Source organism: Vreelandella sp. 2A-K22, assembly GCF_054065485.1.
In genome coordinates, this window is record NZ_JBSUGC010000007.1 from 1 (window position 1) to 56,607 (window position 56,607).

Below are 56,607 nucleotides of genomic sequence, written 5' to 3' on the forward strand. Positions count from 1 at the left end.
TGTTAATCAGCGTCAGCACCTTCTTCGCCCCCAAACGCTTGGCGAGCAGCGACGACATGATATTGACTTCGTCGTCGTTGGTCAGCGCGCAGAAGATATCGCACTCTTCGATATTCTCCTCTTCCAGTAAGCGCTTGCTGGTGGCGCTGCCATGGAGCACCACGGTGCGATCCAGCCGCTCGGAGAGGGTGGTGCAGCGCTCCAGGCTGTGCTCGATGATCTTGACCTGGTGGCTATGCTCCAAATGCTCCGCCAGCCGCTCGCCGATATTACCACCCCCGGCGATCACTACCCGGCGGAAGTCCCGCTCGACCCGGCGCAGCTCGCTCATTACCGCGCGAATATCCCGGCGGGCGGCGAGGAAGAACACCTCGTCGTCAGCCTCGATGACCGTATCGCCACGGGGGATAATCGGTCGGTTACGGCGGTAAATCGCCGCCACCCGGGTATCCACGTTAGGCATATGGCGGCGCAGAAAGGCTAAATCCTGGCCTACCAGCGGGCCGCCGTAGAACGCTTTCACTGCCACCAGCTGTACCAGGCCACCGGCAAACTCCAGCACCTGCAGGGCACCGGGATGCTCAATCAGGCGACGTACATGATCGGTAACCACCTGCTCGGGGCTGATCAGCACATCAATGGGGATCGCTTCGTGGGCAAAAAGGCCTTTACGGGTCAAGTACGCGGTGGCGCGCACCCGGGCAATTTTGGTCGGGGTGCGAAACAGCGTATGGGCGACCTGGCAGGCGATCATATTGATCTCGTCGCTGTTGGTGACAGCGATCAACATATCGGCGTCTTCGCAGCCAGCCTGACGCAACACAATCGGGTAGGAACCTGCCCCAGTGACGGTGCGGATATCGATTTTGGTGTGCAGCTCGCGCAGTTTTTTGGCGTCGGTGTCAACGACGGTGATGTCGTTCTCCTCGCGGGCGAGGTGTTCAGCCAGTGTGCCGCCGACCTGGCCGGCGCCGAGAATGATGATTTTCATTGCTGAGCATCGGTTCCATTAAAAGCGCCAGCGCGCGATGTCGTTAAGGCCTTGTTTTTAAGAACATGCCGACAAGGTCAGGCAACGGTCTATCATGCGTTGCAATAAAGACGGCGGCCAGTGTAAACCAGCCGCCGTCGAAAAGCAGGTGAGGATTACTCTAGCGTAAAGCCGACTTTAACCGTGACCTGCCAGTGGGCCACTTGGCCATCTTCAATATGGCCACGGGTATCGACTACTTCCAGCCAGCGCATGTGCTTAATCGTTTCTGACGCCTTGGCCAGTGCATTCTGAACCGCTTCCTCAATGCCCTTCTCGGAAGAGCCGGTCAGTTCCACGTGCTTGTAAGTATGATGACTCATAGTACCTCCTTCCTTGTCATGAAATCACTGCCCCCGGCATCAGTGAACGCCTAGGCAGTGCGCTTCTCTAGTCTGGCATAAAAAAAGCCATCGTGACTGTTCTGGGCTGGAAACAGCTGGCGACCCGCGCCGCTGGAAATGCCCCAGGCAACATCGTTAGGCGTGGTGACATGGGCGTCAGGGGTGCGGGCGAGAAATGCCTCAATCTGCTCACTGTTCTCTTCCGGAAGCACCGAGCAGGTGGCGTAGAGCAGGGTGCCGCCTTCGCGCAGCATCGGCCAAAGGTTGTCTAACAGCTGACGTTGAAGCTTGGCCAGCGGCCGGATATCGTCTTTGCGCCGCAGCTTCTTGATATCCGGGTGACGGCGGATAACACCGGTGCCAGAGCAAGGGGCGTCGAGCAGGATGGCATCAAACGGCGTGCCGCTCCACCAGTCGCGCTCGGTCGCATCGGCGTGTTGGAGAACGGCCTCTACGCCTAGTCGGCTAAGGGTATCTTCCACCCGTGCCAGGCGCTGATTATCGCTATCGATAGCGGTAAGATTGATGTCGAACAGTTCGAGCAAATGGGCCGTTTTGCCGCCGGGGGCGCAGCAAGCATCCAGAACATGTGCACCTGGCCGTGGCGCAAGCACGGGCCCCAGCAGTACTGCCGAGAGTTGGGCGGCCTCGTCCTGAACGCTAATATGTCCCGCTTCGAAGCCAGGCAGCGCCGTGACATCGCAGGGTGTTTCCAGCGTGATGGCGTCTGGGGCGTGGGGGCACAGGTGACCACTCAACCCCTGCTCGGTCAACTGCGACAGGTAGGCTTCACGATCGTTGTGGTGCTGATTCACTCTCAACGTCATCGGGCCTGACTGGTTGTTGGCTTCGACAATCGCCCGCCACTGCTCTGGCCATGCCTGACGCAAGGCGTTAAGTAGCCAGGGTGGATGTTCTAACGCGACGCTCTCATCCCGGTCTACTTGGGCCTGGAGCGCCTCGGATTCGCGCTGCAATCGCCGCAAACAGCCATTTAACACGCGGGTGGCCCACTCCTTATTCAGCAAGCGCGCAGCGCCCGCGGTTTCACCTACTGCCGCGTGGGCTGGAATGCGCATGTACAACAACTGGTAAATACCCAGCAGCAGCAGCGCCTGAACATCGCTGTCGCGCTTTTTAAACGGTTGCTTAAGTAATGTGCCCGCTAAGGCTTCCAGACGCGGTAAGCGGCGGCAGGTGCCAAAGCAGAGCTCTTTGAGCAGCCCGCGGTCGCGAGCCACCACGCTGTGCTCATCCAGCCCCGCCAGTGAGCCTTGGTCGCTGAGCACCGGGGCCAGCGCGCGAGCCGCCGCGGCGCGGACTTCCTGACCACTGCCGCCTTGGGGGGAGCGCTTTTGGCTCATGGTGTTTCTCCTTCGCTGGCCTGAGCCGCTGGTTTACCAAGACGAGTACCGGTAGCAAGGCGCGCGTGGCGGGCATTGAGTAAGTCACGCACGTCCATGGCTTTACCGCCGGGCAGCTGTGCGCTGGTCACACAAAGTACCTCGCTGCCGTTTTCCCCACAGGCAATCCGCAGATGATCGTCGCCGTGGTCTAGTAGCATGCCGGGCTCGCAGGCTGGCTGATCGCCCTCTTCTACGTTCGCCATTAGCAGCCGCAGGCGATCATCGCCTAATGCGCACCAAGCCACCGGCCAGGGGTTAAAGGCGCGAATTTTGCTGGCTAACTGCTGGGCGGGCTGGGCAAAGTCGAGCTCGGCTTCCGCTTTGCTCAGCTTGGCGGCATAGGTGACGCCTTCCTCGGGCTGAGGCGTGGCATGCGCGGTGCCGGTGGCCAGGGCATCCAGCGTGTTGATCAACGCATTGGCGCCTTGAATCGCGAGACGGTCGTGCAAATCGCCGCCGGTGGTGCGGTTCGTAATGGGCGTGCGCACTTCCGTGAGCATCGCCCCGGTATCCAGGCCAGCATCCATCTGCATGATAGTTACACCCGATACGCTATCACCCGCCTCGATCGCCCGCTGTATGGGGGCAGCGCCGCGCCAGCGGGGCAGCAGCGAAGCGTGAACGTTAACGCAGCCGAGACGCGGTATGTCCAACACGGCCTGAGGAAGCAGCAGTCCATAGGCCACAACGACCATAATGTCGGCATTGAGCGCGGCCAGCTCGGCTTGAGCCTCGGGTTGCTTTAACGTCTGAGGCTGATAGACAGGCAGGCTGTGTTCCAGAGCCAGCTGTTTGACCGGGCTGGGCGTTAGCTTACGGCCGCGGCCAGCGGGGCGGTCGGGTTGGGTATACACCGCCACCACCTCGTGCTGGCTTTCCAGCAGCGCGGCAAGGCTAGAGGCGGCGAATTCAGGCGTGCCAGCAAAAACAACGCGCAATCGTGACATATAAAGAAGGCTACCTGGCGTGAATGAGAGAAGTGTTAGGCGTCCTGCATCTGCTTGTGGCGTTTCTGCATTTTTTTGCGGATACGGTCGCGCTTTAGCGGCGACAAGTAGTCAACAAACAGCACACCCTCAAGGTGGTCGTACTCGTGCTGAATACAGTGTGCCAGCAGACCCTCTGCCTCTAACTCATAGGCCTCGCCATTACGATCCAGCGCGTTGAGCTGCACCTTAAGATAGCGCGGCACTTCGGCGTAGTGCTCGGGAATCGACAGGCAGCCTTCCGAAAGTGGCTCTTTCTCGTCGCCAATGGGTGTATAGCGCGGGTTGATGAGCACCAGCGGCTGGGAGTTATCGTCGCTGACATCCATGACGACAATACGGCGATGGACATCGATCTGGGTCGCGGCTAGACCGATACCACGGGCGTCATACATGGTCTCCAGCATATCGTCGACGAGCTGGCGTACCTCATCGTCGACGGTTTCCACCGGAGCGGCCTTGGTGCGCAGGCGCTCATCGGGGAATTCAAGAATAGGAAGTTTGGCCATGGCGTTACAATCACCGTTATGCTGAGTCTAAATTAAGTCAAGCTAGGTAGTGACGAGCGTCTTCTAACCTAGGTACTTTATGATGGGTCACTATATCATGCTGTCAACGTTTCTGGGCATGGGCGCCCGATACGCACTGGGTTTCAGCAGCAACAGAATGACTGCGCTTATGCAGCGCTTCGACATGGAACTAAGAGTGATGCATTTTCTTGGGAGAACTGGATGGCGGCAAAACAACACGCCTACCGGAGGGCTTTGAGTGGTTTGCTGCTGAGCGCAGTGGTGCTGGTGAGTATTGATGCCACTGCTTGGGAGCGTGATCAGACAGTGATTAAACTCTCGCCTCAGGTGCGTACCTTGCCCCATCGTGAAGCGATCGAGCCCATCGCCTTGGAGGAAGCACGAGCCTTTCTGCGCGAACACCGCGTCGTCGATGATACCGAGGTGTTGCAGGCACTGGCTTACGTCGTGGCGGGAGATGATCGCCGCTTGATCAGTGGTGCGGGAGATAGGTTATACGTGCGTGGCGTTGTGCCACACCATGGTCAGGTGGGTATCTATCGGCAGTCGGAGCCCTACCTGGCAATGGATGGCACGCCGCTGGGCTTAGAGCTGATCAACGTTGGCATCGCTCGCCACGTCAGCAGTGAAGGCGATATTGCGCAGCTTGAAGTCGTTAGTTCCCATCAGGAAGTGCGGGTTAACGATATTGTGTTGCCCTTGGAGGAGCGCGAGCTGAGCCGTGAGTTTATGCCCCGCGCGCCGCCCAATGCGGTTGAGGGTCATGTTATTGCCGTGCCAGGTGGCGTGCGTTTTATTGGCCGTTTTCAGATCGTTGCGCTGGATCTTGGCACCCTGGATGGTTTGCAGGCGGGGCATGTGCTGCGAGTCAATCAGCAGGGTGAGCTGATCAACGACCCACGTACCCAGGAGCTGGTGCAACTGCCCAGCACAGAGGCGGGCAGTGTGATGGTCTTCAAGCCCTATGATCGCGTCAGCTATGCCTTGGTGATGCAGGCGTCCCGGATACTGGAAGTGGGCGATGGGGTTGGGTCAGCGACGAACTAACAGGCGGCACACAAAGACGTTTAAAAGGAGGAAGTATGGACGCCCAGGCGTGGCTGGTGGTCAATGCGTTGCCGGGTATGGGGGCGCTGCGTATCGCGCAATTATTAGCCCGTCAGCCGCAGTGGCCAGAAGGCTGGCTGGCAGCACTGCCCAGCCGTGCTGCCAGCGAGTTGCGCCTGTGGCTTGAACATCCCACGCGCAGCCCGTTGCAAAATGTGGTTGATGAAACCCTGGCGTGGCAGCGAAGCGGCCCAAGTCGCCATGTGCTGCATCGAGATCACCCCGCTTGGCCTGCGCTGTTAAATGAATTGCCCGACCCGCCTGTGGTGCTCTGGGCCCAGGGGGATCTTAGCGCCCTGGAGGGCCCCAAACTTGCCATGGTAGGCACTCGTCGCCCCACCGGCGAAGGTACCCATAACGCCCAAACCTTCGCTCGCGATCTAGCCCGCCGCGGCTGGTGCGTGGTCAGCGGTATGGCCTTGGGAGTTGACGGTGTTGCCCAGCGCGCAGCGCTAAATGCCGGTGGGCGCACGATCGCTGTACTCGGCTGCGGCGTAGATGTGATCTATCCCGCCTCTCACCGTGATCTTCACGAACAGCTTAGCTCTCTACCCGGTGGCCTGGTGGTGTCAGAACATCCGCCAGGTACGCTGGCCCGCCCGGCGTTTTTCCCGCGGCGCAACCGAATCGTTACCGGCCTCTCGCTCGGTACCCTAGTGGTCGAAGCCACCGAAAAAAGCGGTTCGCTGGTCAGTGCACGGCTTACTCTAGAGCAAAATCGCGAACTGTTTGTGCTGCCCGGTTCGCTACACAATGTACAGGCCCGCGGCTGCTTGACACTACTGCGTCAAGGCAGTGCGCACCTGGCCTGTAGCGTCGACGATATCATCGCTGATCTTGGCCACTGGGCGGAGGCGTTTATCCCGCCTGAGACGGAAGAACAGCCATCTGAGCAAGAACCGCTACCCGATAGTTTGTCCGACGATAGCTTGCCCGATTCCTTATTAGCGTCATTATCGGCCACGCCGACGCCTATTGATCTCTTGGTGCACGCCACTGGCGTGACGGTCAGCGACTGCCAGCAGCGCCTACTGATGCTGGAGTTAGAAGGCTGGGTTGCACAGCAGGCGGGAGGCTGGGTGCGGTTGCCGCGGCCATGATAGGATAAAGTCATTAAAGGCCTGTTAGCCGTGAGGAGAGAGCATGAGTTTGGCGACCGATCTAGCCCCTGCGATTAGCGCGCTGCGTAGTGGGGGAGTGATTGCCTGTCCCACTGAAGCGGTTTGGGGGCTCAGCTGTGACCCCGAAAACGACGCAGCCTTAGCCCATCTAATGCGCATGAAAGAGCGCGACCCTGCCAAGGGCGTCATCCTTGTTGCTGCCAATATTGGCCAGTTCCAACCCTGGCTGAGCCAGCTTCCCCTCGCGATGCATGCTCCTCTTGCGGCAAGCTGGCCGGGGCCCAATACTTGGCTAGTGCCTGATTATGGCCGCAGCCATGGGCTGGTGCGTGGCGCCCACGAGCGCGTAGCGCTGCGTGTGACCGACCACCCGGTGATGAAAGCTCTGTGCGAAGCTTTCGGTGGTCCGTTGGTATCAACCTCGGCCAACCGTTCGGGGGAACCGCCCGCGATGAGCGCCGCCGAGATTACTGACATCTTTGCTGATGAAGTGGCCTATATAGTGCAAGGCGAGCTGGGTGGCAATGCCAAACCCAGCACCATTAGAGACCTAGCCACCGGTAAAATCATGCGTTCTTAAACCGGCTCTCCAACTATTCACCACTCACCCATTACGACTCACCAATGCCCCCAGGAGTTACCGTGGCCCACGAGCACCTTGATGACGTTAAACGCTACCTTCTTGATCTGCAGGATCGGCTCTGCGCTGGATTGGCAAAAGCCGATGGCGCTGCCCAGTTCCAAGAAGATAGCTGGGAGCGTGCAGAGGGCGGTGGTGGTCGATCACGGGTGATGACCCATGGCGGCGTATTTGAAAAAGGCGGCGTCAACTTCTCCCATGTCTATGGCACCCAGCTGCCGCCTTCGGCCACCGCCGCGCGCCCTGAACTTGCTGGTCGCAGCTTCCACGCGGTGGGCGTTTCCTGGGTGCTGCACCCGGAAAACCCCCATGTGCCTACCAGCCATGGCAACGTGCGCTTCTTTATTGCCGAGAAAGCCGGCGAGCCGCCGGTGTGGTGGTTTGGCGGCGGTTTTGACTTAACGCCGTTTTATCCCGTGATGGAAGACGTGGTGCACTGGCACCGGGTGGCAAAAGCCGCCTGCGACCCCTTTGGCGATGATGTTTATGCGCGCTATAAGGCCTGGTGCGACGAGTACTTTTACCTTAAGCACCGCGATGAAACCCGCGGCGTCGGTGGGCTGTTTTTCGATGACCTGAACGAAGGTGAGTTTGCCGATTGTTTTGCCGTTCAGCGCGCGGTGGGCGACAGTTTCTTAGCGGCTTATTTGCCCATCGTTGAGCGCCGTAAAAATGACGCCTGGGGCGAGCGGGAGCGCGACTTCCAGCTTTACCGCCGTGGCCGCTACGTGGAGTTCAACCTGGTGTGGGATCGTGGCACGCTATTTGGCTTGCAGAGCGGCGGGCGCACGGAGTCAATTTTGATGTCAATGCCGCCAATGGCGCGCTGGGAGTACGCCTTTGAGCCAGAGTCCGGCAGTCCCGAAGCGCGCTTGCAGGATTTCTTACACCCCCGGGACTGGCTCGGCGAATTCGCTGAGGATGCATCAAGGAAAAAGCGGAGAGCTCTCATGACCGATCGCTACTGCGTGTTTGGCAACCCGGTCAAACACTCCAAATCCCCGCAGATCCACGCTGAGTTTGCCCATCAAACGCAACAAACCCTTGAGTACACCGCTGAAGAAGCACCGGTGGATGGCTTTGCCGGTGCGTGGCGGGCGTTTATCGACGCGGGCGGGCGTGGCGCCAACGTTACCGTGCCGTTCAAGGGAGATGCCTTTGCGCTGTGCGACACCTTGAGCCATCGCGCCCGTCGTGCAGGGGCGGTGAATACGCTGATCCTGGGTGGCAATGGCCGTACCTACGGCGATACTACCGATGGCATTGGCCTAGTGCGCGATTTGGCCTATCACCGCGTGGCGTTAGCAGACAAGCGCATTTTGGTGGTAGGCGCAGGCGGCGCCGTGCGCGGCATTCTGGAGCCCCTGCTTGCCGAGGAGCCCAGTGAAATCGTCGTGGTCAACCGCACCGCCGCCAAGGCCGAGCAGCTGGCCAGCGATTTTGCTGATCTAGGGCCTATCCATGGCGGCGGTTTTGATACCGTTAACGGCACTTTTGATGTAGTGATTAACGGCACCAGTGCCAGCCTATCAGGCGATTTACCGCCGTTGCCTGATACGTTGTTCAATACCAATGCCTGGGCCTACGACATGATGTATGGGGCCGAGCCGACGGTATTTTTACAGTGGGCAGGCCCGCGCGGCGCGAAGTTGCTTGACGGCTTAGGCATGCTGGTCGAGCAGGCCGCTGAGTCGTTTTTTCTATGGCGCAATGTTCGTCCTGAAACCGCGCCTGTGCGAGAAATGCTGCGCCAATCACTTAACTATTCATAGCCGCATCCAACTAACGCTGCTAAAAAAGCGGGGGCGGATACTGTATCCGCCCCCACTTTTTATTGATGCCGCTAATAACGTTTCACTTAGCGCGCTTAACGTACAAGCCAAGCGTGCACATCACCAGCCCCACCACCGAGAGCAGCATGCCGCCATTGACTAACAGCGGCGAACGCTCCAGCCAGGAGACAAACGGTTGCGGGGTGTCTCTACAGGCACTCTCGATATAGTCCCAATGGCCGCCATCAAGCTGGCACGCGCGTACGTCGTTTAGCTCCCAGAAATACACGCCCATCAGCACAAACAGCGGCAGTACCAGTAGCAGTAATCCCAGCTTAATCATTTAAACCTCAAGATCCGTTAAGGACGCGGGCAGTTGGGTGTACGACCATTGCTGCGAGCCTGCTCGTACAAGGCAAGTGCTTGATCCATATTACCCTGCAGCCCTTGAATGCGCTGGCCTTGGCCAGGGTGAGTCGACATCCACTCGGGGGGCGCACCGCCACCTGTGGCCGCCTGCATATTTTCCCAAAGGGTCACGCTCTCACGGGGATTGAAACCGGCTTGAGCCATGAGATCCAAACCAATCACATCGGCCTCACTCTCATGGGCCCGGGAGAAGGGAAGTACGATGCCGTACTGTGCGCCCATGCCGAGCACGCCCATGAGTTGCTGGCCACCGGCAGACTGCATGCCAGAGGTGCTGGAAATCACCGACAGGCCTAATGAGGTGGCGCTCTCGGTGGAGGCGCGCTCATTGGCATGGTTGGCCAGTACGTGACCAATTTCGTGACCGATAACGGAAGCAAGCTGATCCTGGGTCGTGGCAATATCCAGCATGCCGGTATTCACGCCCATATAGCCGCCGGGAAGCGCGAACGCGTTGGGCTGTTCGGACTCAAATACGCGAATTTGCCAGTCTAGCTGCCGCTGTTCGGCGGGGAGTTCCGCCACGATGGCATCGGCAATACACTGCACATAGCGGTGGCTGGCCTGGCCCGCCGTGGGCAGCTCCTGCTGATATTGAGTGAACGCTTGGCGCCCCATCTCATTCAATTCGCTATCAGAGAGCAACAGCAGTTGCGAGCGTCCGGTGGGCGAGGTGGTACAAGCGGCGATAGACGCACATAGTGCGGTAACAGCGAGAGGGCGAAGCCAGCGCATGAGTCGGTTTCCTTATAGACGAAAGAGTTTCTTGCACACAAGATAACCGCTGATAGCAGTAAATCAATCCCCCATCATAACCCACCTAGTGGTTGAGTATGGATGCTGAATTGAGTCCCCTCTGAACCAAGGCTAGGCCGCAGACGATTGGCTGCAAGCTCCTAGACATAAACCCTTAGCGCTGGGGTACTAGCTGCCCATCGGCACCTACGTTTAAGCGAATTGTCGGCGTTAATAATCCTGACGGTAGTTTCATACCCAACCCGCGCAGATCCCCAGGCGTGATGGCCAGTTGACTGCCAGGCGGTAGCTCGCCTTGAGACGCCAACTGGCTGGCAAGCTCCAGCATGGGGGCCAGGCGTTGGGTGTCGGTGGCGAGTACATCAAAGGCAACCGGTAGGCGTAAATTAGCATCATCGCCAGAGGTCAGCGTGACGTCCTGTTCATAGTTACCTTCCACAGGATCAACGCCCGGCATATCCAGCGCCCAGCGAAAGCCTGACATCTCCACCGGTGGCATGCCCGCAGGTAAGCCCAGCCCCATGGCAATGGTGGCCTGAACGGGCAGGCTACCGGCACCAAGGCTAGACGCAATCAGGCTGGTTAAATCGCTGGTGTCTAGCCCCGCATTAATGCTGTAAGGGCCAATGCGAACATCCTCAACCCCCAGAGAGGTCACCGCCAAACGAAACGCAAACAAACCGGTTTGGGGCAGGGCGAGACAACCCGTGAGTAGGCTGGCAACGCCAAACAAGGTCAGCCAGCGCCAGTAGCGAGCAATATAAAGCATAAGATAAGAGTCCCCTTAAGTAGGACGTAAGCAGTGGGGTAACGACGCTAAGTGTAAAGTGCTGATGCAAGCTTGTTAGCTTCGGGCTAATAAGCGCGGCTATTTGAGGGCTGAAGTCATTTTCTGTCAACAGAATTTACGTGTTCAAGCGCCTATTTAAGGCTAGAACCAAAACGCCCGCTTGATGATACAAGCGGGCGAATTCAAAAGGCAGCTAATAAGGCGTTTAACGACGGCTTTTACGCGCCTCTTTGGTGCGATTAAGCTCGCGCTTTTTAGCTTTCTCTTTGTCGCTGGCGCCCGCCATGTCATCGAACGGGTTACTGCCCGAGCGGAACTCAAAGCGAATTGGCGTGCCGCGTACCTTGAGCACCTTGCGGAAGGTGTTGGTCAAATAGCGACGATAGGCTTCTGGCAACGCCTCGGTTTGGTTGCCGTGGACGACGATAATCGGCGGGTTGCTGCCACCCTGGTGAGCCATCCGCAGTTTAATGCGTCGACCGTGCACCATCGGCGGTGGGTTTTGGCTTACCGCGTCCTGTAGCAGGGTAGTGAGGCGGTTGGTCGACCAGTGGGCGTTAGCGGCGTCAAAGGCGCGATCAATCGAGGGGTAGAGATCCCCCACTGCCGTGCCATGTAGAGCAGAGATGAAGTGCAGCTCGGCATAATCCGCAAAGCCCAGGCGGCGCTTCACTTCAGTGCGCATTTTATCCTTGGCTTCGGTCTCCAGGCCGTCCCACTTGTTGACTGCCAGCACCAGGGCGCGCCCGGTGGTCAACACATAGTCGAGCAGGTGCAAATCCTGCTCCACCAGGCCGCTGGAGCCATCCAGAACCATGATCACTACATGGGACTCTTTGATCGCATCCAGGGTCTTGATGATGGAGAATTTCTCGGCGATTTCACGCACGTTCTTGCGCCGCCGGATACCCGCGGTATCAATCAGTACATAGGGCTTGCCACGGCGCTCGAAGGGGATCTCGATGGCATCGCGGGTAGTGCCTGCCTCATCAAACACGACGACCCGATCTTCACCGAGAAGGCGATTGACCAGGGTTGATTTGCCCACGTTCGGGCGGCCAATCACGCCGATGCGAATACCTTTGCTACCGGTGTCCGCGGGAATGCTGGCATCGCGCTCCGGAAACGGTTCGAGTACCACATCGATCAGGGTGGAAACGTTGCGCCCGTGGGCGGCAGCAATTGGCCAGGGGTCGCCTAGGCCGAGCGACCAAAAGTCGCCCATTGCCGAATGCTCTTCTAACCCATCGGTTTTATTCACCACCAGCCAGGTTTTTTTCTGGTTAACCCGCAGGTGGTTGGCAATCGCCTGGTCAGCGGCGATAAGGCCGGCGCGAGCGTCGACCATAAACAGCACGATATCGGCTTCATCAATGGCGGCGAGTGACTGCTCTGCCATAGCGGCATCGATGCCTTCTTCGTCACCGCTGATACCGCCGGTATCAATCACGGTATAGACCTTATCGCCCAGCATGCCATTGCCGTACTTACGGTCGCGGGTGAGGCCAGGAAAGTCGGCCACCAGTGCATCACGCGAGCGCGTTAGGCGGTTAAACAGCGTCGATTTGCCCACATTGGGGCGACCGACTAAAGCAATGACGGGTGTCATGGAGTTACTTCCAGGGTTTCCAGGCGACCATTGTTGGCCTGGACATGAATGGTGCTGCCTTCAGTGACCGGGCGTACGCTGATGCCCGAGCTGTGCACGCGAGTGCGACCCACGATATCGCCTTCGCGAGCGTCGATCAGGTGAACATAACCTTCGAAATCGCCGAACACTAAACGGCCATCGGCGAAGGCGGGGGCGGTCAACCAACGATCTTCTAAATCGTCGTTGCGCCAAATTTCGCGGCCGTTGTTAGCGTCGAGGGCGACGACTTGGCTGTCATCGGTGACCACAAACAGGAAGTCGCCGACCAGAATCGGGGTATGGCGACTGGAGAGATCCGCTTCCCAAAGTACGTCGCCTTGAGTTGCTTCCAGCGCCACCACGCGGCCGTTATAGCTGGTCACGAACAGGCGGCCATCGGGGCTGATGATCGGCTGGCCGGAAAGATCGACCAGGCGTTCCACTTCACTACGCCCTTGGGGGGTGGCAATCTGCATTTCCCATAGCGGCTGGCCGCTGCGGTTATCCAGCGTGGCCAGGCGGCCATTGGCCAGGCCAACAAAGCTGACTGGATCAATGACCATCGGTGTACCGGTACCGCGCAGGGTGAGTGACGGCTGCGAACTGGTGTATACCCAGCGCTCTTCACCAGTGGCGCGATCCAAGGCAGTCACACGGCCATCGACACTTTGCACGACCAGCAGTTGCTGGTTGGCCTGGGGCGCGGCAAGCACTTCGCTGGATACCCGTGAGCGCCATTCTTCGCTGCCGTCACGTTGATCCAACGCGATCACTTCGCCGTTACCGGTGGCCAGATAAACCTGACCGGCAATTGCCGTTAGTGCGCTGGAAATAGGGGTATCAAGGTCGATTTCCCACTCGACGTCGCCGCTGTTGGCATCCATCGCCATCACCACGCCCTCGACATCGGCCGCAAACACGGTGTCGCCTTCACGGGAAGGCGCGATGGGGTAACGGGCATGGCCCAGGCCATCGCCCACATTGCGCCGCCACTGAGTTTCCAGCGAGGAGGTCTCGTCGAAACTACGCAGCTCTTTGGGAGTATAGGCAGGCTCGCCTTTACTCGCGCAACCGACCAGCAGTGCCAGCGACAGCGCGCCTAAGCTAGCGCGTACTAGCTGTTTCGTTGGGATACCAAAAGTCATTGTGTCGCCTCCTCAGCGCCGAGATCGTCAAGCTTGAACTGCACGCCGTAAAGCGGCTGGTCTTTGGTTTGAGACACTTCTAGAGCGGTTTCCCAGGCATCGCGGGCCGCCTCGGTGTCGCCTTGGGCGGCGAACGCATCGCCGCGCACGTTAGCTTTTTGGGCCGCTAGCGCATCACTAATCGGCTCGTCTAACAGCGCATGCGCCTGTTTAGGGTTACCGTCGGCAAGCTCGATACGGGCTAAACGTAGCCACGCCAAGCTTTGCACATAGCGGCGCGAGGAATCGGCTGCGCTTTCCAGTGCGGTGCGTGCTGCTTCCAAGTCGCCTTGCTGAACAGCCAAGCGGGCGTCGAGCAGCAGGGCGAGTTCGGCGTAGAGCGTATCGCCATGCTCGTCGGTCAGTTCGCTAACCATTTCCCGCGCGCTTGCTAGTTGCTCCTCGTCAAGCTCGTTGCCAGCGGTCATATTGACTAACTGCTGATAGCGCATGGAGGCCGCTTCAGCCTGGCCTTGCTGATAGTTCTGCCAGGCATTCCAGCCGAACACCCCGGCCGCCGCCAGGACAGCGCCTGCAATCAACGACATGCCGTTCTCTTTCCACCAGCGCTTGACGGCGTCTAGCTGTTCTTCTTCGCTTCTCAGCTCCACCACGGGCGGGCTCCTTTCTTCTAAAGTCGTATGTTTAGACCGTCGCATGCAAGCAGGCAGCCTGCAGGGCTTATGCGTTAGCCGTTAAAAGCTCGCCCAGCGTGCGGCCTAATGCGGCTTGAGGAACGCTTTGCTGTTCGCGGTCATCGCGCAGAAATTTGACCGTTGCCGACTGCGTCGCGATTTCATCTTCACCGATCAGTATGGCTATCGTAGCAGCGCTCTTGTCGGCTTTTTTGATTCGGCTTTTAAAGCTGCCGCCGCCGCAATGAAGCTGTAGACGCAGTTCAGGCAGCTCGCCACGCAGTTGCTCGGCCAGGGTGATCGCTGCCGTGGTGGCGGTATCATCCATGGGCAGCAAATAGACATCGCAGCCGCCAAGGGCGTTCTCAGGAATCAGTTCCAGGGTGTCGAGCAGCAGAATCAACCGCTCAATGCCCATGGCAAAGCCCACCGCTGGGGTAGGCTTGCCGCCCAGCTGTTCGACCAGGCCGTCGTAGCGTCCGCCTGCACACACGGTGCCCTGGCTGCCCAGCGCAGTCGTGGTCCACTCGAACACGGTGCGGCAGTAGTAGTCGAGCCCGCGCACTAAGCGTGGGTTGATCACATAGTCAATGCCTGCTGCTTCAAGCATCTTCGTGAGCTGCTCAAAGTGTTCCTGGGATTCGGCATCCAGGTGATCCATCAACTGCGGCGCGCCGTCGAGCATCTCCGCCATGGCCGGATTTTTGGAGTCGAGAATACGCAGCGGGTTGCTGGTCAAGCGGCGTTTGGAGTCTTCATCGAGAGCGTCTAGGTGCTGCTCAAAGTAGGCCACCAGGGTATCTCGGTAGGCTGCCCGCGCCTCTGATGAACCTAGCGAGTTTAGCTCCAGGGTAACGTGCTCCATCAAGCCGAGTTCCTGCCACAGGCGCGCTGAAAGCAAGATCACCTCGGCGTCGATATCCGGGCCATCAAAACCGAAGGTCTCGACGCCGATCTGGTGGAATTGGCGGTAACGGCCTTTTTGCGGGCGCTCATAGCGAAACATCGGCCCCTGGTACCACAACCGCTGAGTTTGGTTATACAGCAGGCCGTGCTCCATGGCCGCGCGCACGCAGCTGGCAGTGCCTTCGGGACGCAGGGTCAAACTCTCGCTGTTGCGATCGTCGAAGGTGTACATCTCTTTTTCGACGATATCGGTAACTTCACCGATAGAGCGTGCAAACAGCGCGGTTTGCTCAACGATAGGCGTGCGGATTTCATTAAAGCCGTAACGCAGCATTAGCTGGCGTACTTTGGCTTCAAAAAATTGCCAGCGTGGGCTATCGCTGGGCAGTAGGTCGTTCATACCACGAATGGCTTGAATTTTTTTAACGGCGGACTTGCTCAAAGAAAACTCCTTATTCTGCCATCAGGCGTGGCTCACCCAGGCTGGCAGCCAGCCCCAGCTAAACGCTGCGGGCAATCATATCGTCTTGCTGCTGCTGTTTTTCGCGCACTTTTTCGCGAATCAGCTGCTCCAGGTCATCTACCAAGTGATCGTTGCGCAGCTTGCTGGCGGGCTTGCCGTCGATATACACCAAGTTGGCGGGGCTACCGCCGGTCAGGCCGATATCGGTCTCCTTGGCTTCGCCGGGGCCATTGACCACGCAGCCGATCACCGAGACGTTGAGCGGTGTCATTACGTCTTCCAGCCGCTCTTCGAGCTGGTTCATGGTGCTAATAACGTCAAAGTTCTGGCGCGAGCAGCTGGGGCAGGCAATAAAGTTGATGCCTTTCGAGCGCAGCTTGAGGCTGCGGAGCATATCAAAGCCGACCTTGATCTCTTCCACCGGGTCTGCCGCCAACGAGACGCGGATCGTGTCGCCGATGCCGTCCATCAGCAGCATACCCAGACCAATCGATGACTTGACCGTGCCCGAGCGCAGACCTCCCGCTTCGGTAATCCCTAAGTGCAGCGGCTGCTCGATGCGTGCGGCAAGGTCGCGATAGGCGGCCACGGCCATAAATACATCCGAGGCTTTGACGCTGACTTTGAAGTCGGGGAAGTCCAGGCGATCCAGGTAGTCAATATGGCGCATGGCAGACTCCACCAGCGCTGCTGGCGTGGGTTCGCCATACTTCTTCTGCAGGTCTTTTTCCAACGACCCTGCGTTGACGCCAATCCGGATCGGAATGCCATGATCGCGGGCCGCGCTAACCACCGCGCGTACGCGGTCTTCACGGCCGATGTTGCCTGGGTTGATGCGCAGGCAGTCGACGCCGAGTTCGGCGACGCGTAGGGCAATTTTGTAATCAAAATGGATATCGGCAACGAGCGGTACATTGACGAGTTTTTTGATCTGACCAAAGGTTTCGGCGGCGTCCATATCGGGTACCGAAACGCGTACGATATCCGCACCGGCTTTTTCCAACTGTTGGATCTGGGCCACGGTCGCGGCGACATCCAACGTGTTGGTATTGGTCATGCTTTGAACGGCAATGGGGGCATCACCGCCCACCGCGACGTTTCCAACCTGAATCTGGCGGGAATGGCGGCGTTTTATCGGAGAAGGGGCGTGCATAAGACGGGTCACTCTCCCAAGGTGAATCGGGCAACATTGTTGGCGCCTGCGCGGGCGGGAAGATCAACTTCCTCGCCTTGGTAGCGCAGCTCAACGCCGGTGGCATTACCTACGGTTAAGCGAAACGGAGGCTCACCCTCGACGGTGGTCGAGGTGCCGGGCGTTTGTAGGCCCACGAAGACGCGCTGGTTGGTGGCATCAAAAATTTCCGTCCACGACTGCTCGTTAAACGTCAGTTCGAGGACGTTGGCGTTAGCGGTTTGCTCGGCGGCAGCGGTTTGTTCGCTATCAGTGTCGCTCTCTTCAACACTGTTTTGCTCAGGCCTGCTAGGCTCATTGCTATCGTCGGCGGTGCTGGCCGTATCGGTGGTGCTATCCAGTGCGGATTCATCGAGGCCTGTAACCGCGTCAACATCAGCTTGATCGTTGGGCGCTTGTTCTTGCGCAGCCGTCGGTGAAGGCGTGACGTTGGTGGCATTACTGGGCAGCGTCGCGCTTTCATCACCACTGGTGAAGCTTGAATCCGTACTCTCTGCTGTTTCAGCGGGTTCACTGGTCGGCTCTGCCGGGGCGGTAGCGGTCTCTTCCGGGGAGGTTGAGCCAAAGCCTGGCGGCTCATTGCCACCCCGGCTTTGCCACCACATCACGGTCACCGCGATAAGACCCACAATTACCAGCAAAGTCACCAGCTTGAACAGCCAGGCGCCAATACGGGAGGGTGGCCTAGCCGTGGAGACCGGGGTGACTTGGCGTTCGGTGTCGCTACCGCCGCTACGGGCTTGATAAGCTTCAAGCACCAGCCGGTCATCCATGCCCAGGTATTTAGCGTAAGAGCGCAGGTAGCCGCGTCGATAAGCGGCGACAGGGATCTCTTGGTAGTCATCCTGCTCAAGCCCTCCCACCACGGCGGGGCGCAGGTTGAGCGCCCGGGCCGCATCGGCGAGCGGAATACCAAGCTGCTCGCGCTGGCGAGCAAGAAGTTCGCCAGGAGAGGCGCTAGTGTTAGGGCTATCAATGACGTTTTCTTGTGACTGTGTATCGCTCATGGCTGAGCATCCTTCATTAAATAAGCGGTGATCAGGGCGTCAATCAGTCAGTCGTTGCCAAGCAGGCGCTGGTATTCGGCGGCGACGCTATGCTCGCCGCGTGAATGAGCGATATCAACCGCCATTCTTAGCGCTGCTTGGTTGGGCTCGGCGAGCTGTAAATAGGTTTGCAGCGGTGCCCAGGCCTGAGAGTAATTGCCCTGCGAATATTCGAGTTCAGCTAACATTAAATAGCCGCGTGAATTACGCGGATCAATACTTTGCGCGCGCTCCAATCGAGCGCGCGCCTTATCAAATTCTTCCAGCGCCAGATAACACTGCCCTAAATTAGTAAATAGCTGGGCACGGTTGGCGTACTGGGCATCCTGTGATGCGGTTTCTAACTGCTCACAGGCGGCGTTTAACTGGCCCTGACTGAACAAGAACGCCGCATAGTTGTTGCGGGCGCGGGTGAAGTCAGGCTCGGCATTCACCGCCTGTTGAAAATAGTCGTTGGCAAGTGCACTTTCGCCCTGGCGTTGATAAACCAGTGCCAGTGCTTGCAGCGCTTCTGCATGGTGTGGGGCAATTTCAAGTGCCCGATCCAGTGCGTTGAGAGCGCGGGGAAGATTATCGCGCTCTAAATAGGCGACGCCAAGCTGGGTATAGGCTTCTGCCGCCGCGGGGGTAGCTTGTGGTGAAAGGTTGTTGGACGAGGCACAGCCGGCTAGCCACAAGCTACCGATAAGCACGGTGAGCATGGGCACCCGCGATGGGTGTTGGCGCCTGCGGTGAGCGATCATGTAAATCCTCTTGTGGTGAACGTCCAACTGCGAGTAAGGCAATACATACAAACAGCAGTGCTAATCTAAATAAAAACCGTGACCATCAAAGCGCCGTGCCAAGCGGAAGTCAAGATAAGCCCGGTTTTCGACACTCCACCCCCTAGTCCGCGTCGAGCTGTACTGACTGGATATAGCGCGCGCTGCGTTTGGTGCGGTCTTTCACGCGACCAACGAGCTGGCCACAGGCAGCATCAATATCTTCACCTCGGGTTGTTCTAACCGTGGCGTTGTAGCCTAAATCATACAACCACTGCTGGAAGCGCATAACCTGATTACGCGACGGTTTTTCGTACCCAGAGTTTGGGAACGGGTTAAACGGGATCAGGTTGATCTTACACGGCAGCTCTTTAAGCAATGCAGCAAGCTGCTCGGCGTGCTCCTGCTGATCGTTGACGTCCTTGATCAGCGTGTACTCAATGGTGACCTGACGATTGTCCGGGCATTTGGAAAGGTAGCGGTGGCAAGCATCCAGCAACGCGCGAATATTGTACTTACGGTTGATGGGCACCAGCTCATTGCGCAACTCGTCCGTAGACGCATGCAGCGAAATCGCCAAGCTAACGTCCATTTCATCGCCGAGCTTGTCGATCATCGGCACCACGCCAGAGGTCGACAGCGTCACGCGGCGCTTGGACAGGCCATAGCCGTTGTCGTCGAGCATCAGCTTCATGGCAGGTACAACGTTATCGAAGTTGAGCAACGGTTCGCCCATGCCCATCATCACTACGTTGGTCACCGGACGGTTCGCCGTATCACGCCGCGGGCCAACGCTGCGCTGAGCGACCCATACCTGGCCGATAATTTCAGCAGCGGTTAAGTTGCGCTGAAACCCCTGCTTGCCGGTGGAGCAGAAGCTGCAGTCCAGCGAGCAGCCGACCTGGGAGGAAACGCATAGCGTGCGGCGCTTACCGTTCTCCGCCGGGATCAGTACCGTTTCTACATAACTGCCGTCTTCCACTTCCAGCACCCACTTACGGGTGCCATCGCTGGAAGTACCCTCATAAATCACCCCTGGGCCACGAATTTCTGCCAGCCGGGCCAGTTTTTCACGCAGTGCTTTGGAAAGGTTCGTCATGGCAGCAAAGTCATCGCTGCCTTCCTGGTGAATCCACTTCATTAGCTGCGCGGCACGGAACTTCTTTTCGCCGATCGACAAAAAGAAGGCTTCCATCTGCTCACGGGACATGCCAAGCAGGTTTTGACGCTCAGGCGTCGCTTTTGCAGCAGGCTTGCTGGCGGCGTCAGTATGTGGGGCGGGCGTGTGTTGGGCTACAGTGGTGGTCATGGCGGTCAGCGTTATAGAAAGGGGCGGGGGACTAGCCCCCGCAAAATGGCCGGCAACGAAAGTTGATTCGGCGGCGCTACCTTAAAGGCTTAGCGCGGGCAGATTTCGTCGTTGCCAAAGAAGTAGCTAATTTCGCGCTCAGCGCTTTCCGGAGAATCAGAACCATGGACAGCATTGGCGTCAATTGTTTCCGCAAAATCGGCGCGAATAGTGCCGGGTGCCGCTTCTTTCGGGTTGGTCGCACCCATCAGGTCACGGTTTTTAGCGATGGCGCCTTCACCTTCAAGCACTTGTACAACCACCGGCCCAGAGGTCATGAAGCCAACCAGGTCTTTAAAGAACGGACGCTCTTTGTGTTCTGCGTAGAAGCCGCCAGCCTTCTCTTCAGAGAGATGAACCATTTTGGCTGCGACGACTTTTAGACCCGCTTTTTCGAAGCGAGCAATGATGTCACCGATAGCATTCTTGGCAACGGCATCAGGCTTGATAATAGAAAGAGTGCGTTCAGTAGCCATGTAAATGGTCTCCTTAAAAAGGCTTAAGCAAAAAGTGCCGCCCTAGAAGGCCAGGGCGGCCCAGAAAATGATTCAGTTAATAGCGCTTCGGCAGCTAGCGTTTTTAAACGCTAATGTGTCAAAAAAGCATGCGGGCGTAACCCGGCTGCCTGCGCTTGTGTATCCAGGGGCGTGATTATAGCGCTTAAGCCGGGGGATGAATACCGGCGATGAAGCTGACCAAGCAATGCTTAGACGGTAAAGCTCTCACCGCAGCCACACTCATCTTTGACGTTAGGGTTGTTGAAGCGGAAAAAGCGGTTCAGCCCTTCGCTGACGTAATCCACTTCGCTGCCGTTAAGCATCTCTACCGCATCGGGAGTGACATAGACGCTGGCACCGTGGGCTTCAAAATGGACTTCTTCGTCGCTGACGGTGTCGGCAAAATCGAGCACGTAGCTATAGCCAGAGCAGCCGCTTGGCTTGACCGAGACGCGCAGGCCGAGGCCTTGGCCGCGCTCGTCGAGCACGTGGCGGATCTGTTGTGCGGCAGCCGGGGTAATATTGAGTGTTGCCATCATGAGGCGTCCTCCTTAAAAATAGTCAGCTAGTCAGCCGCTTGACGGGGCGGTGTACGTAAACCGCTCACCGCATGGCGTATGAGCGTTAGCGCATGATCAATGTCGGCTTCGGTGGTAAAGCGCCCGAAGCTAAAACGCAGCGATGAGAGCGCCAGCGAGCGTGGTGTGCCGATGCCGAGCAGCACATAGGACGGGTCGACGCTGGCCGAGTTGCACGCCGATCCGGTGGAGACCGCTACATCGCGCAGCGCCATCAGCAGTGACTCGCCGTCGACACCTTCGAATGCCAGATTGAGAATGTTGGGTACTGCTCGCTTTTCAGTGTCATTCAGCGGCGTGTTCGAGAATACACCGTCAAGTCCCTCCAGGCCACGCAGAAAGCGCTGCTGCAAGCCCATAATATGGGCGTTGTCTTCGTCGTACTGCTGCTGCATCAGTGCAAAGGCTTCACCCATGCCAGCAATTTGGTGTGTCGGTAGGGTGCCTGAACGCATACCGCGCTCATGGCCACCGCCATGTATCAGCGCCTCAACGCGGATGTCCGGGTGGCGCTTCACATAAAGCGCCCCGACGCCTTTAGGGCCGTAAGTTTTATGGCCGGATAACGACATCAGGTCGATCTGCTGAGCCACTACGTCTAAGGGAATACGCCCCACCGCCTGGGCAGCATCCGTATGAAACGCCGCGCCAAACTCATGGGCAACGGCCGCTAGAGCCGAGATATCGTTGATACTGCCCAGTTCGTTGTTAACCGCCATCAATGAAACCAGCGCGGTGTCATCGCGCATCGCTGCGCGCAGCTGTTCGGGGTCAATACGGCCATCCTGGCCCGGCGTTAGCCAGGTAACCTCAAAGCCCTCTTTCTCCAGCGCATGGGCAGTGTCAACGATGGCTTTATGCTCAATCGTCGAGGTCACCAAGTGTAGGCCACGCTCGCGGTTGGCGCGCATAAAACCAATCAGCGCTAGGTTGTCAGCTTCTGTGGCGCCGCTGGTCCAGACGATCTCTCTCGGGTCGGCGCCAATGGCATCGGCCACCTGGCGGCGCGCCTGCTCAATCACCTGCTCTGCCTGCCAGCCCAGCATATGGCTGCGCGAAGCCGGGTTGGCAAATAGCTGGTCAACCGTCAGGTAGCGTTGCATAACCTCAACCACGCGGGCATCCGCCGGCGCGGTGGCGGCGTAATCCAGGTAAATGGGCAGCGTGGGTGTGGTCATCGTTACGTTCCAGCGGTTGATCGATCAAGGTAATCGGGTTTGTGTCGTGGGGTCAGGGTGAAGAGGCGAGAATGCCTGCCTCGGCACGCTGTTTCTGTCGCGACGCAATACGTATGACATCAGGACGCAGCATCAGTTGTGCCAGGGTCATATCGTCAAGAAAATGGCGTATCTGCACGGAGAGCTCGCACCACAAATGGTGGGTCAAGCAGGTGTCACCCTGTTGGCAGTCAGAGAGCCCCTGGCAACGGGTGGCATCAACGCTTTCATTTACTGCGTCAATCACCTTTGAAACGCTAATCGCGTCCGCAGGCTGCGAAAGCAGATAGCCGCCGCCTGGGCCGCGCACGCTGTTGACCAAGCCTGCACGGCGCAGGCGAGCAAAAAGCTGCTCTAAATAGGAGAGCGATATCTCTTGACGCTGGGAGATATCGCTTAGGCTGGTCGGGCCGTTGTGGGCATGCAAGGCTAAATCGAGCATGGCGGTAACGGCGTAACGGCCTTTAGTGGTCAAGCGCATGGCAAGCCCCTCGACGCTGAAAGCTCAGCGCACTAACGGCAAATGTGCTGCCATTATGGGAAAACCTGAGTGCTTTGGTCAACCATTACGCGGCGGCAGCGTTTCTTCCTCGGCTGATGGTGGAGTGGCCGAGTGCTTGCCAACGCCGGTGCAGCCGGTATCGTTCTCGTCCAGAATATCGGCAAAATCTTCATCGCGCAGCGCCGGTAACTGGCCGTCACGGTAGTTGTCATCTAGCTTACGCAGGGTAGAGCACATGCGCTCAATGCGCTCATCCACGGCGTGCATATGGTCGAGCATTGCCTGCATCGAACGGGCTACGGGGTCGGGCATGTCCTGGCTGACGCCGTAGGCGTCAAAGCCAAATTTTTGGCAGATGGCTTCGCGTCGGGCGGGGTCGACATCCAGTGCTTCTTCCACATCGGGGTCGGCGCGTTTAACGATTTTACCGGGAATACCTACCACCGTGGCGCCCGGCGGTACTTCTTTGGTGACCACGGCATTAGAGCCAATTTTCGCTCCAGCGCCGACCGTAAAGGGCCCCAGTATTTTGGCGCCCGCACCGACAATCACGCCATCCCCCAAGGTGGGATGGCGCTTGCCTTTGTTCCAGCTGGTGCCGCCCAGGGTGACACCTTGATAGAGCGTTACGTTATCGCCCACCAGCGCCGTTTCGCCAATCACCACACCCATGCCGTGATCAATAAAAAACCGCCGACCAATCGTGGCGCCAGGGTGAATTTCAATGCCGGTGAGCCAGCGTGAAAACGTCGATAGCGTCCGCGCTAGCCACTTGAGGTTTTTTTTCCACAGCCAGTGGCCGCAGCGATGCAGCAGGAGGGCGTGCAGGCCAGGGTAGTTGGTCAGCACCTCAAGAAAGTTACGTGCGGCCGGGTCGCGGTCAAATACGCTGTTGATGTCTTCACGTAGACGTTGAAACATGAGGTGTTCCTTGGCGTTATAAAGGCGGCGTCTAGCTATTGAACTATTAGAACGGATTTTTGAAATATCGCCGGTTCTTGGAATATCAATAGAGAAATCACGTTAGCAGAATAGCGAAGTTGGGGCACGCAGCATCAACTTCAAGTTTAGCGTTTCCTGCCTAATAAATTACGGCTTGGGTGGCTTGGTGTTCGCCGCCTTTTCGGTAGCCGACAGAATTCCACGCAAAATATTCATTTCCATGCGTTCTGGGCGAGCGCGCAGGTACAAGCGGCGCAGTCTCGCCATTAGCTGTCGCGGCTGATCAGGGTCGTGGAAGTCAATACCAATCAGCGTGCGCTCTAAGTGCTCAAAGTAGCGCTCTAGCTCGGCGTGGGTGGCCAGATCATCGTCATCATTTGGCACAGTTGGAGGTGCATCCGCTTGGCCATCTGATTGGCTTAGCCACGCCATGCGACACTCATAGGTAAGCACCTGAACCGCTGCGGCCAAATTGAGTGAGCTAAAGTCGGCATTGGTAGGAATATGCACATGTGCGTGGCAGCGCTGTAATTCAGCATTGGTAAGGCCGCTGTCCTCGCGCCCGAATACCAGCGCCACGCGGGACTCAGCAGCCTGACACTCGGCGGGCAGCCAGTCAGCTAACTCCCGCGGTGAGAGCATCGGCCAGGGCAGAGTGCGTGAGCGTGCACTGGCGCCCACGGCCAAAGTGCAATCAGCTACCGCCTCTTCCAGTGAGGCATGCACACTGGCTTGATGAAGGAGGTGGTCAGCGCCGGAGGCACGGGAAATGCTGTCCTGGGTAATCACTTCACAGCGGGGGGCAACGAGGGCTAAATCTGTCAGGCCCATATTGTGCATGGCGCGTGCCACGCCGCCGATATTGCCGGGATGGCTGGTGCCGATAAGAACAATGCGAATGCGCTCAAGCATGATAAGGCTCGGTGAATAAAGAGGGTGGTTATTATCGCGTAAAGCGCGCAGTCTAGCATGAGTCGATGGCATGCCCGAGAGTGGTCTGCTAGAATTGCGCGCCAAAGGCGGCACCTGCGCCTACTTATGCTCTATGATTAGCATTACGTTCTTTAACATCACTGTCACAAGGCCCAACCATGAATCCGATGGTCCAATTTACGCTGCGCGCTGCGCGTAGCGCTGTTGAACACTTCCTGCGCGTGCGCGAACGTATTGAGAACGCGCACGATGAATTTAACCTTGACCGCCTGCTCGATGAGACAGCGCGCAAGGCCGAAGCGACGATTGTTCAGCAGTTGGAACGCGGTTATCCCCAGCACGGAGTTACCGGCCGCTTTACCCCGCACCGCGCGGGTGAAGGCGAAGGCGCGGATATCGTCTGGAAAATTGAACCGATGCACGGCTACTCCAATTTAGCCGTTGCCGGCAAGGGCTTTGCACTCTCAGTGGTGTGTCTTATCAAAGGTCGTCCCGAACACGCGGTGATTATCTGTCCGTTCGCCGACGACGAATATATCGCCAGCCGTGGCCGCGGCGCCCAGCACAACGACAAGCGCATGCGCGTTAGCAAGCCTACCGCCATCAGCGGTACGCGTATGGCCATGAGCCTACCTGAAGTTTGGCTGCGCCCGCGCAATTTACCTGCCTATTTGACCGTTTCCCAGCAGCTTGCCCCGCAGGTAGAGAATCTACTGGCCACCGGCTGTGGGCTGCTGGATTTGTGCGAGTTGGCCACTGGGCGAGTGGATAGCGCTTTTGTACTCGGCTTGGAAGAGCAGGATATGCTGGTAGGCACTCTGTTCCTGAAGGAGGCGGGCGCCTTGATGGGGACGCCGGACGGCCAGCCCACGGTGAAAGTGGAAGGGCAGCTAATGGCAGCCGGGCCGCGTCTCTATAAAGCGCTGATCAAGCAGCTCACGCCGCACTTTTAAGTAGCAATGCTAAGCTGTTAAAGATAAAAGCTTTACAGACGACCGTTTTTTTAAAGACAAAAAAAGCCCCTGCTGGATTCCCAGCAGGGGCTTTTTTGTAGGCTAAATAAGAGGAGTATAGAGATGCGCCGTTAAGGCAACTCTTCCTCTTCTTCGTCGAACTCTTTCTTGGTGGGAATCAAATCTTCCCGCGACAGCTTCAGTGGTAGCAGTAGCGCCGCAGCAATATAGATAGACGAGAACGTACCCACAACGATGCCGACCAGCAGCGCAATGGCGAAATTCTCAATCATATCCCCGCCCAATAGCAGCAGAGCGAGCAGTACCAGAATGGTGGTGCCCGAGGTTGCCAAGGTGCGCGAGAGCGTGGCGTTAATCGCTTCGTTGAAGATCTGCGGCATATCGTCGATACGCGAAGTGCGGATGGCTTCGCGGACGCGATCATAAACCACGATGGTATCGTTCAACGAGTAGCCGATAACTGCCAGGATGGCTGCCAATACGGTAAGGTCGAAATCGAGCTGAAACAGAGCGAACACGCCCACTACGATAATCACATCGTGCAGCAGTGCCAGCAGTGCGCCAATCGCAAACTTGTACTGAAAGCGGAAGGCCACATAGAGCATGACCACGCCGAGCGCTACCAGCAGACCCAAGCCACTCTGGTCACGCAGTTGGTCACCTACCTGGGAACCAACAAACTCAGAGCGAACAAGGTCAACGCTATTACCACTCGCGCGTAGCAGGTTTACTACCTCGCCGCCTACATCAGCGTCAAACGCCTGCTGGAGACGAATCAAGACTTCGGTTGATGCCCCAAAGGTTTGCACCGAGACATCTTGAAAGCCGCTCTCTTCGAGCAGCACACGAATAGCGTCCAGGGAGGGCGCAGCGCCGTAGCGCACCTCAATCAGCGTACCGCCAGTAAAGTCCAGCCCTAGGTTGAGCTGCTGGAACAGGATGGCGCCAATCGACACGATCAGTAACACAGCGGAGACGGCAAACGCGATGTTGCGCCGTCCCATAAAGTCGATTCGCAGGTGTGATAGGGGTTTCATTACCACCTCTTCAGTTCTGGGCTAAGCACGTGGTTTAAATTCATGCTTTTCAAATCCACAGCTTTTTGACGGGTTTGCTGCCATAGGCCAAGTTGACCATGGCGCGAGTCACCATCAGAGCGGTGAACAGCGACGTCAAAATGCCGATAGAGAGCGTGACGGCGAACCCTTTCACCGGGCCGGAGCCAATCGAGAACAGGATAACGGCCACCAGCAGTGTGGTGATGTTAGCGTCGACGATGGAGGTGAAGGCGCGCTCATAGCCGGCTTGGATCGCTTGCTGAACCGACATGCCGTTACGCAGCTCTTCACGTATTCGCTCGAAAATCAGCACGTTGGCATCTACCGCCATGCCCAGTGTCAGTACGATACCGGCAATACCTGGCAGCGTCAGCGTGGCGCCCAGCATCGACATCACTGCGACCAACAGCGTTAAGTTCAGCGCCAGGGCGATATTGGCAAACACGCCAAACACCTTATAGCGCACCAGCATAAACAGCACGACCAGCAGCAAGCCAATCTGTACCGAGAGCAGGCCCCGCTCAATGTTTTCAGCGCCCAGGCTTGGCCCAATGGTGCGTTCTTGGACGAAGTAGATGGGAGCCGCAAGGGAGCCCGAACGCAGCAGCAACGCCAGCTCAGCGGCTTCTGTCGGCGAATCCAAACCGGTGATCCGGAAGCTGTTGCCAAGCGCACTTTGAATAGTGGCCAAACTGATCAGGCCGCGCTCAACGTAAGGCTCGCGCTCAATGGTCTCTTCGCCCGTTTCCGGGTCGACCACCACGGTGTCTTCACTCTTATGCTCGATGAACAGCACCGCCATATTGCGACCAATGTTGGTGCGTGTGGCGCGGTTCATTAGCGTGCCGCCGGTGCCGTCCAGATCAATATTGACCTGCGGGCGACCATTCTCATCAAAGCTGTTGCTGGCACTGGAGACGCTATCGCCGGTAATGATCACGTCGCGCATTAGCTCGGCAGAGCGCGAAGGCTCATTTCGGAAGGTGAGGGTTTCCGTTTCGTTATCCGGCGTATCGTTGCGCGCTTCCAGGCGGAACTCCAGGTTCGCCGTTGCGCCGACAATACGCTTGGCCGCCACGGTGTCCTGGATGCCCGGCAGCTCCACCACGATCTGGTTGGGGCCTTGGCGCTGCACCATAGGCTCAGCCACGCCCAGCTCATTGACCCGGTTGCGTAGGGTGGTCAAGTTCTGGTTAATCGCGTAATCCTGAATTTCGTTTACCGACTGATCGCTAAGCGTCATTACCAGCGTTGAAGCGCGGCCATCGCCTTCACTGCTGTATTCAAACTCAGGAAAGTCACGGCTGATCAGGCTGCGGGCTGTGTCGCGGTCTTCGGCGCTGGCAAAATCGATCGACAGCGTGCGCTCCTCGATATCGGTATTACGATAGCGAATCCGCTCGTCGCGTAGCAGCTCACGCATGGCGCTGGCGTTGACTTCCAGGCGCTGGGTAAGCGCGGCTTCCATATCCACTTCGAGCAGGAAGTGCACGCCACCGCGCAAATCAAGGCCCAGCGTCATGGGGGAAGCAGAGAATGCCTGTAGCCATTCTGGCGTTGCTTCGGCGAGGTTTAGCGCTACCGTCGCATCATCGCCTAAAAGGTCAGCGGCAATGTCGCGAGCAGGCAGTTGATCGTCATCGTGGCGTAAACGAATAAGCCACTGCCCGTTCTCTTCTTCGAGGGCTTTGATCTCAATATCGTTTTCACTGAGCGCGGTTTCAACACGGTCTATCTGACGCGCATCCAGCGAGTCGCCTTGGGCGCTGCTAATTTGGATGGCGGGATCTTCGGGGAATAGATTGGGAAGCGAGTAGATAAGGCCAACCACCAGGACGACCAGTATCAGCAGATACTTCCACAGGGGGTAACGGTTGAGCATGCAAGCCCTGCCTTCAATTACAAACGGAATGCTGTGCACGGACACGCCGCGCACAGCAAAGTTCACCATCATTCATACCATGTCACCCCTGCCGGGGTGGCTGGCACTGGCTCGGCAGGGGTAATACAAGGTTTAGATGGACTTGATGGTGCCTTTAGGCAGTACGGCGGCAACGGCGTTCTTCTGCACGTTAACTTCGGTGCCTTCAGAGATCTCGATGGTCAGGAATTCGTCGCTCACCTTAGTGATACGACCTACCAAACCGCCGCCAATAACGATCTCATCGCCTTTGTCCAAGTTGGTGACCAGCTGCTTGTGCTGCTTGGCGCGCTTGGCTTGCGGGCGCCACAACAGGAAGTAGAAAATCAGCACGAAACCGACCAGCATGACGATTTGCGCAATACCACCGCCAGCAGCGGCTTCTTGGGCATGGGCTGGTGAGATGAAGAAATCCAGCATTGCAGAGAACTCCTGAGTTAGAAAAGCTTAGGTTTTTAGATGCTTGGTTTTTGAAAGCTTGGTTTTGAAAACATGGTTTTTAAAACATAGCCAAACAGTTTAAACCACGCGCCAAGGCGCGTGGCGATTAATTCGTCAGGGCTGGCTTAGCGGAGGCACTGGCAAGCCACGCCGTGCATAGAAGCCTTCCACAAAGGTCGTCAATGTACCCGCTTCAATTGCCGCGCGCAAATCGGCCATCACACGCTGGTAGTAACGTAAGTTGTGGATGGTGTTGAGCATCGAGCCGAGCATTTCATTGCAGCGATCCAAATGGTGCAAGTAGCCCCGTGAGAAATTCTGGCAAGTATGGCAATCGCACTCTTCATCGAGCGGGCGGGTATCAAAACGGTGCTTGGCGTTACGAATTTTGACCGTGCCTTCCGAGGTGAACAGGTGGCCGTTACGCGCGTTGCGGGTGGGCATTACGCAATCGAACATATCCACACCCCGGCGCACGCCTTCCACCAGGTCTTCGGGTTTGCCGACGCCCATTAGGTAGCGAGGCATCTCATCCGGCATCCAGGTGGGCAGGTAGTCGAGCACCTTGATCATCTCTTCTTTCGGTTCGCCGACGGAAAGCCCGCCAATCGCCAAACCATCAAAGCCGATTTCCAGCAGCCCTTTGAGCGAGCGTTCGCGCAGCTCTGGGTGCATGCCGCCCTGGATAATGCCGAACAGCGCGGAAGGTGAATCGCCGTGGGCATCCCGCGAGCGTTTGGCCCAGCGCAGCGACAGCTCCATGGATTTCTCGGCTTCGTCAAACGTGGCCGGGTAGGGCGTGCACTCGTCAAAGATCATCACCACATCGGAGCCCAGCGAACGCTGAACCGCCATGGACTCTTCCGGGCCCATAAAGACTTTGCTGCCATCCACCGGCGAGCGGAAGTGCACGCCCTGCTCGGTGATCTTGCGCGTCTCACCGAGGGAGAAGACCTGAAAACCGCCGGAGTCGGTCAGAATCGGTTTGTCCCACTGGGCGAAGTCATGCAGGTCGCCGTGAGCTTCAATCACCTCGGTGCCAGGGCGCAGCCACAGGTGAAAGGTGTTGCCGAGGATGATTTCGGCGCCGATCTCTTTGACGGAATCGGGCGTCATGCCTTTCACCGTGCCGTAGGTGCCTACTGGCATAAACGCCGGGGTCTCCACTGTGCCACGGGGGAAGTGGAGGCGGCCACGGCGCGCACGGCCATCGTCGGCCAGGCGCTCAAAGCGCATAAAGCATTCGTTTCGCATATAAAGTAACTCGTTAATCTCGTTCGTTTGGCGCGACGGGTGCAGGGCAAGCGGGTCAACAATCAGCAGCAATACCTAGCGGGTCAACAGCATGGCGTCGCCATAGCTAAAAAACGCATAGCGCTCGGCCACTGACCGTTGATAGGCGTGCATGATGGTGTCATAGCCCACGAAGGAGGACACCAGCATTAGCAGCGTCGATTCCGGTAGGTGGAAATTGGTAATTAAAGCATCCACGCAGCGCCACTGGTAACCGGGGTAGATGAAAATGTCGGTATCGCCACTATAAGGCGCGATCTGTCCGTCGCTACTTTTCATGCAGGCGCTTTCCAGGCAGCGCACGCTGGTGGTGCCCACTGCCACCACCCGCTTGCCTGCTGCCAGGGTCTCGCGCACTTGCTGGCAGGTAGCTTCCGTGACCTCAATCCACTCGCTGTGCATATGGTGTTCAAGGATGTTGTCGACGCGCACCGGCTGAAAAGTGCCCGCGCCCACATGCAGCGTCACAAAGGCACGGTTAATGCCTTTATCTGCAAGGGCGTCCAGCAGTGGCTGATCAAAATGCAGCCCGGCGGTCGGCGCCGCTACTGCACCATCACGCCGGGCATAGACGGTTTGGTAACGCTCACGGTCGCTGAGTTCGTCTTCCCGGGTAATATACGGTGGCAGTGGCATATGGCCGTGCTTTTCAAGCAGCGCGATCATCGGCGTATCGCCTAAAAAGCGCAGCTCGAACAGGGCATCACGGCGGCCTTCTACGATGGCGTGAATATCGCCCTCGAAAATCAGCTCGGTGCCGGGCTTCGGCGACTTACTCGAACGAATATGCGCCAAGCCACGGTGAGTATCCAGCGGGCGCTCCAGTAACATCTCCACTTTGCCGCCGCTGGCCTTATGGCCGTGCAGGCGCGCCGGAATCACCCGGGTGTCGTTAAACACCAACAGGTCGCCGGGCTCCAGAAGCTCAAGCAAATCGGGAAAGCGGCGGTGTTCCAGCGCGCCGCTCTGGCCATCCACGCACAGCAAACGGCAGTCGCTACGCTGTTCAGAAGGGTAGCGAGCAATTAATTCGTCGGGTAGTTCGTAATGAAAATCCGCGCGCTGCATGGCGTATAACTCTTAACGTTGATCAAACAGGCGGCATAGGATAGCGCTTTGGCTGCATAAAGTCAGTCAATGTGATTGACCTACCTCGACATTTACGTATAATGCGCAGCCATTGCCGGTGTGGCGGAATTGGTAGACGCAGCGGATTCAAAATCCGCCGCCTTTACGGGTGTGCCAGTTCGAGTCTGGCCATCGGCACCAACTTTAAAATCAGGCACTTAGGTGCCTTTTTTTGTGTCTGCAATTTGAGTTTTTCCCTCCTAAGTGCCCGAATGTGTCAACAAAGTGTCAGCGGAGAGTTCGGCGCTTACTTTCTCTCACTAGCCAAACGCTCAGCCGCGATCTGATGATAAAGACTCGCGAGTTCCGCACTTTTGGCATCTTCGTGCCAGCTAGCGGCGTAGGCTTGGGCGCGTTCGGCGAGCTGTTGGCGCAGGGTGTCATCGCTTAGCAGGCGGTTGACCTTGGCGGCGAAGTCGTCATGGTTATCCTCGGCGATTAGGCAGCCTTCTCCTTCTTTTAGTACATCCAGCGTGCCCATCATGGCGGTGGAAACCACTGGCGTGCCTAGTGCCATCGCTTCCAGCAGTACCAGCCCCTGGGTTTCCGTGCGTGACGCAAATACAAAAACGTCGGCGGCGCGGTAGGCGGCTTGCAGCGGGCCGCTGCGGTTGAGATAGCCGAGGAACAGCACCGATTCTGCCACGCCAACTTCCTGGGCGCGCCGGACAAGCGAGTCATGGGCTGGGCCTTCGCCGGTAATGATCAGCCGGGTGTTGGGGTGTTCGGCTAATACCTTGGGCAGCATATCGATCAGAAAATCGATGTTCTTCTCAAAGGCGGCGCGGCCTACATAGAGCAGCAGGCGCGCATCTGTAGGTAGATCGTAATGAGCACGAAAGTCGCTATCATCCTGGGCTCCCTGAGAGTGGCAGAACGACTCCAGCGACAAACCGGTGGGAATGACCGTGGAGGGCATGGTCACTCCGTAGCGGGTAAGGGCTTCCTGCATTGCTCGTGAAGGAGCGACCAAGGCGTCGAGCTGCTGGCACTGGCGCACTGAAAGCCGACGCGCGGCCAGCCTCAGCCAACGTCGTGGAAGCCAACGGATATAGTGGTGAACATACTCCTCAAACAGGGTGTGGTAGGTCGCTACCACTGGAAGCTCAAGCCGACGCCCCAGCGCTACACCGGCATAGTGGGCGGTAAAGGGGGTGTGGACATGAATAAGGTCAAAGGCTTCAGCGGCAAGCTGCGGTGCCAGGGCGATCAAGTCCCGGTAGCGCATCATGCGATCCTCCGGGTCGCCGGGTACCTGGCGCGAGCGGATGCGCAATACGCCCGGTTCGTCTACTTGGCCCACAGGATAATCGGGGCAGATCAGCATGACCGAGTGGCCCAAACGCTCAAGGGCGCTGCGAAAACTGGCGATAGAGGTGGAAACACCATTAACGCGGGGGAAGTAGACATCCGAAATCATCAGTATCTTCATACCCCTCAACGGCGTCTCGGTCGTTGACGCCGCTGAGTGAAGCAGCGTTAAAGTTGGCGCTAGTCGTGCTTCGCGTTCAGCTTTACGCTGTAGGTGTAGGGCATTGCCGTTGGCTAATTGAGTGAGGGCCGCGACTTCCTGGTCACTGAGAGGAGAGTTGAGAGAGGGGCGTCGGCGCTGTGGCATGTTGTTTTGACTCTTGTGGCAGCTTACGAATAAGCTATCTTGAGTCCATGACTGGCGGATGACAGCCAGCGCGCTTAGATAAATACCGTGCACTTACCGGGAAGAGCGTTAGCCCACAGTTGGCTTCACTCTCGCTTTTTGTTGCTTAGCCGTTTTATAGTGCTGGAATAGCATTCGATGTACAGACGGTACCCCACCATGGCCCATTTTGAGCTGCATAGCCGCAATTTAGCCCAAGAGCAGGTGGCCCATACCCACGACTTCCATCAACTTATTCTAGCTACCTGTGGTGTTACAGAGCTTTCGATGGAGGGGCAAGGGGAAAGGGTGACCGCCCGCCGTGGGTGTCTGATTCCCTCGTCGCGCCACCACGAGTACCAGGGCGATGGCAGCAATCGTACCTTAGTGTTGGATATACCCGTTGCCCAGTTAGCTTCGCTTGAGAAAGGCAGCGAGATTGAGCGCCTGTTCGATAAACCGCGTTTTTTCAGCGTCCCCCCCGCGTTAAACCAGCTTACCCACGCCCTGGCGAATCAGCTTGAACAGTGCCCCGCGCTACAGAACGAAATTGCGATTCTGCTGTTACGCGCGCTGACCATGTATCTGCATGACACCTCTTCCACAGCGGTTGGGCAGTTGGGCCAACACTGCATCAGCGAACGCCTGGATCTTGCGCGTTTGGATGCCTGGTTGGATCAGCACCTGGCCGATGAGATCCGCGTGGAGCAGTTAGCTGCTTTGTGTGCCTTGAGCCCAGGCCACTTTCACTCCTGCTTTCGCGAGCTGACTGGCGTAACGCCGCTGGCCTATGTACAGCGCAGACGCATAGAGCATGCCCGCACCTTGGTTCGCCATAGCACACTCAGCCTGGGGCATATCGCCATGCTGGTTGGCTTTCGCGATCAAGGCAGTTTTTCCCGCGCCTATCGGCGTTATTTCGAGCTTTCCCCTTCTTCAGATCGTTAGGCCCTCATCTGACCGCTAGCCCCTCGCCGAACCGTTAGTGATAAAATTTTCTTGCCTGCATGACTTGCGGGCAAATCTATCTCAGCTTCGGGCAAGTAATTTGCCTGCTAGCGCTTTAGTCTTTGACTAATCCCTTATATCAAGACCCTTTATATCAGCAGCACCGCTTTCAAGGAGCAACACCATGGGCGTTACCTATCAAGACAGCAATGCACGTATGAGCCAAGTGGCGATTCACAACGGCACCGTTTACCTCGCAGGCCAGGTTCCTCCTGATGCCACGGCGGATATGCGCGGCCAAACCGAACAGGTGCTGGCGCGTATCGATCAACTGCTAGCCCAAGCGGGCACCTCGAAAGAGCATCTGATCTCAGCGCAAATCTGGGTTACCAGCATGGCGGAGTTTGACCAGATGAACGCTGCCTGGGACGCCTGGGTCGTGCCCGGTCGCCCACCTGTGCGTGCAGCGCTTGAAGCCCAGCTCGCCAAGCCCGAGTGGAAAGTGGAGATCATGGTGGTAGCCGCGCTGCCGGAGGCCTGATATGCGGGTTGTTTCTGCCGAAGAGGTCACTCGCCACCTAACGTGGGATGGCTTGATCAAGCGGCTACACACGACGTTCGTGAATGGCGTGGAGTCTCCTCCCCGCCATCACCATGCGATGCACCGGCCAGATGGCGAAGCCACCATGCTGCTAATGCCCGCCTGGGAAGCGGCGGGTTACATCGGCGTGAAAATGGTCAACGTGTTTCCGCAAAACGCCGACCACGGTATCCCGGCGATCTCTGGGCTCTACTTGCTCAGCGAGGGCAAGCACGGCCAGCCGCTGGCCTGTATCGATGGCAGCGAGCTAACCCGGCGTCGCACGGCGGCGGCCTCCGCGCTGGCCGCTCAAGCCTTGGCCAATGAAAACGCAGAAACGCTGCTGGTGGTGGGTACGGGGAAGTTGGCGCCTATGGTGATCGAGGCCCACGCCAGCGTACGCCCCATCAAACGTGTGCTGATCTGGGGCCGCAATCCCAGTAAAGCGGCGGCGATTGCCGACGAGTACGCCGAACGCTTCGAAACCCATGTGGTGGAGGAATTAGCGGATGCTGTCGCTGAGGCGGACATCATTAGCTGCGTAACGCTCTCCAATCAGCCGCTGATTAAAGGTGAGTGGCTAACGCCCGGCACTCACCTGGATCTGATCGGCGCGTTTCGACCACAGATGCGCGAAACCGATGCACTGTGTCTGCGTCGCTCAGAGGTATTTGTGGATACCTACGCCGGTGCCAAAGGCGAGGCGGGCGACATCCTGCAAGCCATTGAAGAGGGCGAATTCCAGTTCGACCAGATTCAGGCGGAGCTTGCTGAGGTGCTAGCAGGGACTAGATCGGGGCGCTCCGCACCGGATGCCATCACGCTATTCAAATCGGTAGGGGCTTCGCTGGAAGACCTGGCCGCTGCCATTGAAGTGTGGGAGTCGCTTCTCGAATAACCATAGCTTTTTCAGGAGACATAGTTTTTTCAACAGATATGGTTTTTACAACAAAAATAGTAATCACCACATCGTCACCGATCAGGTGGCAACGCCAGTCATAACGAAGACCGACTAATAAACAAAATGAGGTGTGTTATGAACGCAAAAAAATCAGTATTTTTCGCCGCCCTGGCGGCGCTCCCGTTGGCTATTGCCAGCGCCAATGCCCAAGCGCAATCCTATGAAATGGTGATCGCCACGCAGTTGCCAGAGGATATGAGCAATAACGAAATCTATCCGGCGCTGGTGCATTTCAAGAACCTGGTGGAGGCGCGAACCGACGGGGATCTTGAGGTCACGATCTTCGGCGGCGGCCAGCTAGGCTCCGAGGTGGAAAACGGCTCGGAAGTGCAGGGGGGACGAACGCTACAGTCGACGATTATGTCTGCCGGGGCGATGTCATCCTTCTACGAAGACTACCAAGTAGTCACGGCGCCTTTCCTGTTTACCAACTGGCGTCAGGCGTGGAGTTTCTTTGATAGTGAATGGTTCGCCGACTTTATGTCCGGCACCGTCGAAGCCGCTGATATGCGTTATTTGGGCACCTTCGACGATGGCGGTGGCTTCGTCGCCTTCACTAACAACGTGCGCTTGATTGAGACCGTCGAAGATTTAGAAGGCCTCAATATTCGTACTGAAGAGAACCCCGCCCACGTGGCGATCATGCGCTCGCTAGGCGCTTCGGCCACCCCGTTGCCCTGGGGCGAGCTAATCACCGCGCTGGAAACAGGTCTTGCCGATGGCCAGTTCAATGCGCCGGTGCTCAACACCACCTTCAACTTCGATGCGGTGACTGACTACACCACGCTCACCGGGCATGTGTATAACAGCGCCCCCTGGGTGGTTAGTGAGTCCTGGTACCAATCGCTGCCCGAAGAGCATCAGCAAGCGGTGATCAGCTCCGCCCGGGAAGCGATTCAACTGAGCCACGGCATGTCTGGCGCACTGGCTACCGCAAGTTGGGTGGAGTCCTGTGAACGCTTTGAAGAGTGCTACCTGATGCCCGACGCTGAGCGTGAGCGGATGGCGGAAATTGCCCGTCCCGCTTGGCAGGAGTGGATCGTCGATGACTTCGGCATGGACGAAGCCCGCGTACAGGGGCTGCTTGACGAAGTTGAACGCGTCGGCCAGCAGTTGGCAGAAGACGACTACCGCATTTATGGCCAATAAAACCTAGGCCAATAAAGCTGGGTCAAAAAAACAAGGCCAATAACGGTTAGCGAACGATATACGCTGGGGCAATGTGAGGCCCCAGCGTGAGGAAAAACCATGGGCGTTTTAACTCCTTTGCGCCGCTTGAGCGATCTCGTCAATCAGGTGGCCATCGTGGTGTGTGTGGGCTGTATCCTGGCGATGCTGGGCATATCGTTCACTGCGTTTCTCTACAAGCTGATCACTGGCAGCACGCTTAGCTGGACCTACTCGCTGGCACGGCTGTTTCTGCCCTGGATCGGCTTTCTCTCCATGACGATTTCGCTGCGCTATGGCGAGCACGTCGCCATGACCCTGCTGGTTCGCAGCTTGCCCAGAGTAATGGTGCAAGTGGCTGCCGGGCTCTGCCTGGCGGTGATTGGCCTGTTTGCACTGATGCTGACGTGGTACGGCTGGGATTACTTCGCCAGTGCCACCCAGGTTTACATGGTCTCTGATCAAATTCGTATTCCCAGCAAGGTGACCGCTATCGTGGTGCCTCTCAGTGGCGTCCTCATGCTGCTGCATCTGGTGCATGGCTTTGCCCTGCTGGAGCACTTCATTGATGAGCAGGACGTGATTAGCGAACTCATCGACACCTCTGACGGGGAGCACCGCTCATGACTCCTGCAATTATTGCGTTTGTCGTGCTGCTGTTTATCGGCGCGCCGGTAGCGGTGGTGATGGCCATGTCGGGGTTGGCGGGTGGTTTTGCCATCGGCGGCGAGCGCATGCTCGGCATCATTGCCGACCGCATGTTCTCCGGCGTCTCCGGCTTTCTGCTGATCGCCGTGCCCTACTTTATTTTTACCGCTGAGCTGATGAACCAGGGCGGGCTGACCCACAAGCTGATCGCCTTCAATAATGCGCTGTTTGGCCGGGTGCGCGGGTCACTCTCCCATGTGAATATCTCGGTCTCGGTGTTCTTTGCGGGACTCACCGGCGCGGCGGTCACCGATACCGTCGCCATCGGCAAGATCATGATTCCCGAGATGAAAAATCAGGGCTACGATGCCGAATACGCCGCTGCGGTTACCGCCTGTTCCTCCATCATCGGGCCGATTATTCCCCCAAGCGTGGTGATGGTGGTATACGCAACACTGCTGCGGGATATTTCGGTAATTGACCTGTTTGCCGGAGGCATTATTCCTGGCCTGTTGATGGCGCTGGCGCTGCTGGGCGTCAGCTTCTTCCTGGCCTGGAAGCGCAACTACCCGAAACAGGCTCCTACACCCTTTAAGGCGGCCATCATTGCACTGTTAGTCGCGCTGCCTGCCATGGTGGTGCCGCTGATTATTCTTGGGGGGATTCTCTCGGGGCTCACCACGATTACCGAAGCCTCGGGCTTTGCGGCGGTTTACGCCATTGTGATTGGCGTGGTCTTCTACCGTAATCTTACCTGGCGCAAAATTTGGGATGCGCTGGTGACCACGGTGCGCTTCTCCGGCGTGGTGTTTTTTCTACTGGCAACCTCGGCGGTATTGGGCTGGTTCGTCACCCGCTCGGGCATCGCCAGGGATGCGGCCAGCATGATCACCACTTTCAGCGATGCGGCCTTTGTGCAACTGATGCTGGTGTGTCTGCTACTCTTGGTGATTGGCACGGTGATGGATGTGCTGCCCGCACTGGTGGTGATTGCCCCGGTGTTGGTGCCAGCGATGATCCAGCTGGGCTTTGACCCGCTCCACTTCGCGATCCTGATGATCGTGGTGCTCAATATCTCCAACGTGACACCGCCAGTGGGGATGACGCTGATGACCGCCGCGCGAATAGCCGAGGTGCCTTATGAACGGGCAATCGTGGCATCGCTGCCGTTTTACGTGTCGTTCCTGGTGGTGATTGTGTTGCTGGCGGCGTTTCCGGCGCTCTCTACCTGGATTCCGTCACTGCTGTAATTTAGCTAAGGACTGCGACCCATGAAGTGTTTTTATCACCCTGATCAGGCGTTGCATGCGCCGCCGACCTTTCTGCTGCGCGGCCAACCTGCGCCTTCGCCGGAAGGCCCGGTGCGCGCTGAACTGCTTACCCAAGGGCTGGCAACGGCAGGGCTGACCCTGTCCACACCTGCCGAGGCGGATTCGCCTAAGCTGCGCAAGCGCCTGGAACAGATTCATACGCCGCGCTACCTGACGTTTTTGGACACCATTTACGCTCGCTGGCAGGCGCTGCCGAATGCGGCGGAAGTGGTTGCGCCCAACATTCACCCCTGCGGTGGCGGCCACCACTACCCGCGCCACCCGATCGGGCAAGCGGGATGGCATTTGCACGATATGGCCTGCCCGCTAAGCGCGACCAGTTTTCAAGGCGCGCTGGCCTCGGCCGCTAGCGCTGAAGCTGCAGCAGAAGAGGTGCTTAATGGCGCGTCTACAGCCTACGCATTGTGCCGCCCGCCGGGTCACCATGCCGGGCCGGAGCGCGCTGGGGGCTTTTGCCTACTGAACAATTCAGCGCTGGCCGCCACGGTGCTGCGTGAACGCTTCGCCAAAGTAGCGATCATCGATGTGGATCTGCATCACGGCAACGGCACCCAGGATATTTTCTATCACCGCAGCGATGTCTGGACGGGCTCGCTGCACGCTGACCCTAGTGATTTCTACCCGTTTTTTTGGGGCGGTGCTGATGAAGAGGGCTTTGATGAGGGCGTAGGTGCTAACGTTAATCTGCCCTTACCGGTAGGCAGCGACGGGGAGGTTTATCTCGATGCCCTGGCGATTCTGATTGATCACCTACAGCGCTATGAGCCCGATGCCGTGGTGGTAGCGTTAGGCTTGGATGCCCACAAAGATGACCCGCTAGCGGGGCTTACGGTAGAGACCGAAGCATTTATTGAAGTGGGTAAACGCTTGGCAGCGCTCTCGTTACCCATGATGATTGTTCAGGAGGGAGGCTATCCCACCGAGCACCTAAGCGCCAACCTGACCGCTTTTATGCAGGGCTTCACGGCATGAGCAGAACCTGTTTCTATTGGCACGAACGCTGCTTTTGGCATGATCTGGGCGCGATTGGGGTATTTTCCGCGCCCGGTGAATTTTTACAGCCCCAAGCCGCCTCGGAAAGCCCGGAAAGCAAACGACGGCTGAAAAATATTCTTGAAGTCAGTGGGCTGATTGACGAGCTGAGCGTGGTTAAACCTCCTGCCGCTTCGATGGAAGATCTGCTGCGTTTTCATACCCCACGCTATTTGGATGAACTGCAGACAGGGGATAAAGCCCGGGGCGGCAACGGCGGCGACTGCGCACCTTACATGCCCGGCAGTTGGGCGGCAGCCACGCAGTCCGCTGGGCTGGCCATTGCCGCCGTTGAGGCTGTGGCGCAGGGCGAGGTGAGCAACGCCTACGCCCTATGCCGCCCGCCGGGGCACCATGCCGAAGCCGACCAGGGCCGTGGGTTCTGCCTTCTGGGCAATATCCCCGTGGCGGTAATGCGCGCCCGGGCCTTGGGGCAGGTTATCCGTGTGGCGATACTCGATTGGGATGTTCACCACGGCAACGGTCAGCAGGCGGCGTTTTATGGCGAGCCCAATGTGTTGACCGTTTCACTCCATCAAGCGGCGAACTACCCGCTGGAAACCGGCAGCTTTGACGAGCAGGGCGAAGGCGCTGGCCTGGGTGCCAACCTCAATCTGCCGCTGCCACCGGGCTGCGGGCTAGGCGCCTATGCCTACGCCATGGAAAAACTGGTGCTGCCTGCGCTGGAAGCCTTTAACCCCGAGCTAATCCTGGTGGCCTGTGGTTACGACGCCTGCGCTAAAGATCCCTTAGGCAAAATGCTGCTCAATAGCCAAGCATTCGCCACCATGACCGCTCAGCTTAAAGCGCTGGCCGAGCGCTGCTGTGGAGGCAAACTGGTATTTATTCACGAAGGCGGCTATTCGGAAGGCTATGTGCCGCTCTGCGGCCACGCGGTGATCCAAACCCTGGCAGGCAGCGCCACTGCCGTACCCGACCCGCAAAACGATGAAATTGCCGCTTGGGGCTATCAGGCCCTGCAACCGCACCAGCAGGCCTTGATGGATAGCTGGAGCCAACAGTGGGAGCAAGCAAACCGATGACACCGCTTTATGATCGCGATGGCTGGATTTGGCAGGACGGCGAGTGGCGCGCCTGGCGGGACGCCAAAGTGCACCTCTTTACCCATACGCTACATTACGGCATGGGCTGTTTTGAGGGAGTGCGCGCCTACGCTGGCCCCAGCGGCACGTATCTATTTCGTGCTGCTGAACATACCCGCCGCTTGGCAGAAAGTGCCCATTCGCTGGATATGCCGCTACCGTTTAGTGAAGCGGAGCTGATTGATGCCCAGCGCGAGTGCCTGACCAAAAATGGCCTGAGCAATGCCTACCTGAAACCTACCGTGTTTTTTGGTGCAGAAGGTTTAGGACTACGCGCCCAGGGGCTGACTACCCACGTCATGGTGGCCGCCTGGGATTTGGGGCCCTACATTTCACCCCAGGCCGCCACCCACGGTTTGCGCGCGCTGACCTCTTCCTGGGCGCGCCATCATGTCAATATCAGCCTGTGTCGGGCAAAAACCAACGGCCACTACGTCAACTCGATACTGGCGCTGAATACGGCGATCAAGGCTGGGTTCGATGAAACCATCATGCTCGACCCGGAAGGCTATGTGGCTGAAGCCTCGGCGGCTAACGTCTTCTTGCTCCGCGATGGCGTGCTGCACACCCCGGAAGTGACGTCCTGCCTGCAAGGTATCACCCGGGATAGCGTGATTCAGCTGGCGCAAAAAGTGCTGGGTATTGAAGTGCGCGAGCGGCGGATCACTCGTGATGAGCTCTACACTGCCGATGAGGCGTTCTTAACCGGCACCGCTGCCGAAATACTTCCGCTTCGCGAGCTGGATGGGCGTCGCATTGGTGGACGTGTTGGCGCACCACCCGTCAATGAACCCATCAGCCCCGACAGCGTCACTGCTCAACTGCAGGGCTTATATCGCCAGGCGGTGCGCGGCGAGCTGGACGATTTCAGGCATTGGTTAACGCCTTAGGGCTATTGTGGCGGGCAATCAGCATGCCCCGGTGCGAGGGCAGGTTTCCGCGAGGGCGCTGTGAACCCGTCCATGGGCGCTACTTTTGTCATCCATGACAAAAGACTCTCGCTCCAACCTGCCCTCGCACCTAGCGATCAAATTCACTAATTTAATCAGGCGTGCTCTTTAATAGCCTGTTCAAGGGCTTCCAATCTTCCCGGCTCCAGCGCTGCTTGTACCGCCGTAATGCGTATTACATTGGCCAGCTCAGGGTGCGCGAGTCGAGCGACTAAAACGCCTTCGGCGAGCAGTTGCTGGTGTACCTCGGCAGCGAGGTCGGCGCTGGGCAGGCGGATGCCGATAAAGTTGGTGGCGCTGGGCAACACATCGGCCCCTAGGGCGCGAAAGTGCTCCGCCAACTGCTCCCGGCGGGCTTTTACATCAGCAACGTGCTGGTGCACTTCGTCAGGATGGTCGAGTACCACTTCCGCTGCGGCCAGGGTCAATGACGATACCGCGTAGTGAATGCGCACCTTCATCATCATCGCCAGTACTTCAGGGTCGGCGATGGCGTAGCCAATGCGTAGGCCCGCCAGACCGTGAGCCTTGGATAGCGTGCGTAGGCGAATCACTCCCGGTATTGCTTTAGCAGCGAACTCGCTACCCGCGTCATCGCGGAAATCCCCATAGGCTTCGTCCAACAACAGCCAGCAGGTATCGGGCAGCGCATCGCGCAGTTTGAGGATGGCGCTGTCGCTATGTAAGTGGCCGCTGGGGTTGTCCGGGTTGGCCAGATACACCAGCCGCGCGTTTTCCTGATGCGCCGTTGCTATAAGGGCTTCCAGATCGGGGGCTAGCACGCCTGGCGCTTCATAGTAGCTGGGTTCAATCAGGCGGCAGCCCTGGCCTCTGGCAAAATAGCCCAAGGTGGGGTAGGTACCTGCAGTGCTCACCACGGTTTCACCCGGTTCGCAGGTGGTGCGCAGGGCCAGGGCGATTAAACTATCGGCACCGGCATCTACCAGCATCGTTTCCAGCGGAATACCTTGCTGAGCACTCAAGCGCTGGCGCACGCCCAGCGCTTCGGCATCGCCGTAGCAGTAAACGTGTTCGGCCAGGGCATCGCCAAAGTGTTCGCGCAGGGCGCGGTGGGGCATATCCAGGCCTTCGTTAGAGCCCAGCCGGTGGGGGATCTCCTTGCCAATGCGGCGCTCTAATACTTTGATACCTGGGAAGGGGTTATGCGGGCCTTCCCCAGTTAAGTGCTCGGGATAACGGGGCGTACTTTGGCAAGGCATGGTAAGTCCTAAAACAGTGTTAATGAGTAACTTGAAACGTTTATTGAAGCACTTTTCCGCGATTAAGCAGATTAAGTGGGTCGAGCGCTTGCTTGAGGGTATGCATCAGCTCGATCTCGGCACTGGAGCGACAGGTGCTCAGCCAGGGGCGTTTCTCCAGGCCAATGCCGTGTTCTGCGGAGACTGAACCGCCCAGTGTGGCCAGCGGCTGGTAAACCATGGCTTCAACCTCTCGCCGAACTTCGATCTCAGCACTCCCCACGCTAACGGAAATATGCAGGTTGCCATCGCCGAGATGGCCAAATACCACCAGTTTCGCCTCTGCCCAGCGCTGGGTTAGCTGCGCTTCCAAGGCATTGGTGTAGCGCTGCATATCGGCAATCGGCAGGCTGACATCGAAGGTAAGCACCGGCGCCAAGCCTTTGACCAGCCCCTCAATATCCTCACGAATCGCCCATAGCCCATCGCGCTGGGTAGTCGACTGTGCAATCACCGCATCGACAATCAGCTCGCTCTCTAACGCGCTTTCTAATGCTTCGCTGAACTGAGTGGCATTGCGCTCGGCGTCGCTGCCCAGTGAATCAATGATCACATAAAACGGGTGCTCGGTGGCAATCGGCGGGGTGTGGCGGCCCAGGGTTTCAGTGAGCAGCCGGTAGTGGTTTTGCCACATCACCTCAAAAGCACCCAGGCTGCCGCCAAGCGCTTTGCCCATATGGCTGAGCAGCCCGGTAAGCGCCTCAAATGAAGGGCAGGCCACCATCGCCGTTTGCTCGCTGGGGGTCGGTGGCTGCAGGCGCAGTACCGCGCGGGTCACAATCCCCAGGGTGCCTTCGCTACCGATAAACAGCTGCTTCAAATCGAAACCGGCGTTATTTTTCAGCATGTGGTTCATGGAGCTAACCACCCGGCCATCGGCCATGACCGCTTCCAGGCCGAGCACCTGCTGGCGCATCATGCCGTAGCGAATCACCCGCACGCCACCGGCGTTGGTGGCGATATTGCCGCCAATGGTGCAACTGCCCCGAGCGCCGAGATCCAGCGGGAACTGCAGACCGACCTCTTTCGCGGCTTCTTGAACCCGCTGCAGCGGTGCCCCCGCCTGCACGGTGAGGGTGCCGCCCACTTGATCAATCTCTTCAATCGCGCTCATACGTTCCAGAGAAATCACCAGCTCATCCGGGCTAGCCTCTGCACCGTGCACCAACCCGGTTAATCCGCCGTGGGTGACCACCGGCTGCTGCAACTCATAGCAGGCGCGCATCACTGTGGAAAGCTGCTCGGTATCCGCCGGGCGAACAATCGCCCCAGCCTGGCAGGGCGCACCGGTCATCCAATCCACGCGGCGGCTGTGCACATCGTCGCCGGTTAATACATGGCCAGGGCCAACAATGGCGCGCAGCGCCTCCAGGGTTATTTGCATGTGTTTTCCTTAGCTTGTCTTTCTCATTTTTTCTTGCCTATCCGATAAATTACGCTGTCGCTGCCACCGGGGCTTCGCGGCCGGGAATTGCCTTGAGCAGCGCCTGGGTATACGCCTCTTTTGGGGCGAGGAAGATCTGCTCGGCGCTGCCTTGCTCGACGATGCGGCCATGCTGCATCACCACTATGCGGTCGCAGATATGTGCGGCGACGCGCAAGTCGTGAGTAATAAACAGCAGCGAAAGCGACAGCCGCTGCTTCAACTCTTCCAGCAGTTCCAGTACCTGGGCTTGAATCGAAACATCCAACGCCGAGACGGCTTCGTCCGCCACGATCAGTTCGGGGTTGAGCGCCAGCGCTCGGGCAATGCCGATGCGCTGACGCTGGCCGCCGGAAAATTCGTGGGGGAAGCGTTCCACGGCGCTGGCGCCCAAGCCCACCATGTCGAGCAGCTCGCCCGCCTGTTTAAGCGCCGCGGCTTTGGGCGTGCCGTTGGCAATTGGCCCCTGAGCAATCGCCATGCCCACTTTGGTGCGTGGGTTGAGCGAGGCGTAAGGGTCTTGAAAGATCATCTGTACCCGGTGGCGTTCCCGGCGCAGCGCATCGCCTTTGAGCTGGGAAAGGTTCACCCCATCCAACAGCAATTCACCGCTATCGGGGTGCTCAAGGCGTACCACGCAGCGCCCTAGGGTGGACTTTCCAGAGCCAGATTCGCCTACAATCCCCACCGTTTCGCCGCGGGCTAAGGTGAGCGAGACATCCTCTAGGGCACGCACTTCCCGGGAAGGTTTAAGGAATCCGCCCCGGGAGCGAAAGACCTTATTGAGCTGCTTGATCTCCAGCAGCGGGGCGACTTGGCTGGTTTCACGGTGGGGCGGCACCGCATTGCTGGGAATCGCGGCAATCAGCGCTTGGGTATAAGCGTCTTGAGGGTTCTCAAGCACCGGCTTGGCGTCCCCCAGTTCGACAATCTTGCCGTGGCGCATGACGCAGACGCGGTTGGCGATTTCGGCCACCACGCCAAAGTCGTGGGTGATAAACATCACCGACATGCCGCGCCGCTGCTGTAGGTCGCGAATAAGCTCCAGAATCTGCGCTTGCGTGGTGACATCCAGTGCCGTGGTAGGCTCATCGGCAATCAGCAAAATGGGCTCCAGCGCAAGCGCCATGGCGATCATGACCCGCTGGCGCTGGCCGCCGGAAAGCTCGAACGGGTAGGCGCGAATGGCCTTCTCCGGCTGGGGAATACCCACTTCGATCAACAGCTCCAGCGCGCGGGCCTGGCGCTCTTTGGGGGTGAACTGGCCGTGTGCCTCGAACACTTCAGCAATTTGCGCACCAACCCGCATCAGTGGGTTAAGGGCGGTCATTGGCTCCTGGAAGATCATGCCGATTTTTAGCCCACGCAGGGCGCGGTGCTGCTTTTCCGTTAAAGTGAGAAGATCCTGCCCCTCGAACAGTATCTCGCCATGGGTGGCGTTCACGCCCTTGGGCAGCAGCCCCATCACGGCGTTGGCGGCCATTGACTTACCGGAACCGGACTCACCCACCACGCACATGATTTCGCCGCGCTTCACCTCGTAGCTAACGTCCTCCACCGCCAGAGCGCGATCCGCCCCTTTGGGGAGCGCAATGTTCAGATCGCGAATGCTGAGGACGGTGTCAGCCGATTGATTCTCTGTAATGGGCATATAAAGTCCTTAGCGCTCACGTGATAGTTTGGGGTTCAAAGCGTCGTCTAACCCTTCACCCACCAGGTTTAACGCCAGTACGGTGAGCAGAATCGCCACGCCAGGGAAGAAGCTCAGCCACCACGCCTGGCGAATCACCGTGCGCGCTGCGCCTATCATATAGCCCCAGGACATCACGTTCGGGTCGCCCAGGCCGAGAAAAGACAGCGCCGACTCCAGCAAAATCGCGGTGGCCACCATTAGCGAGGCCAGCACGATAATCGGCGACAGCGTATTGGGCAGAATCTGACGCAGAATGATCGTGCTATTGGACTGGCCGACCAAGCGCGCGGCTTCGACATACTCGCGGTTGCGCAACGACATAAACTCGGCGCGCACTAAGCGGGCCACCGGCGGCCAACTGACAATCGCAATTGCCAGCACAATCGAGGTGATGCTGGGCTGCATGATGGCTACCAGCACAATCGCCAGGGCGAAGTTGGGGATGGTCTGGAAGAACTCGGTAAAGCGCATCAATATGTCGTCAATGAGGCCGCCGTAGTAGCCTGCAATGGCCCCCAAGGGAACGCCAATCAGCAGCGCCACGCTGGTGGATACCAGCCCGATCAACAGCGATACCCAGGCGCCGTGCATCAAGCCTGAGGCCACGTTGCGGCCCATGGTGTCGGTGCCCAGGGGAAAGCCATCCTGGGAGAGCGGCGGCAGAAAGGGGCGCTGCACCATGCGCCAGGGCGATTCAGGAAACAGCAGCGGTGCCAGTATCGCCATAGCGATAATCAGCAGCAGGATGATCAGCCCGACGAGGGCGCCACGGTTTTGCGCAAAGCGTGCAAAAAAGCTCATGCGGCCCCCTTCTTGATGCGCGGATCAGCCAGGCTGTAGACCAAATCGGTGATGATATTGAAGACGATAACCAAGGCCGCCGAGAAGAAGAAAATGCCCAGCAGCAGGTTGTAGTCGCGCTGTTGCAACGCTTCGAACATCAGCCGCCCGATGCCGGGCCAGGCAAACACGGTTTCGGTCAGGATGGCGCCTCCGACCATCTGCCCCGCCTGCAGGCCGGCTAACGTGATGATCGGCAGCAGGGCGTTACGCAACACATGGCGGCGCTGAATAATGCTGGGCTTCAAACCTTTGGCGCGGGCGGTTTTGACGTAATCCTGCTGCGCGGCATCCAACATCGAAGTGCGCGTCATGCGGGTGTAAATCGCCATAAAAAATAGCGCTAAGGTGGTCGCCGGGAGCACTAAGTGCTTGGCAACATCGAGCACCAGCGCAAACCCCGTATGGCCTGCCCCCACGGTGTAGAGGCCGTAGGCGGGCAGCCAGCCCAGGTAGACGGAAAACACCACCACCGACATCAGTGCGACCCAGAACAGCGGCGTGGCGTAGAACACCAGCGCTAGCGCCATGATCAGTGATCCAGAGGGTTTCTTGACCCGTGCCGCGGCCATGGAGCCCGCCACGATGCCCAGCACCAACGAGAGCACGAAGGCAGTGCCAGTCAGCAATAGGGTGGCAGGTAAGCGATCCATAATCAGATCAAAGACAGGGACGCCCAACCGGTAGGAGTAACCGAAGTCGAGCATGGCGATACCTGATACATAGCGCCACAGCTGCACATACATCGGCTGGTCGAGCCCAAAGCGCTCGCGCAACTGGTTGAGAAACTCCTGGTCGGCAGCACCTGCTTCACCGGCCAGAATGGCGGCCGGGTCACCTGGGGCCAGTTGAATCAGCAGGAAGTTAAAAATAACGATTAAAAACAGCACAATCACGGCTTTAAATAGCCGCATCAGAATGAGGCGCGCGTAAACCATAAGTCGTTTTCCTGACTAATACCTTCAAGACATAGCTAAAAAACCCAGGTAGCTCGCGCTACCTGGGTGGCTTGGGTTTAGCGATCTAGCCAAGCATCTTTAAAGCCGTCGTTAACACCCACGCCGGAAGTAACCAGGTTCTGCACATCGCAGCGATACAGGGTCGGGAAGCCCAGTTCCATCAGCCAGCCAACGGGCACGTCTTCATGGAGGATTTCCTGTACTTCGCGGTAAAGTTTTTCGCGCTCTTCGTCGGGGAAAGCCGTGGCGGCCTCGTTAAACAGCTCGTCGACGCGCTCGTTTTCGTAGCCTTCCACGTTATTCCAGGGCGAGCCCTTGGCAATGTTGTCGGAAAGGTAGGTGCGTGAAATACCCAGTGCCGGGTCGCCATACTGGTAGAGATAGGTAAAGGCGAGGTCGTAATCCCAATCGCCCAGGCGCTGGTTCCAGCCGCCTACGTCGGTGGCTTGGGTTTCAACGTTAATACCCACTTCACGCAGGTTCTGCTGTACGGCTTCGGCCCAGCGCGTCCAGGTTTCGCCATAGGGCAGCGGCAGAATGGTGATCTCTTCGCCGTCGTAGCCCATTTCATCCAGCAACTCACGGGCGCGTTCGGGGTTGTGATCGTAGGGTTCCAGGTCGTCGTTCTGGAAGCGCGCATTGGAGCCAAAGGCGGAGAGCGGAACATTGCCCAGGCCGTTCCACAACACATCTTTGGCGAACTCGCGATCCATGGCGTACATCACCGCCTGACGGAAACGTTTATCCGCAGTGGGGCCTTCGCGGTTGTTCATCCACAGCATGGCAAAGGGGCTGAAGTATTCGTGGCCCTCTTCGGTCATGCAGACGTTATCCATCTCGGCCAGGCGGGGAATATCGAAGTTCTCGACGGTACCGCTGGGCAGCACGTCGATGGTTTCATTTTCAAAGGCCACAGCACGGGAAGCGCCATCGGGAATGATGTGCCAGTTAACGCCATCCAGGTAGGGCAAGCCCTCTTCATAATAGTCGTCGTTTTTAACCAGTTCGATCACCGTGCCGCGTTCCCAGTTGGAGAACTTAAACGGGCCGGTACCGATGGGGTGGTCGTTGTGCTCGTTATCGCGGAAGTCGGTGCCCGCGTAGAGGTGCTCGGGCACCATGGTGAAAGTGCCCGCCTCGAAGGAAAGCAGGAAAGGGCCGAAGGGTTGGGTCAGGGTAAATACGACGGTGTGGTCGTCGGTGGCTTCGATGCTCTCCACGTGCTGTAGCACGGCGCGGGCGCTGGGGTTCAACTCGCGGTGGAAGACATCGGCGGAGAACACGACGTCATCGGCGGTAAAGGCTTCACCATCGTGCCAGGTAACGCCTTCACGCAGGTGGAAAGTGTAGGTGCGACCATCCTCGCTGACCTCCCATGACTCCGCCAGTTGCGGCATGGGCTCTAGGTCGGTGGTATAGCGCAACAACCCTTCGTAGATATTGCCTGCCACGGTGCGGGTAGGGGCGTTTTGAATCATGCCCAGCACCAGGCCTGGCGGCTCGGGCTGAATGATGGTGTTAACGACACCCCCTTCTTTAGGGTCGTCTGCCATAGCGGCGGAGGTAAAAGCGAGTGCTGCAGCGGAAATAGCCAAAGCTAAAGGTTTTTTCATGTTTCCTGCTCCTCGGTTATTAGCACGTAATGAGGTTACGTAGTCGTTAGGCGAGCGAGGCGTGTCAGACCCAGTTGTGATGTTTGTTAGGGATCTGTTTTGACCATAGCAGTACTTGGTAAAACTGTCGACAGTCGGCAATCGTTCGTCGACAAGTGGCTTTTTTTCGTCATACTGGGAAGAACACGTCATATCCCATGAGTGAATGCGATGGCCTCACCAACGGCGGCTCCCAGGGCCTTTATCCAGCAGCAGAACCTGGTCGAACAGGTGGCTGACTATTTAACCCAAGCGATTATTCAGCAACACTTTTTACCCGGCGAACGGCTCTCGGAAGTGCAGCTCTCCCGCGACCTGGGTGTTAGCCGTGCGCCGGTGCGTGAGGCCGCTCGTTTGCTGGAAAGCCGTGGTTTATTGATCTCGAAACCGCGCCGAGGCTTCTTTGTTCGCGCGTTGAATGCCGTTGAACTCGAAGATGTGTTTGATTTGCGGCTCTGCCTTGAGCGCCACGCGATCGAGCGCCTGGCAGAACGCTATACCGCCGATGCCCAGCGTGCACTCAAGCAGCAAGTAGAGGTGCTATGTGAAGCGGCAGCCGGGAACGATGGCACCCGCCGCATCGAGGAGGATTTGCAGTTTCATCGACTGATGCTGCACTACGCAGGTAACGAGCGCCTGCTGCGCGCCTTTGACGACCTGTCCCATGAGCTGCGCCTCTGCATCACCCTAATTACCAAAACCCATGAAGCCCCCGACACCATCGCCACCAGCCACTTTAAGTTGCTCGACGCGCTGGATAGTGGCAGCCCTGCTGCCTGCCGTGAGGCGATTGACTACCACATAGGCGTTGCCCGCGATTTCGTGGTCAAGGGTGTGGGCGAAACCGGAGATAGTGACGATGAAGACGTTCTGCCACGCTGACCAACTGCTTCATCAGCCGCAAACCTACTTCTCCCGTGGCAAGATGCGCACACCCCAGGAAGTGCCTGAACGCGCCACGCACCTGCTGGCCGCCGCCAAGCAGCTAGGGTTTGATATTCAAGCGCCCGCGGATCATGGCGTGGCACCGTTAAGGGCGGTGCACTCGTTGGCCTATCTGCGCTTTCTCGAAAGTGCCCATCGGCGCTGGCATGCCCTCGGCGAGGATTGGGGTGAAGAAGTTATTTCCAATATTTTTGTACGTTCGCCCAACGCCCTTCGCGGCATCTTGGCGGAAGCCGGGCGTTACCTGGCTGACGGTAGCGCTCCCGTGGGCCAGCATACTTGGCAGTCTGCTTATTGGTCGGCGCAAAGCGCCGTAGCCGGTGCCGAAGCCCTGTTGGCCGGTGACCGATTCGCCTATGCGTTATCGCGCCCGCCGGGCCACCACGCGGGCATCGATTCCGCCGGTGGCTTCTGCTTTCTCAATAATGCCGCCATTGCCGCGCAGCACCTCACCTCGCGCTACCCGCGCATCGTCGTGTTAGACCCCGATATGCACCATGGGCAGGGTATTCAGGAAATTTTCTACCAGCGCGACGATGTGCTGTATATCTCGATCCACGGCGATACCACCAACTTCTACCCAGCAGTGACTGGTTTTGAAGACGAGCGCGGGCAGGGGGGCGGGCTGGGCTATAACCTCAACCTGCCGATGCCCCATGGATCACAGGAGTCGGTGTTCTTTGACCGCGTGGAGCAAGCCTGCCAAGCCATCCGCCTGTTCGAACCGGACGCCATCGTACTGGCGCTGGGGTTCGATATCTACGAACTTGACCCCCAAGCCAAGGTCGCCGTTTCTACCGCGGGTTTTGCTGAGCTTGGCCGCAGGGTAGCGGGCCTGAACGTACCCACGCTGGTGGTGCAGGAAGGCGGTTACTATCTTGAAGGACTGGAAGCCAACGCGGTGAGTTTCTTCGAGGGGCTGCTTGGCAACAAAACGCCCTGACGATTAAGCCAGTATTTCCAAGCCTTATGAAGAGGGCTAGGTAATGTATGGAACACGGCGTATTCAAAAGAAACTGGCCGGTGCTAGCATGTCGTTTCACGCGACGCGTCATCTCTCAAGAGACTCTCCCATGCTGGATATCAAGTATTACGTATTGATAGACGCCATTGCCACTCACGGCACGGTGCACGGTGCTGCTGCCGCTATCGGCATTACTCAGCCCGCGGCTACGCATCGCATTCGTGAAATGGAACGCCGCCTGGGTGTGGCGCTTTTTCACCGTGAAGGACGCCGACTGACGCTTTCCGCCTCAGGCGAGCGACTGCTTGAGACTGCACATGACGTGCTCCCTCGACTGCGCAGCGCCGAGCTCGAGGCGTGGCAACTGGCACGCCGGACCGAACCCGCTTTGCGACTGGGCATCGGCCCTTACGACACCTTCTCGAGGGCGCTTCCGCATCTCTACGACCAGCATGAGCGTGATATCGACCTGGTACGCCTGTCCATGGCAGACATGACCACGGCGTTACTCACCAGTCGCGTCGACATGATCTGCATGATTGAGGTGCCCTCGCAGCGTGGCATTGCCCACCAGTTATTGTTCGAGGAGCCACTGGTGGCCGTTTTGCCGCCCGAGCACCCCTATGCGCAAAGCGACGCGGTGCCCGCCGAGGTATTCGATCAGGGGCGGCACTTTACCTACAGCATCACCCCCGAGTCCGGCCATGAGTTCGAGCATTTCTTCCAGCCAGCCGGCGTCTACCCGTCGCATATGGTTCAGATTGAGTCGGTCGCCCTGATCCTTGAGCTCGTCGCTGCTGGCAAGGGTGTGAGCATCCTATCGCGCTGGGCCGTTCAGGATGCACATCACGCCGGTCGCGTCGTCATGCGGCCATTGGCGGGTAACTTACTGCGCATTCCTTGGTATTTGGCCTATGCGCAAACGCCACGTATCACCGCCGTCGCCGAGCCGCTGGCGGCCACGCTCCGCCATCTCTACCGCACCGACGTGTGAGATAAGGCTGCATCCATCTCTGAGCGAGTTAGAACGATAAGAATCTCGTCGCAGATGGTCGGACATTCTCATTAGTATCCCCGTCCCCACACTTTTACTGTATTGCCACTTCCTAGCAACGATCTGTTAGCAATAACTGATCATTAACGAACTATCAGGAGAGGCAATATATGTCACAAGCTACGCTCGGAACCCAATCGGCCTCGCAAGACGCCACCGATGACCGCCATCCATTAGCGCGTTTTATCGATCTTGAACGCTACCCGATCCTGCAGCGCGATAGCGACGCCTACCAATCGGCGGTCGAGCGCGTTCGTCAACAATTGCGTACCGACGGCTGTGCTCTGCTATCGAGCTTCATCCGCAAAGATCTTATCGAACCACTGCGCGAGGAAAGTGAGGCCCTGGCGCCAAAGGCGTTCTACTCGGACAACAACGTTAACCCTTACGTTACGCCGGACGATCCGTCTCTGCCCGAGGATCACCCTGCACGCTTCTTCCAGCACTACACCAATGGCTTCGTGGCGCGTGACCTGATCCCCGAGGACGCCATTGTCCAGCAGCTTTATCGCGACCCTGACTTCCAGCGCTTCGTTGCCGACTGCCTCGAAGAGCCGGTGATTTACGAGTTCGCCGATCCTATCGCGGGGCTGGTGATCAACGTGATGCCCGACGACACCGAGCTGCCCTGGCACTTCGACACCAACGAATTCATCGTCAGCCTGATGACGCGGCGTCCCAATGAAGGCGGCGAATTCCAGTACGCGCCCAATATCCGCCGTCCCGGCGAGGAAAACTTCGCTGCCGTGCAGCGCGTACTTGAGGGTGACCACACCGACGTCGAATCGTTGACGCTCAAAACCGGCGACCTGCAGCTCTTCAAAGGACGTTATTCCATGCACCGCGTCGCCGCCGCCAAGGGCCAGCGCCTCTGCACGCTACTAGGGTACGCCAAGACGCCTGACATGATGGGTAGCCTGGAGCACACCAAACGGATTTACGGCCGCGTTACGCAGCAACACATCGACGCCGATAATCAGCGCCGTCACGACGCGCTCATGGGCTAGGTACTACTGAACGCGACCCTTATTTATCCACTTCACACAAGGATGCCTTGCCATGGGCGATATCGTGTCACTCGCCGGATCAGTTCCCACGGGCGGCCCCTATGCCGGCGGGAGCTTCCGCCATGCCACGCTCGACGCCGCGCTGCTGTCGCGCGTCGAGCGCTACCGGCTGCAACGCCTGCGCCAGCAGATGAAGCATCACCAACTGGATGCGGTGATCCTGTTCGATCCCATCAACATTCGCTATGCCTGCGGCGTGCGCAACATGCAGGTCTACTCGCAGCGTAACCCTGCGCGCTATCTCTACGTGGCGGCGGACGGCCCAGTGGTGCTGTTCGAATTCAGCGCCTGCCTGCACCTGGCGGCCAACGCCGAGCTACTCGACGAGGTGCATCCCGCCCGGGCGGTGATGCCGCAGTACAGCGGTCCTCGCTGCGCAGCACATACCCAGGCCTTTGTCGATGACATCCGCAGCCTGTTCGAGCGTTCGCATACTCAGGGGCAGCGTCTAGGCATCGAGTCCGCACCCACCGGCGCCGTCGAGGCGCTGGGCCAGGCTGGCTTCCAGTTGACCGACGCCGCCACCGCGGTCGAGGGCGCCAAGTCGATCAAGAGCCTCGACGAGCTGGCCCTCATTCACCGCTCGGTGACCCTGACCGAAGCCGCCATGACGCGTATGGAAGCCGCCATTCGCCCCGGCATGAACGAAAACGAGCTGTGGTCGATCTTCAACCAGCACGTGCTGGCCACCGGCGGTGAATACGCCGAAACTCGACTTCTAACCTCCGGTGCACGCACCAATCCGTGGTTCCAGGAATGCTCGGACAAAGTCATCGCTCCAGGCGAGCTGGTGGCCTTCGATACTGACATCGTTGGTTGCTTCGGCTACTACACCGATTTCTCGCGAACCTTCCATGTGTCCGGCGCAGGCGCGCCCAGCGCCGAGCAAAAAGCGCTCTATCGCATGGCCGCCGACCAGCTCGAGCGCAACATTGCCCTGCTGCGCCCGGGCATGAGCTTTCGCGACTACTCGCAACAAGCGTGGCCGATACCCGATGGTTATCGCGAAAACCGTTACCTGGATATTGTTCACGGCTGCGGTATGACCGGCGAGTGGCCGCTGATCGCCCACGACATGGATTGGGACGACGTCGGCTACGACGGCACCATCGAACCCGGCATGACGCTCTGCGTCGAGGCCTATATCGGCCACCGAGACGGCACCGAGGGCGTCAAGCTGGAAGAGCAGGTGCTGATCACCGAAGATGGCATCGAACGCCTCTCGACCTACGGCTATTCCGACATACTGATGGAAGAATGACGACGTAGCGCATCACTCTTTCTCATCCCTTTCGATTAACGAACATAAAAAAGGACGCGTATGAAACCGTTGACACCCCTTTTTATCGCCTGCGGCCTGGCCGGTCTCTCGATAACCGCCTCGGCCAACGACACGCTGACCATTGGTACCAACAATTGGGCGGAAAACATTGCTGTATCGCACATGTGGCAGCAACTGCTTGAAGAGCAGGGCTACGACGTCGAGCTGACCACCACCGGCAAGAGTGTGCTCTTCAGCGGGCTCGCAAACGGCGATCTGGATATCTCGCTGGAAGTCTGGCTCCCGCATGGCGACGCCCAGTACATCGAGCCCTACAAGGAACGCATCGACGTTCACGATGCCTGGTTCGACGGCGCCCAGGACGAACTGGTGGTGCCCGCTTACATGGAAGACATCAATAGCATCAGTGACCTCAAAGACAACGCCGAGCGCTTCGACTATCAGGGCGAGCCGACCATCCTTGGCATCGAATCGGGCTCGGCTATCTCCGGCGAGACCGAAAACGCCATCAAGAGTTACAACCTTCCGTTTCGCCAGTTGAACAGCTCCGGCCCCGCCATGCTCGCAGCCCTTGAGGAAGCCTATGCCAATGAAGCGCCCATCGCCGTCACACTCTGGCAGCCCCACTGGGCCTACGCGCAGTACGACCTGAAGGCGCTAGAAGATCCCAAGAAGAGTTATGGGGGTGGTGACGATATCATGTGGATGTCGCCCAAAGGGTTTGGCGAGGAGCATCCAGAGGTCACCCAAATGCTTGACACCTGGCACATGAGCCACGACCAGTTGGCCGATCTCATGCTGACCATCGAAAACCTCGGCGACCCCACGCAAGGCGCCAAGCAGTGGATCGAGGAACATCGCGATCTCATCGACGGCTGGCTCGCCGAGGGCTGATCCCACCCCGGGCCGGCTGTCAGGGCCGGTCCATCTCCATATCTTGCCGCTTTTTCTACTGTCCCCCTCTGATCGAGCCAACACGCCATCGGTAGTAGGGTTGGCTATCGCGAGCGCCTTAGCGCTTGGCCGGTCAATATGTGAGCCGCCGGAAAATCGTGAAAGGCCAGCCATTAGCCCGGGTCGTTCTGAAGGTTTGTCATTGGGGTACTGGAATTGATGTTTGGGACTCAACGGATGCCACCTTGGTCTGTGTCTGGCACTATAGCCACTTTCAGCGATCAGCAAAACGATCCGGATAGTCATTGAGACAGCCATTGAAATAGTCATCGAAAGGACACGGCATGGCCCACCTGCTACGCATCGTGATGATTCACGGCCACCTGGAAGGCGTGGTCGAACTGAGTGTGGACGGTCACACCAATATTTGCGGCACCAACGCCTCCGGTAAAACCACGCTACAGCGCCTGGTGCCGGTATTTTACGGTGAGCTACCCAACAAGGTCGTGCCCAAGACGCGTATGAAGTTCGACGCGTTTTATTTGCCCCACCGCAATAGCTACCTGGTGTACGAATACCGCCGCGAAGCGGGCAATATCTGCCAGGCGGTGCTGACCCGCAAGGCCGAGGGCGGGGTGGAGTACCGCTTTGTTGGCGCG

At 58.2% G+C, this 56,607-nt stretch carries 55 protein-coding genes, 1 tRNA gene and 1 pseudogene (1 of these 57 only partly in view); 23 read left to right on the plus strand and 34 right to left on the minus strand.

Annotation, left to right across the window (positions count from 1 at the left end; translation table 11 throughout):
- From trkA to def, 5 genes are all read right to left on the minus strand, one after another.
- Nucleotides 1-991, minus strand: a 991-nt coding sequence (trkA, locus tag ACW17M_RS10840) for a Trk system potassium transporter TrkA (RefSeq protein ID WP_457547188.1), incomplete at its 3' end; no start/stop codon positions are given.
- Between the two features lie 155 nt (nt 992-1,146).
- Nucleotides 1,147-1,353 carry a dodecin gene (locus ACW17M_RS10845; RefSeq protein ID WP_008959783.1) on the minus strand — a complete coding sequence of 69 codons (207 nt, stop codon included), beginning with the start codon at nt 1,351-1,353 and terminating at the stop codon, nt 1,147-1,149.
- Between the two features lie 50 nt (nt 1,354-1,403).
- A complete protein-coding gene (rsmB, locus tag ACW17M_RS10850; protein ID WP_041157560.1) occupies nt 1,404-2,738 on the minus strand; it encodes a 16S rRNA (cytosine(967)-C(5))-methyltransferase RsmB in 1,335 nt (444 codons plus the stop codon).
- On the minus strand, nt 2,735-3,727 hold the full coding sequence (gene fmt, locus ACW17M_RS10855; RefSeq protein ID WP_009288389.1) for a methionyl-tRNA formyltransferase: 993 nt from the start codon (nt 3,725-3,727) through the stop codon (nt 2,735-2,737). The genes rsmB and fmt overlap by 4 nt, the downstream gene beginning before the upstream one ends.
- A 35-nt stretch (nt 3,728-3,762) precedes the next feature.
- Complete coding sequence (gene def / locus ACW17M_RS10860; protein ID WP_022520096.1) at nt 3,763-4,275, minus strand: peptide deformylase; 513 nt, start codon at nt 4,273-4,275, stop codon at nt 3,763-3,765.
- Nucleotides 4,276-4,497: 222 nt separating this feature from the next.
- Between def and ACW17M_RS10865 the strand changes: the two genes are divergently transcribed.
- From ACW17M_RS10865 to aroE, 5 genes and pseudogenes are all read left to right on the plus strand, one after another.
- Nucleotides 4,498-5,343: a peptidoglycan-binding protein gene (locus ACW17M_RS10865; RefSeq protein WP_233974462.1), complete on the plus strand. Its 846-nt coding sequence runs from the start codon at nt 4,498-4,500 to the stop codon at nt 5,341-5,343.
- Nucleotides 5,344-5,378: 35 nt separating this feature from the next.
- Nucleotides 5,379-6,503 carry a DNA-processing protein DprA gene (gene dprA / locus ACW17M_RS10870; RefSeq protein ID WP_009288392.1) on the plus strand — a complete coding sequence of 375 codons (1,125 nt, stop codon included), beginning with the start codon at nt 5,379-5,381 and terminating at the stop codon, nt 6,501-6,503.
- Between the two features lie 43 nt (nt 6,504-6,546).
- A complete protein-coding gene (locus ACW17M_RS10875) occupies nt 6,547-7,104 on the plus strand; it encodes an L-threonylcarbamoyladenylate synthase (RefSeq protein ID WP_041157563.1) in 558 nt (185 codons plus the stop codon).
- Nucleotides 7,105-7,166: 62 nt separating this feature from the next.
- A pseudogene (gene hemF, locus ACW17M_RS10880) lies at nt 7,167-8,075 on the plus strand (oxygen-dependent coproporphyrinogen oxidase); the annotation flags it as partial.
- A 39-nt stretch (nt 8,076-8,114) separates the two neighbouring features.
- Complete coding sequence (aroE, locus tag ACW17M_RS10885; RefSeq protein WP_027957438.1) at nt 8,115-8,936, plus strand: shikimate dehydrogenase; 822 nt, start codon at nt 8,115-8,117, stop codon at nt 8,934-8,936.
- Between the two features lie 82 nt (nt 8,937-9,018).
- Here the strand turns inward: aroE and ACW17M_RS10890 are convergent, their stop codons facing one another.
- The 17 genes from ACW17M_RS10890 to ACW17M_RS10970 form a co-directional block, all read right to left on the minus strand.
- Entirely contained in the window at nt 9,019-9,279 is a 261-nt protein-coding gene (locus ACW17M_RS10890) for a hypothetical protein (protein WP_027957432.1), read from the minus strand.
- Nucleotides 9,280-9,296: 17 nt separating this feature from the next.
- Entirely contained in the window at nt 9,297-10,100 is an 804-nt protein-coding gene (locus ACW17M_RS10895; protein ID WP_009288401.1) for a M48 family metallopeptidase, read from the minus strand.
- A gap of 175 nt (nt 10,101-10,275) precedes the next feature.
- Entirely contained in the window at nt 10,276-10,890 is a 615-nt protein-coding gene (locus ACW17M_RS10900) for a hypothetical protein (protein WP_009288402.1), read from the minus strand.
- Nucleotides 10,891-11,116: 226 nt separating this feature from the next.
- Nucleotides 11,117-12,520, minus strand: coding sequence for a ribosome biogenesis GTPase Der (gene der / locus ACW17M_RS10905; protein ID WP_027957430.1), 1,404 nt, complete (start codon nt 12,518-12,520; stop codon nt 11,117-11,119).
- Nucleotides 12,517-13,686 (minus strand): outer membrane protein assembly factor BamB, encoded by a 1,170-nt coding sequence (bamB, locus tag ACW17M_RS10910; RefSeq protein WP_009288403.1) that lies wholly within the window; start codon nt 13,684-13,686, stop codon nt 12,517-12,519. The genes der and bamB overlap by 4 nt, the downstream gene beginning before the upstream one ends.
- Entirely contained in the window at nt 13,683-14,339 is a 657-nt protein-coding gene (locus ACW17M_RS10915) for a YfgM family protein (protein WP_027957429.1), read from the minus strand. Before ACW17M_RS10915 ends, bamB begins: the two co-directional genes overlap by 4 nt.
- Before the next feature lie 67 nt (nt 14,340-14,406).
- Entirely contained in the window at nt 14,407-15,708 is a 1,302-nt protein-coding gene (gene hisS / locus ACW17M_RS10920) for a histidine--tRNA ligase (RefSeq protein WP_022520080.1), read from the minus strand.
- Between the two features lie 58 nt (nt 15,709-15,766).
- A complete protein-coding gene (gene ispG, locus ACW17M_RS10925; protein ID WP_027957428.1) occupies nt 15,767-16,882 on the minus strand; it encodes a flavodoxin-dependent (E)-4-hydroxy-3-methylbut-2-enyl-diphosphate synthase in 1,116 nt (371 codons plus the stop codon).
- 8 nt (nt 16,883-16,890) lie between these two features.
- A complete protein-coding gene (locus ACW17M_RS10930; protein ID WP_457547377.1) occupies nt 16,891-17,928 on the minus strand; it encodes a RodZ domain-containing protein in 1,038 nt (345 codons plus the stop codon).
- A 47-nt stretch (nt 17,929-17,975) separates the two neighbouring features.
- On the minus strand, nt 17,976-18,710 hold the full coding sequence (gene pilW / locus ACW17M_RS10935; RefSeq protein WP_022520078.1) for a type IV pilus biogenesis/stability protein PilW: 735 nt from the start codon (nt 18,708-18,710) through the stop codon (nt 17,976-17,978).
- Nucleotides 18,711-18,852: 142 nt separating this feature from the next.
- On the minus strand, nt 18,853-20,037 hold the full coding sequence (rlmN, locus tag ACW17M_RS10940) for a 23S rRNA (adenine(2503)-C(2))-methyltransferase RlmN (RefSeq protein WP_009288408.1): 1,185 nt from the start codon (nt 20,035-20,037) through the stop codon (nt 18,853-18,855).
- Nucleotides 20,038-20,126: 89 nt separating this feature from the next.
- Nucleotides 20,127-20,552: a nucleoside-diphosphate kinase gene (ndk, locus tag ACW17M_RS10945; protein ID WP_022520077.1), complete on the minus strand. Its 426-nt coding sequence runs from the start codon at nt 20,550-20,552 to the stop codon at nt 20,127-20,129.
- 230 nt (nt 20,553-20,782) lie between these two features.
- Entirely contained in the window at nt 20,783-21,109 is a 327-nt protein-coding gene (locus tag ACW17M_RS10950) for a HesB/IscA family protein (RefSeq protein ID WP_027957427.1), read from the minus strand.
- A gap of 29 nt (nt 21,110-21,138) precedes the next feature.
- Nucleotides 21,139-22,329, minus strand: a complete 1,191-nt coding sequence (locus tag ACW17M_RS10955) for an aminotransferase class V-fold PLP-dependent enzyme (RefSeq protein ID WP_141440006.1) — start codon at nt 22,327-22,329, stop codon at nt 21,139-21,141.
- Nucleotides 22,330-22,381: 52 nt separating this feature from the next.
- Nucleotides 22,382-22,849 carry a Fe-S cluster assembly transcriptional regulator IscR gene (iscR, locus tag ACW17M_RS10960; RefSeq protein ID WP_022520074.1) on the minus strand — a complete coding sequence of 156 codons (468 nt, stop codon included), beginning with the start codon at nt 22,847-22,849 and terminating at the stop codon, nt 22,382-22,384.
- Between the two features lie 78 nt (nt 22,850-22,927).
- Nucleotides 22,928-23,791, minus strand: a complete 864-nt coding sequence (gene cysE, locus ACW17M_RS10965) for a serine O-acetyltransferase (protein WP_009288410.1) — start codon at nt 23,789-23,791, stop codon at nt 22,928-22,930.
- Between the two features lie 168 nt (nt 23,792-23,959).
- A complete protein-coding gene (locus ACW17M_RS10970) occupies nt 23,960-24,724 on the minus strand; it encodes an RNA methyltransferase (protein WP_457547378.1) in 765 nt (254 codons plus the stop codon).
- Nucleotides 24,725-24,903: 179 nt separating this feature from the next.
- Between ACW17M_RS10970 and ACW17M_RS10975 the strand changes: the two genes are divergently transcribed.
- Nucleotides 24,904-25,698 (plus strand): inositol monophosphatase family protein, encoded by a 795-nt coding sequence (locus ACW17M_RS10975; RefSeq protein ID WP_009288412.1) that lies wholly within the window; start codon nt 24,904-24,906, stop codon nt 25,696-25,698.
- 131 nt (nt 25,699-25,829) lie between these two features.
- On the opposite strand, the gene secF is transcribed toward ACW17M_RS10975, so the two are convergent.
- From secF to queA, 5 genes are all read right to left on the minus strand, one after another.
- Nucleotides 25,830-26,756 (minus strand): protein translocase subunit SecF, encoded by a 927-nt coding sequence (gene secF, locus ACW17M_RS10980; protein WP_022520069.1) that lies wholly within the window; start codon nt 26,754-26,756, stop codon nt 25,830-25,832.
- A 49-nt stretch (nt 26,757-26,805) separates the two neighbouring features.
- The gene (secD, locus tag ACW17M_RS10985; protein WP_342585072.1) at nt 26,806-28,659 is read right to left on the minus strand and encodes a protein translocase subunit SecD; all 1,854 of its coding nucleotides are present in this window, start codon (nt 28,657-28,659) and stop codon (nt 26,806-26,808) included.
- A 132-nt stretch (nt 28,660-28,791) separates the two neighbouring features.
- Nucleotides 28,792-29,118, minus strand: coding sequence for a preprotein translocase subunit YajC (gene yajC / locus ACW17M_RS10990; RefSeq protein WP_007111584.1), 327 nt, complete (start codon nt 29,116-29,118; stop codon nt 28,792-28,794).
- Nucleotides 29,119-29,253: 135 nt separating this feature from the next.
- Complete coding sequence (gene tgt / locus ACW17M_RS10995) at nt 29,254-30,375, minus strand: tRNA guanosine(34) transglycosylase Tgt (RefSeq protein WP_027957421.1); 1,122 nt, start codon at nt 30,373-30,375, stop codon at nt 29,254-29,256.
- A 93-nt stretch (nt 30,376-30,468) separates the two neighbouring features.
- Nucleotides 30,469-31,500, minus strand: coding sequence for a tRNA preQ1(34) S-adenosylmethionine ribosyltransferase-isomerase QueA (gene queA / locus ACW17M_RS11000; RefSeq protein WP_457547379.1), 1,032 nt, complete (start codon nt 31,498-31,500; stop codon nt 30,469-30,471).
- A 114-nt stretch (nt 31,501-31,614) separates the two neighbouring features.
- Between queA and ACW17M_RS11005 the strand changes: the two genes are divergently transcribed.
- A tRNA-Leu gene (locus ACW17M_RS11005) sits at nt 31,615-31,701 on the plus strand.
- Nucleotides 31,702-31,807: 106 nt separating this feature from the next.
- Here ACW17M_RS11005 and ACW17M_RS11010 read toward each other — a convergent pair.
- Nucleotides 31,808-33,178, minus strand: a complete 1,371-nt coding sequence (locus tag ACW17M_RS11010; RefSeq protein ID WP_427769262.1) for a glycosyltransferase — start codon at nt 33,176-33,178, stop codon at nt 31,808-31,810.
- 198 nt (nt 33,179-33,376) lie between these two features.
- On the opposite strand from ACW17M_RS11010, the gene ACW17M_RS11015 reads away from it, so the two are divergent.
- From ACW17M_RS11015 to ACW17M_RS11055, 9 genes are all read left to right on the plus strand, one after another.
- A complete protein-coding gene (locus ACW17M_RS11015) occupies nt 33,377-34,144 on the plus strand; it encodes an AraC family transcriptional regulator (protein ID WP_457547380.1) in 768 nt (255 codons plus the stop codon).
- A gap of 184 nt (nt 34,145-34,328) precedes the next feature.
- Nucleotides 34,329-34,685 (plus strand): RidA family protein, encoded by a 357-nt coding sequence (locus ACW17M_RS11020; protein WP_008959745.1) that lies wholly within the window; start codon nt 34,329-34,331, stop codon nt 34,683-34,685.
- Between the two features lies 1 nt (nt 34,686).
- Nucleotides 34,687-35,622: a bifunctional Delta(1)-pyrroline-2-carboxylate/Delta(1)-piperideine-2-carboxylate reductase gene (gene lhpI / locus ACW17M_RS11025; protein ID WP_457547381.1), complete on the plus strand. Its 936-nt coding sequence runs from the start codon at nt 34,687-34,689 to the stop codon at nt 35,620-35,622.
- 138 nt (nt 35,623-35,760) lie between these two features.
- Nucleotides 35,761-36,834, plus strand: a complete 1,074-nt coding sequence (gene dctP, locus ACW17M_RS11030) for a TRAP transporter substrate-binding protein DctP (RefSeq protein WP_027957416.1) — start codon at nt 35,761-35,763, stop codon at nt 36,832-36,834.
- 99 nt (nt 36,835-36,933) lie between these two features.
- The gene (locus ACW17M_RS11035; protein ID WP_027957415.1) at nt 36,934-37,479 is read left to right on the plus strand and encodes a TRAP transporter small permease; all 546 of its coding nucleotides are present in this window, start codon (nt 36,934-36,936) and stop codon (nt 37,477-37,479) included.
- Nucleotides 37,476-38,750, plus strand: a complete 1,275-nt coding sequence (locus tag ACW17M_RS11040; protein WP_041157569.1) for a TRAP transporter large permease — start codon at nt 37,476-37,478, stop codon at nt 38,748-38,750. Before ACW17M_RS11035 ends, ACW17M_RS11040 begins: the two co-directional genes overlap by 4 nt.
- A gap of 21 nt (nt 38,751-38,771) precedes the next feature.
- Nucleotides 38,772-39,803 carry a histone deacetylase family protein gene (locus tag ACW17M_RS11045; RefSeq protein ID WP_400673935.1) on the plus strand — a complete coding sequence of 344 codons (1,032 nt, stop codon included), beginning with the start codon at nt 38,772-38,774 and terminating at the stop codon, nt 39,801-39,803.
- Nucleotides 39,800-40,906, plus strand: a complete 1,107-nt coding sequence (locus ACW17M_RS11050) for a class II histone deacetylase (RefSeq protein WP_457547382.1) — start codon at nt 39,800-39,802, stop codon at nt 40,904-40,906. Before ACW17M_RS11045 ends, ACW17M_RS11050 begins: the two co-directional genes overlap by 4 nt.
- On the plus strand, nt 40,903-41,856 hold the full coding sequence (locus ACW17M_RS11055; protein WP_457547383.1) for a branched-chain amino acid transaminase: 954 nt from the start codon (nt 40,903-40,905) through the stop codon (nt 41,854-41,856). The genes ACW17M_RS11050 and ACW17M_RS11055 overlap by 4 nt, the downstream gene beginning before the upstream one ends.
- A gap of 155 nt (nt 41,857-42,011) precedes the next feature.
- Here the strand turns inward: ACW17M_RS11055 and ACW17M_RS11060 are convergent, their stop codons facing one another.
- From ACW17M_RS11060 to ACW17M_RS11085, 6 genes are all read right to left on the minus strand, one after another.
- Nucleotides 42,012-43,136, minus strand: coding sequence for a pyridoxal phosphate-dependent aminotransferase (locus ACW17M_RS11060; RefSeq protein ID WP_457547384.1), 1,125 nt, complete (start codon nt 43,134-43,136; stop codon nt 42,012-42,014).
- Between the two features lie 40 nt (nt 43,137-43,176).
- Nucleotides 43,177-44,559 (minus strand): FAD-binding oxidoreductase, encoded by a 1,383-nt coding sequence (locus tag ACW17M_RS11065; protein ID WP_457547385.1) that lies wholly within the window; start codon nt 44,557-44,559, stop codon nt 43,177-43,179.
- A gap of 49 nt (nt 44,560-44,608) precedes the next feature.
- Nucleotides 44,609-46,249, minus strand: a complete 1,641-nt coding sequence (locus ACW17M_RS11070) for an ABC transporter ATP-binding protein (RefSeq protein WP_457547386.1) — start codon at nt 46,247-46,249, stop codon at nt 44,609-44,611.
- Nucleotides 46,250-46,258: 9 nt separating this feature from the next.
- Entirely contained in the window at nt 46,259-47,092 is an 834-nt protein-coding gene (locus ACW17M_RS11075; RefSeq protein ID WP_027957407.1) for an ABC transporter permease, read from the minus strand.
- Nucleotides 47,089-48,069, minus strand: coding sequence for an ABC transporter permease (locus tag ACW17M_RS11080; RefSeq protein WP_138801577.1), 981 nt, complete (start codon nt 48,067-48,069; stop codon nt 47,089-47,091). Before ACW17M_RS11080 ends, ACW17M_RS11075 begins: the two co-directional genes overlap by 4 nt.
- A gap of 77 nt (nt 48,070-48,146) precedes the next feature.
- Nucleotides 48,147-49,703, minus strand: coding sequence for an ABC transporter substrate-binding protein (locus ACW17M_RS11085; protein WP_027957405.1), 1,557 nt, complete (start codon nt 49,701-49,703; stop codon nt 48,147-48,149).
- 210 nt (nt 49,704-49,913) lie between these two features.
- Between ACW17M_RS11085 and ACW17M_RS11090 the strand changes: the two genes are divergently transcribed.
- From ACW17M_RS11090 to ACW17M_RS11120, 7 genes are all read left to right on the plus strand, one after another.
- A complete protein-coding gene (locus ACW17M_RS11090) occupies nt 49,914-50,624 on the plus strand; it encodes a GntR family transcriptional regulator (RefSeq protein ID WP_457547387.1) in 711 nt (236 codons plus the stop codon).
- A complete protein-coding gene (locus ACW17M_RS11095) occupies nt 50,602-51,630 on the plus strand; it encodes a histone deacetylase family protein (RefSeq protein ID WP_457547388.1) in 1,029 nt (342 codons plus the stop codon). Before ACW17M_RS11090 ends, ACW17M_RS11095 begins: the two co-directional genes overlap by 23 nt.
- Before the next feature lie 130 nt (nt 51,631-51,760).
- On the plus strand, nt 51,761-52,645 hold the full coding sequence (locus tag ACW17M_RS11100; protein WP_457547389.1) for a LysR family transcriptional regulator: 885 nt from the start codon (nt 51,761-51,763) through the stop codon (nt 52,643-52,645).
- Between the two features lie 170 nt (nt 52,646-52,815).
- Nucleotides 52,816-53,712, plus strand: coding sequence for a HalD/BesD family halogenase (locus ACW17M_RS11105; RefSeq protein ID WP_233974446.1), 897 nt, complete (start codon nt 52,816-52,818; stop codon nt 53,710-53,712).
- 52 nt (nt 53,713-53,764) lie between these two features.
- Nucleotides 53,765-55,033, plus strand: coding sequence for a M24 family metallopeptidase (locus ACW17M_RS11110; RefSeq protein WP_457547390.1), 1,269 nt, complete (start codon nt 53,765-53,767; stop codon nt 55,031-55,033).
- 60 nt (nt 55,034-55,093) lie between these two features.
- A complete protein-coding gene (locus ACW17M_RS11115; protein ID WP_457547391.1) occupies nt 55,094-55,948 on the plus strand; it encodes a glycine betaine ABC transporter substrate-binding protein in 855 nt (284 codons plus the stop codon).
- A gap of 344 nt (nt 55,949-56,292) precedes the next feature.
- A protein-coding gene (locus ACW17M_RS11120) for an ATP-binding protein (protein WP_457547392.1) crosses the window boundary here: on the plus strand, nt 56,293-56,607 show its start. Its footprint extends 3,351 nt past the window's final position; 315 of the gene's 3,666 nt are visible here — the first part of the coding sequence; the start codon lies at nt 56,293-56,295; the stop codon falls past the right edge of the window.

Bases quoted from the DNA above. Each gene is read 5' to 3' on its own strand.
- ACW17M_RS10845 (WP_008959783.1), bottom strand. From the start codon at position 1,353: ATGAGTCATCATACTTACAAGCACGTGGAACTGACCGGCTCTTCCGAG.
- rsmB (WP_041157560.1), bottom strand. From the start codon at position 2,738: ATGAGCCAAAAGCGCTCCCCCCAAGGCGGCAGTGGTCAGGAAGTCCGC.
- fmt (WP_009288389.1), bottom strand. From the start codon at position 3,727: ATGTCACGATTGCGCGTTGTTTTTGCTGGCACGCCTGAATTCGCCGCC.
- def (WP_022520096.1), bottom strand. From the start codon at position 4,275: ATGGCCAAACTTCCTATTCTTGAATTCCCCGATGAGCGCCTGCGCACC.
- ACW17M_RS10865 (WP_233974462.1), top strand. From the start codon at position 4,498: ATGGCGGCAAAACAACACGCCTACCGGAGGGCTTTGAGTGGTTTGCTG.
- dprA (WP_009288392.1), top strand. From the start codon at position 5,379: ATGGACGCCCAGGCGTGGCTGGTGGTCAATGCGTTGCCGGGTATGGGG.
- ACW17M_RS10875 (WP_041157563.1), top strand. From the start codon at position 6,547: ATGAGTTTGGCGACCGATCTAGCCCCTGCGATTAGCGCGCTGCGTAGT.
- aroE (WP_027957438.1), top strand. From the start codon at position 8,115: ATGACCGATCGCTACTGCGTGTTTGGCAACCCGGTCAAACACTCCAAA.
- ACW17M_RS10890 (WP_027957432.1), bottom strand. From the start codon at position 9,279: ATGATTAAGCTGGGATTACTGCTACTGGTACTGCCGCTGTTTGTGCTG.
- ACW17M_RS10895 (WP_009288401.1), bottom strand. From the start codon at position 10,100: ATGCGCTGGCTTCGCCCTCTCGCTGTTACCGCACTATGTGCGTCTATC.
- ACW17M_RS10900 (WP_009288402.1), bottom strand. From the start codon at position 10,890: ATGCTTTATATTGCTCGCTACTGGCGCTGGCTGACCTTGTTTGGCGTT.
- der (WP_027957430.1), bottom strand. From the start codon at position 12,520: ATGACACCCGTCATTGCTTTAGTCGGTCGCCCCAATGTGGGCAAATCG.
- bamB (WP_009288403.1), bottom strand. From the start codon at position 13,686: ATGACTTTTGGTATCCCAACGAAACAGCTAGTACGCGCTAGCTTAGGC.
- ispG (WP_027957428.1), bottom strand. From the start codon at position 16,882: ATGCACGCCCCTTCTCCGATAAAACGCCGCCATTCCCGCCAGATTCAG.
- ACW17M_RS10930 (WP_457547377.1), bottom strand. From the start codon at position 17,928: ATGAGCGATACACAGTCACAAGAAAACGTCATTGATAGCCCTAACACT.
- pilW (WP_022520078.1), bottom strand. From the start codon at position 18,710: ATGATCGCTCACCGCAGGCGCCAACACCCATCGCGGGTGCCCATGCTC.
- rlmN (WP_009288408.1), bottom strand. From the start codon at position 20,037: ATGACCACCACTGTAGCCCAACACACGCCCGCCCCACATACTGACGCC.
- ndk (WP_022520077.1), bottom strand. From the start codon at position 20,552: ATGGCTACTGAACGCACTCTTTCTATTATCAAGCCTGATGCCGTTGCC.
- ACW17M_RS10950 (WP_027957427.1), bottom strand. From the start codon at position 21,109: ATGGCAACACTCAATATTACCCCGGCTGCCGCACAACAGATCCGCCAC.
- ACW17M_RS10955 (WP_141440006.1), bottom strand. From the start codon at position 22,329: ATGACCACACCCACGCTGCCCATTTACCTGGATTACGCCGCCACCGCG.
- iscR (WP_022520074.1), bottom strand. From the start codon at position 22,849: ATGCGCTTGACCACTAAAGGCCGTTACGCCGTTACCGCCATGCTCGAT.
- cysE (WP_009288410.1), bottom strand. From the start codon at position 23,791: ATGTTTCAACGTCTACGTGAAGACATCAACAGCGTATTTGACCGCGAC.
- ACW17M_RS10970 (WP_457547378.1), bottom strand. From the start codon at position 24,724: ATGCTTGAGCGCATTCGCATTGTTCTTATCGGCACCAGCCATCCCGGC.
- ACW17M_RS10975 (WP_009288412.1), top strand. From the start codon at position 24,904: ATGAATCCGATGGTCCAATTTACGCTGCGCGCTGCGCGTAGCGCTGTT.
- secF (WP_022520069.1), bottom strand. From the start codon at position 26,756: ATGAAACCCCTATCACACCTGCGAATCGACTTTATGGGACGGCGCAAC.
- secD (WP_342585072.1), bottom strand. From the start codon at position 28,659: ATGCTCAACCGTTACCCCCTGTGGAAGTATCTGCTGATACTGGTCGTC.
- yajC (WP_007111584.1), bottom strand. From the start codon at position 29,118: ATGCTGGATTTCTTCATCTCACCAGCCCATGCCCAAGAAGCCGCTGCT.
- tgt (WP_027957421.1), bottom strand. From the start codon at position 30,375: ATGCGCTTTGAGCGCCTGGCCGACGATGGCCGTGCGCGCCGTGGCCGC.
- queA (WP_457547379.1), bottom strand. From the start codon at position 31,500: ATGCAGCGCGCGGATTTTCATTACGAACTACCCGACGAATTAATTGCT.
- ACW17M_RS11010 (WP_427769262.1), bottom strand. From the start codon at position 33,178: ATGCCACAGCGCCGACGCCCCTCTCTCAACTCTCCTCTCAGTGACCAG.
- ACW17M_RS11015 (WP_457547380.1), top strand. From the start codon at position 33,377: ATGGCCCATTTTGAGCTGCATAGCCGCAATTTAGCCCAAGAGCAGGTG.
- ACW17M_RS11020 (WP_008959745.1), top strand. From the start codon at position 34,329: ATGGGCGTTACCTATCAAGACAGCAATGCACGTATGAGCCAAGTGGCG.
- lhpI (WP_457547381.1), top strand. From the start codon at position 34,687: ATGCGGGTTGTTTCTGCCGAAGAGGTCACTCGCCACCTAACGTGGGAT.
- dctP (WP_027957416.1), top strand. From the start codon at position 35,761: ATGAACGCAAAAAAATCAGTATTTTTCGCCGCCCTGGCGGCGCTCCCG.
- ACW17M_RS11035 (WP_027957415.1), top strand. From the start codon at position 36,934: ATGGGCGTTTTAACTCCTTTGCGCCGCTTGAGCGATCTCGTCAATCAG.
- ACW17M_RS11040 (WP_041157569.1), top strand. From the start codon at position 37,476: ATGACTCCTGCAATTATTGCGTTTGTCGTGCTGCTGTTTATCGGCGCG.
- ACW17M_RS11045 (WP_400673935.1), top strand. From the start codon at position 38,772: ATGAAGTGTTTTTATCACCCTGATCAGGCGTTGCATGCGCCGCCGACC.
- ACW17M_RS11050 (WP_457547382.1), top strand. From the start codon at position 39,800: ATGAGCAGAACCTGTTTCTATTGGCACGAACGCTGCTTTTGGCATGAT.
- ACW17M_RS11055 (WP_457547383.1), top strand. From the start codon at position 40,903: ATGACACCGCTTTATGATCGCGATGGCTGGATTTGGCAGGACGGCGAG.
- ACW17M_RS11060 (WP_457547384.1), bottom strand. From the start codon at position 43,136: ATGCCTTGCCAAAGTACGCCCCGTTATCCCGAGCACTTAACTGGGGAA.
- ACW17M_RS11065 (WP_457547385.1), bottom strand. From the start codon at position 44,559: ATGCAAATAACCCTGGAGGCGCTGCGCGCCATTGTTGGCCCTGGCCAT.
- ACW17M_RS11070 (WP_457547386.1), bottom strand. From the start codon at position 46,249: ATGCCCATTACAGAGAATCAATCGGCTGACACCGTCCTCAGCATTCGC.
- ACW17M_RS11075 (WP_027957407.1), bottom strand. From the start codon at position 47,092: ATGAGCTTTTTTGCACGCTTTGCGCAAAACCGTGGCGCCCTCGTCGGG.
- ACW17M_RS11080 (WP_138801577.1), bottom strand. From the start codon at position 48,069: ATGGTTTACGCGCGCCTCATTCTGATGCGGCTATTTAAAGCCGTGATT.
- ACW17M_RS11085 (WP_027957405.1), bottom strand. From the start codon at position 49,703: ATGAAAAAACCTTTAGCTTTGGCTATTTCCGCTGCAGCACTCGCTTTT.
- ACW17M_RS11090 (WP_457547387.1), top strand. From the start codon at position 49,914: ATGGCCTCACCAACGGCGGCTCCCAGGGCCTTTATCCAGCAGCAGAAC.
- ACW17M_RS11095 (WP_457547388.1), top strand. From the start codon at position 50,602: ATGAAGACGTTCTGCCACGCTGACCAACTGCTTCATCAGCCGCAAACC.
- ACW17M_RS11100 (WP_457547389.1), top strand. From the start codon at position 51,761: ATGCTGGATATCAAGTATTACGTATTGATAGACGCCATTGCCACTCAC.
- ACW17M_RS11105 (WP_233974446.1), top strand. From the start codon at position 52,816: ATGTCACAAGCTACGCTCGGAACCCAATCGGCCTCGCAAGACGCCACC.
- ACW17M_RS11110 (WP_457547390.1), top strand. From the start codon at position 53,765: ATGGGCGATATCGTGTCACTCGCCGGATCAGTTCCCACGGGCGGCCCC.
- ACW17M_RS11115 (WP_457547391.1), top strand. From the start codon at position 55,094: ATGAAACCGTTGACACCCCTTTTTATCGCCTGCGGCCTGGCCGGTCTC.